General features: G+C 57.6%; 50 protein-coding genes and 1 pseudogene (1 of these 51 running past the window's edge). 32 read left to right on the top strand and 19 right to left on the bottom strand.

The genetic code is table 11. The features are described from left to right. On the bottom strand, positions 1–209 hold the start of the coding sequence (locus tag ACQUTD_RS21015; protein ID WP_473276101.1) for a sigma 54-interacting transcriptional regulator. It extends 1,495 nt beyond the left edge of the window; 209 of the gene's 1,704 nt are visible here — the first part of the coding sequence; the start codon lies at positions 207–209; its stop codon lies off the left edge, out of view. A gap of 260 nt (positions 210–469) precedes the next feature. Between ACQUTD_RS21015 and exaC the strand changes: the two genes are divergently transcribed. Further along, on the top strand, positions 470–1,990 hold the full coding sequence (gene exaC / locus ACQUTD_RS21010; protein ID WP_072568695.1) for an acetaldehyde dehydrogenase ExaC: 1,521 nt from the start codon (positions 470–472) through the stop codon (positions 1,988–1,990). 102 nt (positions 1,991–2,092) lie between these two features. Here exaC and gap read toward each other — a convergent pair whose 3' ends face one another. The 4 genes from gap to ACQUTD_RS20990 form a co-directional block, all read right to left on the bottom strand. Further along, a complete protein-coding gene (gap, locus tag ACQUTD_RS21005) occupies positions 2,093–3,103 on the bottom strand; it encodes a type I glyceraldehyde-3-phosphate dehydrogenase (protein ID WP_072568694.1) in 1,011 nt (336 codons plus the stop codon). A 78-nt stretch (positions 3,104–3,181) separates the two neighbouring features. Continuing rightward, positions 3,182–4,162 (bottom strand): GlxA family transcriptional regulator, encoded by a 981-nt coding sequence (locus ACQUTD_RS21000; RefSeq protein ID WP_318375885.1) that lies wholly within the window; start codon positions 4,160–4,162, stop codon positions 3,182–3,184. Positions 4,163–4,289: 127 nt separating this feature from the next. Then, the gene (locus ACQUTD_RS20995) at positions 4,290–4,442 is read right to left on the bottom strand and encodes a Hok/Gef family protein (RefSeq protein ID WP_072569463.1); all 153 of its coding nucleotides are present in this window, start codon (positions 4,440–4,442) and stop codon (positions 4,290–4,292) included. Between the two features lie 300 nt (positions 4,443–4,742). Continuing rightward, complete coding sequence (locus tag ACQUTD_RS20990; protein WP_473276094.1) at positions 4,743–4,895, bottom strand: Hok/Gef family protein; 153 nt, start codon at positions 4,893–4,895, stop codon at positions 4,743–4,745. A gap of 506 nt (positions 4,896–5,401) precedes the next feature. Here ACQUTD_RS20990 and ACQUTD_RS20985 point away from each other — a divergent pair. From ACQUTD_RS20985 to ACQUTD_RS20970, 4 genes are all read left to right on the top strand, one after another. After that, on the top strand, positions 5,402–5,734 hold the full coding sequence (locus ACQUTD_RS20985) for a TehB family protein (protein ID WP_318363699.1): 333 nt from the start codon (positions 5,402–5,404) through the stop codon (positions 5,732–5,734). Between the two features lie 10 nt (positions 5,735–5,744). After that, positions 5,745–6,083 (top strand): DUF1869 domain-containing protein, encoded by a 339-nt coding sequence (locus tag ACQUTD_RS20980; RefSeq protein WP_473276142.1) that lies wholly within the window; start codon positions 5,745–5,747, stop codon positions 6,081–6,083. A gap of 26 nt (positions 6,084–6,109) precedes the next feature. Beyond that, entirely contained in the window at positions 6,110–6,466 is a 357-nt protein-coding gene (locus ACQUTD_RS20975; protein ID WP_473276092.1) for a TehB-like domain-containing protein, read from the top strand. Between the two features lie 155 nt (positions 6,467–6,621). Beyond that, the gene (locus ACQUTD_RS20970; protein WP_318363698.1) at positions 6,622–8,160 is read left to right on the top strand and encodes a methyl-accepting chemotaxis protein; all 1,539 of its coding nucleotides are present in this window, start codon (positions 6,622–6,624) and stop codon (positions 8,158–8,160) included. A gap of 43 nt (positions 8,161–8,203) precedes the next feature. Here the strand turns inward: ACQUTD_RS20970 and ACQUTD_RS20965 are convergent, their stop codons facing one another. Continuing rightward, a complete protein-coding gene (locus ACQUTD_RS20965) occupies positions 8,204–8,728 on the bottom strand; it encodes a VOC family protein (protein ID WP_473276088.1) in 525 nt (174 codons plus the stop codon). A 206-nt stretch (positions 8,729–8,934) separates the two neighbouring features. Here ACQUTD_RS20965 and ACQUTD_RS20960 point away from each other — a divergent pair, with 206 nt between their 5' ends. Further along, a complete protein-coding gene (locus tag ACQUTD_RS20960; RefSeq protein WP_072568687.1) occupies positions 8,935–9,681 on the top strand; it encodes a phage antirepressor KilAC domain-containing protein in 747 nt (248 codons plus the stop codon). A gap of 45 nt (positions 9,682–9,726) precedes the next feature. Here the strand turns inward: ACQUTD_RS20960 and ACQUTD_RS20955 are convergent, their stop codons facing one another. Further along, the gene (locus ACQUTD_RS20955; protein ID WP_473276085.1) at positions 9,727–12,120 is read right to left on the bottom strand and encodes a phosphoketolase; all 2,394 of its coding nucleotides are present in this window, start codon (positions 12,118–12,120) and stop codon (positions 9,727–9,729) included. Between the two features lie 230 nt (positions 12,121–12,350). Between ACQUTD_RS20955 and ACQUTD_RS20950 the strand changes: the two genes are divergently transcribed. From ACQUTD_RS20950 to ACQUTD_RS20940, 3 genes are read left to right on the top strand one after another with little or no spacing between them, the layout of a single operon-like run. Beyond that, positions 12,351–13,172, top strand: a complete 822-nt coding sequence (locus ACQUTD_RS20950; RefSeq protein ID WP_473276082.1) for an ATP-binding cassette domain-containing protein — start codon at positions 12,351–12,353, stop codon at positions 13,170–13,172. Positions 13,173–13,192: 20 nt separating this feature from the next. Further along, positions 13,193–14,149: an ABC transporter substrate-binding protein gene (locus ACQUTD_RS20945; RefSeq protein ID WP_473276078.1), complete on the top strand. Its 957-nt coding sequence runs from the start codon at positions 13,193–13,195 to the stop codon at positions 14,147–14,149. Next, the gene (locus ACQUTD_RS20940) at positions 14,149–15,153 is read left to right on the top strand and encodes an iron chelate uptake ABC transporter family permease subunit (RefSeq protein WP_473276076.1); all 1,005 of its coding nucleotides are present in this window, start codon (positions 14,149–14,151) and stop codon (positions 15,151–15,153) included. Before ACQUTD_RS20945 ends, ACQUTD_RS20940 begins: the two co-directional genes overlap by 1 nt. Positions 15,154–15,211: 58 nt before the next feature. On the opposite strand, the gene ychF is transcribed toward ACQUTD_RS20940, so the two are convergent. After that, on the bottom strand, positions 15,212–16,303 hold the full coding sequence (gene ychF / locus ACQUTD_RS20935; RefSeq protein ID WP_072568682.1) for a redox-regulated ATPase YchF: 1,092 nt from the start codon (positions 16,301–16,303) through the stop codon (positions 15,212–15,214). Between the two features lie 126 nt (positions 16,304–16,429). Beyond that, positions 16,430–17,014 carry an aminoacyl-tRNA hydrolase gene (pth, locus tag ACQUTD_RS20930; protein WP_072568681.1) on the bottom strand — a complete coding sequence of 195 codons (585 nt, stop codon included), beginning with the start codon at positions 17,012–17,014 and terminating at the stop codon, positions 16,430–16,432. A 272-nt stretch (positions 17,015–17,286) separates the two neighbouring features. On the opposite strand from pth, the gene ychH reads away from it, so the two are divergent. Further along, complete coding sequence (ychH, locus tag ACQUTD_RS20925; protein WP_072568680.1) at positions 17,287–17,565, top strand: stress-induced protein YchH; 279 nt, start codon at positions 17,287–17,289, stop codon at positions 17,563–17,565. Between the two features lie 54 nt (positions 17,566–17,619). Here the strand turns inward: ychH and dauA are convergent, their stop codons facing one another. From dauA to lolB, 4 genes are all read right to left on the bottom strand, one after another. Next, positions 17,620–19,308 (bottom strand): C4-dicarboxylic acid transporter DauA, encoded by a 1,689-nt coding sequence (gene dauA / locus ACQUTD_RS20920; protein WP_473276073.1) that lies wholly within the window; start codon positions 19,306–19,308, stop codon positions 17,620–17,622. A 116-nt stretch (positions 19,309–19,424) separates the two neighbouring features. Further along, positions 19,425–20,372, bottom strand: a complete 948-nt coding sequence (gene prs / locus ACQUTD_RS20915; protein ID WP_088218684.1) for a ribose-phosphate diphosphokinase — start codon at positions 20,370–20,372, stop codon at positions 19,425–19,427. Positions 20,373–20,496: 124 nt separating this feature from the next. Then, complete coding sequence (gene ispE, locus ACQUTD_RS20910; RefSeq protein ID WP_072569460.1) at positions 20,497–21,363, bottom strand: 4-(cytidine 5'-diphospho)-2-C-methyl-D-erythritol kinase; 867 nt, start codon at positions 21,361–21,363, stop codon at positions 20,497–20,499. Then, positions 21,363–21,986: a lipoprotein insertase outer membrane protein LolB gene (lolB, locus tag ACQUTD_RS20905; protein ID WP_473276071.1), complete on the bottom strand. Its 624-nt coding sequence runs from the start codon at positions 21,984–21,986 to the stop codon at positions 21,363–21,365. Before lolB ends, ispE begins: the two co-directional genes overlap by 1 nt. A 200-nt stretch (positions 21,987–22,186) precedes the next feature. Between lolB and hemA the strand changes: the two genes are divergently transcribed. From hemA to ACQUTD_RS20865, 8 genes and pseudogenes are all read left to right on the top strand, one after another. Then, positions 22,187–23,443, top strand: a complete 1,257-nt coding sequence (gene hemA, locus ACQUTD_RS20900) for a glutamyl-tRNA reductase (RefSeq protein ID WP_473276069.1) — start codon at positions 22,187–22,189, stop codon at positions 23,441–23,443. Positions 23,444–23,484: 41 nt separating this feature from the next. Further along, on the top strand, positions 23,485–24,567 hold the full coding sequence (prfA, locus tag ACQUTD_RS20895) for a peptide chain release factor 1 (protein WP_318363688.1): 1,083 nt from the start codon (positions 23,485–23,487) through the stop codon (positions 24,565–24,567). Next, positions 24,567–25,406, top strand: a complete 840-nt coding sequence (gene prmC / locus ACQUTD_RS20890; RefSeq protein ID WP_473276067.1) for a peptide chain release factor N(5)-glutamine methyltransferase — start codon at positions 24,567–24,569, stop codon at positions 25,404–25,406. Before prfA ends, prmC begins: the two co-directional genes overlap by 1 nt. A gap of 62 nt (positions 25,407–25,468) precedes the next feature. Continuing rightward, positions 25,469–25,650 (top strand): annotated as a pseudogene (locus ACQUTD_RS20885) (SirB2 family protein); the annotation flags it as partial. A 3-nt stretch (positions 25,651–25,653) separates the two neighbouring features. Continuing rightward, complete coding sequence (gene sirB1, locus ACQUTD_RS20880) at positions 25,654–26,463, top strand: invasion regulator SirB1 (RefSeq protein ID WP_473276140.1); 810 nt, start codon at positions 25,654–25,656, stop codon at positions 26,461–26,463. A 33-nt stretch (positions 26,464–26,496) separates the two neighbouring features. Further along, a complete protein-coding gene (kdsA, locus tag ACQUTD_RS20875; RefSeq protein WP_072568673.1) occupies positions 26,497–27,351 on the top strand; it encodes a 3-deoxy-8-phosphooctulonate synthase in 855 nt (284 codons plus the stop codon). Between the two features lie 175 nt (positions 27,352–27,526). Then, positions 27,527–27,829 carry a type II toxin-antitoxin system MqsR family toxin gene (locus ACQUTD_RS20870; protein WP_473276065.1) on the top strand — a complete coding sequence of 101 codons (303 nt, stop codon included), beginning with the start codon at positions 27,527–27,529 and terminating at the stop codon, positions 27,827–27,829. A gap of 2 nt (positions 27,830–27,831) precedes the next feature. Then, positions 27,832–28,233, top strand: coding sequence for a type II TA system antitoxin MqsA family protein (locus ACQUTD_RS20865; protein ID WP_318363685.1), 402 nt, complete (start codon positions 27,832–27,834; stop codon positions 28,231–28,233). 45 nt (positions 28,234–28,278) lie between these two features. Here the strand turns inward: ACQUTD_RS20865 and chaA are convergent, their stop codons facing one another. Then, a complete protein-coding gene (gene chaA, locus ACQUTD_RS20860; RefSeq protein WP_473385745.1) occupies positions 28,279–29,379 on the bottom strand; it encodes a sodium-potassium/proton antiporter ChaA in 1,101 nt (366 codons plus the stop codon). Positions 29,380–29,654: 275 nt separating this feature from the next. Between chaA and chaB the strand changes: the two genes are divergently transcribed. Beyond that, a complete protein-coding gene (gene chaB, locus ACQUTD_RS20855; protein ID WP_318363684.1) occupies positions 29,655–29,885 on the top strand; it encodes a putative cation transport regulator ChaB in 231 nt (76 codons plus the stop codon). 199 nt (positions 29,886–30,084) lie between these two features. Further along, positions 30,085–30,780: a gamma-glutamylcyclotransferase gene (locus tag ACQUTD_RS20850; RefSeq protein ID WP_318363683.1), complete on the top strand. Its 696-nt coding sequence runs from the start codon at positions 30,085–30,087 to the stop codon at positions 30,778–30,780. Between the two features lie 37 nt (positions 30,781–30,817). Here the strand turns inward: ACQUTD_RS20850 and ACQUTD_RS20845 are convergent, their stop codons facing one another. Then, a complete protein-coding gene (locus ACQUTD_RS20845) occupies positions 30,818–32,602 on the bottom strand; it encodes a methyl-accepting chemotaxis protein (protein WP_473276061.1) in 1,785 nt (594 codons plus the stop codon). A gap of 107 nt (positions 32,603–32,709) precedes the next feature. Further along, the gene (locus ACQUTD_RS20840; RefSeq protein WP_072568668.1) at positions 32,710–33,063 is read right to left on the bottom strand and encodes a DsrE/DsrF/TusD sulfur relay family protein; all 354 of its coding nucleotides are present in this window, start codon (positions 33,061–33,063) and stop codon (positions 32,710–32,712) included. A gap of 66 nt (positions 33,064–33,129) precedes the next feature. On the opposite strand from ACQUTD_RS20840, the gene nasR reads away from it, so the two are divergent. The 6 genes from nasR to ACQUTD_RS20810 all read left to right on the top strand — a co-directional run bounded on the left by nasR (position 33,130) and on the right by ACQUTD_RS20810 (position 44,167). Continuing rightward, complete coding sequence (gene nasR, locus ACQUTD_RS20835) at positions 33,130–34,311, top strand: nitrate regulatory protein NasR (protein ID WP_473276059.1); 1,182 nt, start codon at positions 33,130–33,132, stop codon at positions 34,309–34,311. 321 nt (positions 34,312–34,632) lie between these two features. Further along, positions 34,633–35,892 (top strand): ABC transporter substrate-binding protein, encoded by a 1,260-nt coding sequence (locus ACQUTD_RS20830; RefSeq protein WP_473276057.1) that lies wholly within the window; start codon positions 34,633–34,635, stop codon positions 35,890–35,892. A 1-nt stretch (position 35,893) separates the two neighbouring features. Next, complete coding sequence (ntrB, locus tag ACQUTD_RS20825; protein ID WP_072568664.1) at positions 35,894–36,775, top strand: nitrate ABC transporter permease; 882 nt, start codon at positions 35,894–35,896, stop codon at positions 36,773–36,775. Between the two features lie 10 nt (positions 36,776–36,785). Then, entirely contained in the window at positions 36,786–37,574 is a 789-nt protein-coding gene (locus tag ACQUTD_RS20820; RefSeq protein WP_473276055.1) for a nitrate ABC transporter ATP-binding protein, read from the top strand. 9 nt (positions 37,575–37,583) lie between these two features. After that, positions 37,584–41,576 carry a nitrite reductase large subunit NirB gene (gene nirB / locus ACQUTD_RS20815; RefSeq protein WP_473276052.1) on the top strand — a complete coding sequence of 1,331 codons (3,993 nt, stop codon included), beginning with the start codon at positions 37,584–37,586 and terminating at the stop codon, positions 41,574–41,576. Continuing rightward, entirely contained in the window at positions 41,573–44,167 is a 2,595-nt protein-coding gene (locus ACQUTD_RS20810; RefSeq protein ID WP_473276048.1) for a molybdopterin-dependent oxidoreductase, read from the top strand. The genes nirB and ACQUTD_RS20810 overlap by 4 nt, the downstream gene beginning before the upstream one ends. On the opposite strand, the gene ACQUTD_RS20805 is transcribed toward ACQUTD_RS20810, so the two are convergent. Then, a complete protein-coding gene (locus ACQUTD_RS20805) occupies positions 44,144–44,695 on the bottom strand; it encodes a YbhB/YbcL family Raf kinase inhibitor-like protein (protein WP_072568660.1) in 552 nt (183 codons plus the stop codon). The two genes, ACQUTD_RS20810 and ACQUTD_RS20805, sit on opposite strands and share 24 nt — an antisense overlap. A 170-nt stretch (positions 44,696–44,865) precedes the next feature. On the opposite strand from ACQUTD_RS20805, the gene ACQUTD_RS20800 reads away from it, so the two are divergent. Next, a complete protein-coding gene (locus tag ACQUTD_RS20800) occupies positions 44,866–46,272 on the top strand; it encodes a YchO/YchP family invasin (protein WP_473276044.1) in 1,407 nt (468 codons plus the stop codon). On the opposite strand, the gene narL is transcribed toward ACQUTD_RS20800, so the two are convergent. Both narL and narX read right to left on the bottom strand, forming a co-directional pair. Continuing rightward, complete coding sequence (gene narL, locus ACQUTD_RS20795) at positions 46,273–46,923, bottom strand: two-component system response regulator NarL (RefSeq protein WP_072568658.1); 651 nt, start codon at positions 46,921–46,923, stop codon at positions 46,273–46,275. It abuts the gene before it with no gap. Then, on the bottom strand, positions 46,916–48,712 hold the full coding sequence (narX, locus tag ACQUTD_RS20790; RefSeq protein ID WP_072568657.1) for a nitrate/nitrite two-component system sensor histidine kinase NarX: 1,797 nt from the start codon (positions 48,710–48,712) through the stop codon (positions 46,916–46,918). The genes narL and narX overlap by 8 nt, the downstream gene beginning before the upstream one ends. Before the next feature lie 309 nt (positions 48,713–49,021). Here narX and ACQUTD_RS20785 point away from each other — a divergent pair, with 309 nt between their 5' ends. The 5 genes from ACQUTD_RS20785 to narI all read left to right on the top strand — a co-directional run bounded on the left by ACQUTD_RS20785 (position 49,022) and on the right by narI (position 57,461). Further along, positions 49,022–50,416, top strand: coding sequence for a NarK family nitrate/nitrite MFS transporter (locus ACQUTD_RS20785; RefSeq protein ID WP_072568656.1), 1,395 nt, complete (start codon positions 49,022–49,024; stop codon positions 50,414–50,416). Positions 50,417–50,801: 385 nt separating this feature from the next. Continuing rightward, entirely contained in the window at positions 50,802–54,545 is a 3,744-nt protein-coding gene (locus ACQUTD_RS20780) for a nitrate reductase subunit alpha (protein WP_473276039.1), read from the top strand. After that, the gene (gene narH, locus ACQUTD_RS20775) at positions 54,542–56,077 is read left to right on the top strand and encodes a nitrate reductase subunit beta (RefSeq protein WP_473276037.1); all 1,536 of its coding nucleotides are present in this window, start codon (positions 54,542–54,544) and stop codon (positions 56,075–56,077) included. Before ACQUTD_RS20780 ends, narH begins: the two co-directional genes overlap by 4 nt. Next, positions 56,074–56,784: a nitrate reductase molybdenum cofactor assembly chaperone gene (gene narJ, locus ACQUTD_RS20770; RefSeq protein ID WP_072568653.1), complete on the top strand. Its 711-nt coding sequence runs from the start codon at positions 56,074–56,076 to the stop codon at positions 56,782–56,784. The genes narH and narJ overlap by 4 nt, the downstream gene beginning before the upstream one ends. Further along, positions 56,784–57,461 carry a respiratory nitrate reductase subunit gamma gene (narI, locus tag ACQUTD_RS20765; protein ID WP_072568652.1) on the top strand — a complete coding sequence of 226 codons (678 nt, stop codon included), beginning with the start codon at positions 56,784–56,786 and terminating at the stop codon, positions 57,459–57,461. Before narJ ends, narI begins: the two co-directional genes overlap by 1 nt. Positions 57,462–57,671 lie beyond the last annotated feature (210 nt).

Genomic DNA, 57,671 nt, shown 5'->3' with positions numbered 1-57,671 from the left:
AGCACCATAATCGACGGATGGCTGGCGAGTTCCGGATGCAGCCGCGCCAGCAGCGGATCCGCCAGGCGGCTGATCCAGGTGTTTTCCGCCCGCGCCTCTTTCAGTTGTCCGGATGCGACCCACGGCTGGCTGTCGTCGTCACGTTGCAGACCATAATTCAGGCTGCGTTGCCAGGAGGCTTCCACCTGGCAGGGTACGGGTTGCGGCATCGCTGACTCCGGAATAAGGAATGTTAAGAATGTGTAGCATAAAGGTGTCTCACGTGTAGCGACGTGCAACACACTTCCGTAACAGGTGTCCGGATCGGCGCATACTAATATGAGGAGGGAAAATCGTAAGTAACTAATAGTTAATATAAAAATAAACATGATGCTTCATGCCGCTGAACTGGCATAAGAACTGCTTATTCCATAAGGTCCGCCACCGGCGAGACGCCTCACCTGTACTTATAAAAACAGAGGAACATCTTATGCTCTACGCTCATCCTGGCCTGAACGGCGCGAAAGTCTCGTTTAAAAAACGTTATGGCAACTATATTGGCGGCGAATTTGTCGATCCGGTCGAAGGGCGCTGGTTCGATAACACCACGCCGGTGACGGGTGAAGCGATCGCACAGTTTCCCCGTTCGGGCGCGGCGGATATTGAAAAAGCGCTGGACGCCGCTCATGCCGCCGCCGACGCCTGGGGTAAAACCAGCGCGCAGGAGCGCGCGAATGTGCTGCTGGCGATCGCCGATCGCATTGAGGAAAATCTGGAGCTGCTGGCGCTGACGGAGACCTGGGATAATGGCAAACCGATCCGCGAAACCCTGGGGGCGGATTTACCGCTGGCGGTGGATCATTTCCGCTATTTTGCCGGTTGTATCCGCGCCCAGGAGGGTACCGCGGCAGAAATCGACAGCACCACGGTCGCGTACCATATTTATGAACCGCTCGGCGTGGTCGGTCAGATCATTCCGTGGAACTTTCCGCTGCTGATGGCAGCATGGAAACTCGGCCCGGCGCTGGCGGCGGGCAACTGCGTGGTGCTGAAACCGGCGGAGCAGACGCCGCTCGGCATCAGCGTGCTGATGGAACTGATTGGCGATCTGCTGCCGAAAGGCGTGCTTAACGTGGTGCACGGTTTCGGTACTGAAGCGGGTGAGCCGCTGGCGCGCAGCAAGCGTATCGAGAAAATCGCTTTCACCGGATCCACTTCTATCGGGCGGCATATTCTCTCCTGTGCGGCGGAAAATATTATTCCCAGCACCGTGGAGCTGGGTGGGAAATCGCCGAATATTTTCTTTGAGGACATCATGAACGGCGACGCGGAGTTTATCGACAAAGCCGTTGAGGGCGCGGTGCTCGGCTTCTTCAACCAGGGAGAAGTCTGTACCTGTCCGTCGCGCGTGCTGGTGCAGGAATCGATCTATCCGCAGTTCGTGGAAAAAGTCATCGCCCGCATGGAAACCATCCGCAAGGGCGATCCCTTTGATACGGACACCATGATCGGCGCGCAGGCTTCCCGCGAGCAGTACGACAAGATCCTCTCCTACATTGAGATCGCCAGGGAAGAGGGCGGCGAGATCATCACCGGCGGGGCGCATATCGATCATGGCGACACCCTGCAAAACGGCTTCTATATCCAGCCGACGCTGATCAAAGGCCACAACAGTATGCGCTGCTTCCAGGAGGAGATTTTTGGACCGGTACTGGGCATTACGACCTTTAAGGATGAAGAAGAAGCGCTGCGCATTGCCAACGATACAGAGTACGGTCTCGGGGCGGGGCTGTGGACGCTGGATATTAACCGTGCGTGGCGTATGGGACGGGCGATCAAAGCCGGTCGCGTGTGGACCAACTGCTACCACCTGTATCCGGCGCATGCGGCCTTCGGCGGGTATAAAAATTCCGGCGTCGGACGTGAAACGCACAAAATGGCGCTGAGCCAGTATCAGCAGATCAAAAACCTGCTGGTCAGCTACAGCGGTAAGCCGCTGGGCCTGTTTTAAAATCGAAATGCCCGGCGGCGCAGGCTTGCCGGGCCTACATGTGCATCGTTAAGACATGTAGGCCGGGTAAGGCGCAGCCGCCACCCGGCATTAACGTATCAATCACAACCCGCGTTTCGCCATCAACCGCGCCAGATCCACCAGCCGGTTCGAGAAGCCCCATTCGTTATCATACCAGGCGAGGATTTTCACCAGATTGCCGCCAATCACCAGCGTGGACAGGCCGTCGATAATGGATGAGCGGGGATCGCCACGGTAATCGCTCGACACCAGCGGTTCGTCGCTGTAACCCAGAATCCCCTGTAGCGGACCGGATGCGGCAGCCTCGCGGAAGGCGGCGTTCACTTCTTCAACGGTGACGTCGCGTTTCAGGGTGACGGTCAAATCGACAATGGACACCACCGGCACCGGAACGCGCAGCGAGTACCCGGTCAGGCGACCGTCCAGTTCAGGGATCACTTTCCCAAGGGCTTTCGCCGCGCCGCTGGAGTAAGGCACAATCGACTCTGCCGCTGCTCGTGCGCCGCGCAGATCCTTTTCCGGCTGATCGTGCAGCGCCTGGCTGTTGGTGTAAGCGTGGGTGGTATTCATCAGCCCGTGCTCGATACCAAAATGCTGATGTAAAACCTGGGCGGCAGGGGCGAGGCCGTTAGTAGTGCAGCTGCCATTGCTGACCACAAAGTGTTTTTCTGGATCGTAATTTTCATGGTTAACGCCCAGCACCACGGTCAGGTCGTCGTTTTTCGCCGGGGCGGAGATGATCACGCGTTTCGCGCCGCCGTGGGTGATATGCACTTCGGCTTTTTCACGCTCGGTGAAGAAACCAGTGGCTTCAATCACTATCTCAACACCCACGCTGCTCCACGGAATGTTCGCCGGATCGCGCTCGGAGAAGACGCGGATGGAGTTTCCGTCTACTTTCAGCTCGCCTTCGCTGGCTTCCACCGGCGCGGCAAGGGTGCCAAGCAGGGTGTCGTATTTCAGCAAATGCGCGAGAGTTTTGCTGTCGGTGAGGTCGTTGATCGCCACGACCTGAATGTCGTCGCTACCCAGCGCGGCACGCAGCATATTGCGTCCGATCCTGCCGAAGCCATTAATACCGATCTTAACCATGATTGCCTCCTGTTATGCGGTTTCTGCATTCAGAGTAGGCCGGGTCAGGGGTGGCGTAAATGACAAAAATGGATCACATTACGCCAGATTGCGGCTGTGAAATCGCTGCCGGTATTCGCCGGGCGTCAGCTTGAGTTGCTTCTCGAAAATGCGGCGCAGATTGATGCTGGAGCCAAAGCCCGTGCTGATGGCGACCCGCTCCAGGGTGTCGCGGGTCTGCTCCAGCTGGTGGCGAGCTGCGGCCAGCCGCGCTTCCGCCACGAAGCGCGCGGGAGACACACCCGCGTCGCGGGTAAAGACACGGGTGAAATTGCGCGGGCTCATTGCCACCCGATCCGCCAGATTTTCAACGGATAAATCAGCAGAGAGGTTATTGAGGATCCAGCGTTGTAATTCACCTATCGGGCCGGGAAGATCGCAGTTTTGCAGCTGGAAACGGCTGAACTGCATCTGTCCGCCGGGGCGACGCAGATACATCACCAGATCCTGAGCCACTTCACGGGCGAGGGTAAATCCGTAATCATCCTCTACCAGCGCAAGCGTCAGATCAAACCCGGAACTCACGCCGCCGGAGGTCCAGATCGGGCCGTCCTGAACATAGAGCGGGCCGCTTTCCACTGCCACCAGCGGATAGCGGGATTTCATCTCCTCCAGCAGCTTCCAGTGTGTCGTGGCACGTCGTCCGTTCAGCAGGCCAGCCTGCGCCAGTAGCATCGCGCCGCCGCAAACAGACACTACCCGCCTGGCGTGCGGGGCGGCAAGACGCAGCCAGTCGACCACCGCCACGCCTTCATCTTCATTTGTGCCGCGCCCGGTGATCATAATGGTGTCGCGGGGCTCACGCGGATCGAGCTGCGGCAGACGATAATCCGCCAGCAGGTTCAACCCCGACTGCCCGTGGATCACCTGGTGCGGCTGAGTGGTGGCAATGGTGATCTGATAGCGCGGCGGCGCGTGCTGCTCTGCCTGCACGCGGTTGGCCTGCATCAGGATATCGGCGATACCGGCAGCTTCGAACAACATGCCGCCATCGGGAACAATAATCAAAAAAGTTTTCATGTCCTGAAAAGTACGCTGATAACAAAATAAGTCAATATGGGTATGGCTGGAAGAGAGAAAAGAAACGGGTGCATTGAGAATTCAACCCGGCAACCAGACACGCGGGGACTGAGCCCCCGCGTTCAGGCTACTTCTTCGGTTCGTAAGCGAGAACGGCCTTAAACTCCATACCACGCTCTTTGATGCTCAGTTCACAGAGTGAATCGCGCACCATCAGCGTGAATCCCAGCGCTGTCAAACACAGCACAATGATCGCCACCAGGGCGTACTTTGTCAGCATGTCTTGCCTCTGTGCGAAGAAGAGACTAACATCTGAATTGCTTAGGTTCATACGTTGGCCTCAGGTTGATTAACATCTCCTGGGGCTTTCGTCTTTCCGGACCTTGCAAATGCTCAAAGCCAGAAAGCCTCAAGCACCCACCCGCGATCCTATATGGCGATATTGTGAAAGCTATCACGATTGAAGGTCGTTATTTGCTTTTAGGAATATATAAAGGTGGGGCAGTAACAGAAAAGAAACGGGTGCATTGAGGATCTAACCCGGCAACCAGATACGCGGGGACCAGGCCCCGCGTTCAGGCTACTTCTTCGGTTCGTAAGCGAGAACGGCCTTAAACTCCATACCACGCTCTTTGATGCTCAGTTCACAAAGTGAATCGCGCACCATCAGCATGAATCCCAGCGCTGTGAAACACAGCACGATGATTGCCACCAGGGCGTACTTTGTCAGCATGTCTTGCCTCCGTGCGAAGAAGAGACTAACATCTGAATTGCGAAGTTCATACGTTGGCCTCAGGTTGATTAACATCTCCTGGGGCTTTTGTCTTTCTGAACCTTGCAAATGCTCAAAGCCAGAAAGCCTCAAGCACCCACCGGCAGTTTACCTTCCCCCCACCAGAAATTTGTTACCTCCTGACCCTTCACCTTACTTTTAGGAATTCATCAAGTTTTTTGCGCGTAATTATTAAGGAGTAATATTTTTCTACTCAAGTTACTGGCTTGCCTTATTGCAATAGTTAATAAGGGGTATATAGCAGCATTTTATATTAATTATCCTTTTATGCTCAGCGGCAGGACAAATGACAGCACGTGTTAATAAACGCTGTAAATATTTAACATTAAGAGCGGAAAATTATTTCTAAAAAGTAGTCCACAAATTATAAAACAGGTATATGATATGCAACATAAGGTTTTCCCCTCCCGTTAAGCCGCGCTTAACGAAATGAACGAGGTTGAAACATGCAACGTATCGTTATACCCGCTAATTATATTCACACCCGCAGTACGCCTTTCTGGACTAAAGAGACAGCACCTTCTTCTATCTGGCGTCGGCATCTGGATGCCGGAACGCGACAGGGCGTCTATCCCCGTCTGAGCGTGATGCGCGGCATTATTCGTTATTACGGTTACGCCGATGAAACCAGCCCGCAACCCATTGAGACGTTAACAATTAACGCCGGTGAGTTTGGGGTATTTCCGCCCGAGAAATGGCATAACATCGAAGCGCTAACCGATGATACCCTGTTCTGCGTGGATTTTTACGTTGATCCGCAAATTTTGATTGAAGGTTAAGGAAAGTATGATGGCACCTGATAATAAAGGCTATTCTTTAGCAGTGGAAAATCGCCGCTGTAAAGAGGTTCAGGAAAAAATCTATCTCAAACCGATGGCGTTATATGTCCCGGATATTGCCGTGCAGGCGGTAACAGAATTGGTTGCAGGATTATCTGACAGCAAAGAAAACGATAAGGATTTTGTGCTGACTGTTACCAATAATAATAATGGCGTATCCGTGGATAAAGATTTTGACAGCATTGACGAACTCAGGAATCCCCTTGTTGTTGCTGATGCCGTTAAAGACCTGATTAATATCGTTCGTGGCTACGAGTCAGATGAAGAGACTAATGTTTGTGGCTGGTAACACGACTAAAATCGGAGGTTCCCGTTATGGCTTTACAAATTCCCGTTCATTTTCGTCACACCCGTTCCACCCCGTTCTGGACTAAAGAGACGGTGCCGCAGGCGCTGTTAACGCACCATAACACCAAAAAAGGCGTTTATGGCCGGTTATCCGTGATGCAGGGCGCGGTGAAGTACTATGGCTTCGCCAGCGCACATGACGCGACGCCGGAAATCGAAGTGGTTATCGAGGCCGGGCATTTTGGCATCAGCCCACCGGAATACTGGCATCACGTCGAACTGCTGACCGACGATACGTACTTTAATATTGATTTCTTTGCCGATCCGCAGGAAACGCTGGAAGGTAAGGGTATTGGTCAGGTAGTCAATACTCATCGCAGCTAAGTCCGGGGTAAAAGACGCAGGCCGGTCAGGGCGGACTGGTCTGTAAATATCCTTATTTTTACTAAGTTAACCATACCATTTGCCGATAACTGCTGATGACGCTCTTCATTCTGAGGCGTTAGTTTTTACATAGCACTATTATGCAAGGGTATATCATGTCAGTAAGGCGTTTTTCAGTACTCGTTTTCACTTTTTTACTCTGTATTTTTCTCGCCAGCGCGGCCTCCAGTCTCTGGTCACTCACCCGTAGTAATCAGTCGCTTGATAATGTGAACAAGGAAATTCGTGTCGTCCTTTCCGTTATCGATCCTATTAACCACAGCCGCACGCTGCGGGTGCGTTTAATGGAGGCGATGATTAACGCGTCCCTGGGCGATAACCAGAAAGCGCAGGCGTCGCTGACCAGCGCGAATGAGACAATGCAAAAAGCGACAGCGGCGTTTAATAACTATCAGGCCGCGCCGCGCGTGGCTGGCGAAGAAGAATTCGCCGCGCCTTACCGTCTCGCCTGGCAGACCTATGTTGATGAGGGACTGCGCCCGCTGATGGACGCCGCAAGCCGCAACGATAGCGCCCGCTTTAATCAGCTGGTCAGCACCTCTATTCCGCAGCTCGATCGTCAGTTTGAAATTACGCTGGATAACCTGCTGGCGTTCCGCGAAAAATACGCTCAGCGTCTGAATAATGAAGCACAGAATCGCTTTATGAACAGCATGCTGACGATTGGTATTTTTGCGCTGGTATTTACGCTGATCATCGCTGCCATTTACGTCCTGCTGCGCCGCCGAGTGTTGTCGCCGCTGGACAGGGCGCGTCTGCACTGTCAGAAAATGGCGGCGGGCGAACTGCATGTCCCGGTGATTTCCCATGCACGGGATGAAATTGGAGACATGTTGTCGTCGCTGGATCAGATGCGTCTTGCGCTGGTGGAGATTATTGCCCAGGTGCGTCACTCCAGCCAGAGCGTGGCCCATGCAGCCGAAGAAATTGCCGCCGGGAATACCGATCTGTCGGCGCGTACGGAGGAGCAGGCCGCGTCGCTGGGGCAGACTGCAGCCAGCATGGAACAGCTTACCTCAACGGTGAAACATACTTCAGAAAACACCCTCCAGGCTAACGCGCTCGCCAGCAACATGCGCAGCGCCGCGCAGGAAGGCAACGCCATTGTAGAAGAAGCGGTGGTATCCATGAAGGAAATCGAATCCAGCTCCGGCAAAATCGACACCATCATAGGCATCATTGAAGACATCGCCTTCCAGACCAATATCCTGGCGCTTAACGCGGCGGTGGAAGCGGCCCGCGCAGGGGAGCAGGGGCGTGGTTTTGCGGTGGTGGCGAGTGAAGTGCGTAACCTGGCGCAGCGCTCATCCGTGGCGGCAAAAGAGATCAAAGAGCTTATTGAGCAATCCGGTAAGCAGGTACTGCTGGGCAGCGAACGCGTGACCAGCGCGGGGGCAAGCATGCAGCGTATTATTACCTCGGTGAGGCAGGTTTCCGAACTGATGTCTGAAATTGCCCTGTCAACCGGCGAGCAAAGCCGCGGCATTGAGCAGATCAATCAGGCGGTGGCGCAGATGGATACGGTGACGCAACAAAACGCCGCGCTGGTGGAAGAGGCTTCTGCGGCCGCGCATTCTCTCCAGGAGCAGTCAAAAGTTCTGGAAGAAACCGTGGCCGTATTTAAACTCAACTGATCGCTTACAAAGAAAAATCCACGCAACCGCGTGGATTTTTTATTTATGGTGCCGGGATCCAGCGCTGCTGCGTTGTGCCGTCGTCACAATTCACCCCGGCAGGCAGGGAAATCAGTTCGATTAACACGCCAAACGGCGTCATGCCAAACCAGGTCTGATTCCCCTGGCCTTCTTCCTGACCAAAGCAGTCTGAAGGCCCGTCGAACATCTTAGCGCCGTGCGTGCGCATCTGTACGCCCGCTTTCTGAATATCGTCGACGTATACGGAAAAATGATTAATACCCGGCAGGCCAGGATGTGCAGGGCGATCGTTGACCGCAGGCGCAGTCTGGAACAACTCTACATTGCTTCCATTTGCCAGGCGCAGCATCGACAGGCCAATCACGTTCATTTCAGGCGGAAAACCATTCAGGGGATTCATATTTTCACCTTCCACCCGTTTACTGTCATCCCCGGGCGGGATCATTCTGTACAGTACAGAAGCCCCCAGCGCGCCGATAAAAAATTGTTCTGCCTGGGCTAAATCAGAAACCGTGATGCCAATGTGTTCGATACCGCGAATAGACATTCTTTCTCCTGTGATGTGTTACCTGATTGATTAATCCACATATTTTAATCCTGGCAGAAAGGTGACCATTGTCACAGGCGACAGGAAATTTTCCTGAGGCCATTAATCTCAGGTGAACAAAAATAATACTGGATAAATACACAGCAATTGTTTATTATTTCCTCAGTTTGGTGGTTATTGTGTCAATGAAGTGAGTGGTGAACCCTATGATGATTTCTGTAGATACTCTCCAGGCGCAGAATCGGGCCGTGACAATGAGCAGCCGTGAGCTGGCGAAGTTGATGGGCGTTGCCCACACTGAAGTGAAGCGTATGGTCAAAAGCCTGGAAACCGCGCAACGTCTCTCATCGCCTGTCACGGGCAACCAGTACGAATCCGACGGTGAGATGCGCGAAGAGTTCTTGTTGAATAAACGGGACTCGCTGCTGACGGTGGCACGCATTTCTCCAGCCTACACCGCAGAGATGCTGGATCGCTGGCAGGAGCGTGAAAAAGACATCAGCCTGCCGGATTTCACCAATCCGGCTGCGGCGGCGCGTGCCTGGGCCGAACAGTATGAGCGGTGCCAGCGTGCGGAAAAGCAGCTTGAGCTGTTTGCCCCAAAGGCGGCCTTTTTCGATGAGTTTGTGCAGGTAAATGAGTCGCTGGGTTTTCGTCAGCTGTGCAAAATGCTGAAGGCGAAAGAAGTGGATTTTCGTAATTTCCTGCTGGAGCGCAACATTATGATGCGCACCAACGGCACGCTGACGCCGCCGCTGCATCATATCCAGGCAGGCTATTTTACTCTGCATGGCGGTACCGGTGAGAACCGGCATACCTGGTCACAGGCGCGCTTTACGCAAAAAGGGGTGAAGTGGGTCGCGGATCTGTGGGCGAAGCATCTCGCCGCCCGTCCGATTGACACCCGGCCGCCTGAGCGTAAAGAGCTGGCACAGGGGCCGGGCTGGTTTTAAGGCGCAGGACAAACGGCTGCATCAGTAACTGATGCAGCCGTTTTTTTATTCAGGAATATTTGCGCCATCCTGCTGTGATGGCCATTTCCATCCCTGTACCTCCGGCAGATCCTCGCCGTATTCCCGCACATAACGGTGATGGTCGGCGATTTTTTCCGCCAGCGCATCAAGAATGGCATCCGCTTTTCCTGCCAGCGAAGGGATATGCTGAATGGCATCCTGCGCCAGATGGAAGCGGTCCAGTTCATTGAGCACCGTCATGTCAAACGGCGTGGTTGTGGTGCCTTCTTCAATAAATCCATGCACGTGGAAATGCTGCTGGTTCTTGCGCTTATAGGCCAGGCGGTGGATCAATCCCGGATAACCGTGGAACGCAAAAATCACCGGCGTATCCGACGGGAACAGCGCCTCAAAAGCCTCGTCATCCAGACCGTGCGGATGCTGATCCTTTGTCTGTAATGCCATCAGATCCACCACGTTCACCACCTGAATGCGCAACTCCGGCAGATAGCCGCGCAGCAGATCAACCGCCGCCAGCGCCTCCATTGTCGGCACATCCCCCGCACAACCAATCACCACATCCGGCTTTTCACCTTCCTGAACGGTACCGGCCCAGTGCCAGATCCCCATGCCCGCCGCGCAGTGTTTTTCCGCTTCCTCCAGCGTCAACCACTGAGGCGAAGGCTGTTTCCCGGCGACAATCACGTTAATGCGATCCCAGGTTTTCAGGCAGTGATCGGCGACGCAGAGCAGGGTATTGGCATCAGGCGGCAGATAGATGCGCACAATATCGGCTTTTTTATTCGCCACATGATCAATAAATCCCGGATCCTGATGGCTGTAGCCATTATGATCCTGCCGCCATACGTGTGATGAAAGCAGATAGTTAAGCGAGGAAACCGGTTTACGCCAGGGAAGCTTACGCGTGACTTTCAGCCATTTCGCGTGCTGGTTAAACATCGAATCGACAATATGTATAAAGGCTTCATAGCAGTTAAACAGACCGTGGCGGCCGGTAAGCAGATACCCCTCCAGCCAGCCCTGACACTGATGCTCGCTCAGGATCTCCATTACCCGGCCATCCGCCGCCAGTTGCTCATCATAGCTTTTTTTCGGCAGCAGCCAGGTACGACTGGTGACATCGAAAACTTTGCCCAGCCGGTTCGATTCGGTTTCATCCGGCCCGAACAGGCGGAAGTTATCCGGGTTTTGCTGAAAAATTCCCGCCAGATAAGCCCCCAGCGCGGCGGTGGTGCCGGTTTGCGTCTCGCCGGGTGAGGCGACATCAACCGCAAATTCCCGCAGCGGCGGTGTGTTCAGCTCACGGCGCAGCAGCCCCCCGTTTGCCCAGGGCGACGCCCCCATGCGCTTCTCACCGGACGGTGCGAGGGCGCGCAGCTCTTGTTTCAGCAGGCCTTTCTCGTCAAAGAGATCGTCCGGCTGATAGCTGCGCATCCACTGTTCAAGGATGTGACGGTGATCGTCGTTTTCCCGGCAGGCGGAGACAGGCACCTGATGCGCGCGCCAGAAATCTTCCACCTTTTTATCATCCACGCTCTGTGGACCCGTCCAGCCTTTTGGACTGCGCAGGATTATCATCGGCCAGCGGGGCAGCGTGGAAGACGCCGTACCCGCTCGCGCCTGCTGCTGATAATCGCGGATAGCATTGAGGGCATTATCGAGGGTTTCCGCCATCTGGCGATGCATTTTTTCCGGCTCGTGACCGCTTACCAGCAGCGGCTCATAACCATAACCCCGGAAAAGATCCTCTAAATCCTCATCGCTGGCGCGACCGAGGATCGTCGGATTGGCAATTTTATAGCCATTCAGGTGCAGGATCGGCAACACCGCGCCATCGCGCGCCGCATTGATAAATTTATTGCCGAACCAGCTGGACGCCAGCGGGCCGGTTTCCGCTTCGCCATCGCCAATGACGCAGGCAGCGATCAATGAAGGGTTGTCAAACACCGCGCCAAAAGCATGCGACAGAGAGTAGCCCAGCTCGCCCCCTTCGTTAATCGACCCCGGCGTTTCCGGCGCGGCGTGGCTTGGAATACCGCCCGGGAAGGAAAACTGTTTAAACAGCTTCTGCATTCCTGCGGCGTCCTGGCTGACGTCCGGATAAATTTCGCTGTAGCTGCCTTCAAGCCAGGTGTTCGCCACCATGCCCGGCCCGCCATGCCCGGGGCCGCAGATATAGATCATATTCAGGTCGCGCTCGCGGATGGCGCGGTTGAGATGGGCGTAAATGAAATTCAGGCCTGGGGTGGTGCCCCAGTGCCCCAGCAGGCGCGGTTTGATATGTTCCGGTTTAAGCGGCTCGCGCAGTAAGGGGTTATCCATCAGATAAATTTGCCCGACGGAGAGATAATTCGCGGCTCGCCAGTAGCGATCGATGAGTGCAATGTCATGGTCAGAAAGAGAAGATGTCTGTGTCATGCGTTCCCCGGATGGTTAGCGGTGCCAGTAAAACAGAAGGTAGTACAAGCCTGGCATAAATCAGGAAGAGGGTAAGGCGGGTATGGCAGGGGATAGTCTGAAAAGAAAACCCTCGTTTGATCTTTATGTCATGGGGGGGGGCATAAATCGCAGCATCAGAGAAGATGGATTTTCTGTTTAATGTTATGTTATAACATAGTGCATGTGTTTCTTGATCAGTAAACAGCATCGTGAAAAACAACAGCGCTATCCCGCAAACAGGCCATGCGGATGCACAGGATTGCATTCTGAGTGTCGATATCCGGTCTTCCGGGCGACCGGGGGGCGGAAGGTTACTTTCAGACATCCGTTTTACGGTTAAAACCGGGGAATGCCTGGCCATTATCGGGCCTAACGGTAGCGGGAAATCGTCATTATTACGGGCCATCAGTCAGGAACTGACGCCTCTTCACGGCGACATTCGTCTGCGGGGCCGTTCTTTATCCGCTTTATCTCCTCAACAACGGGCCAGACAGGTAGCTGTACTGGCGCAAAATGATACGCCTGATTTACGGCTTTCCCTGGAAGACTATGTGGCGCTGGGGCGTATTCCTCATGCCGGACGTGTGCCGCGCCATGAAGATGACGCGATTATCGCCAGCGCCATTAAAGAAAGCGGATTGCAGCACCTGCGCAGGCGATCGCTGTTTGCCCTTTCTGGCGGCGAAAGGCAGCGGGCGGCGCTGGCACGTGTACTGGCGCAGACGCCTGATCTGGTCCTGCTGGATGAACCGACCAATCATCTCGATCCCCCCGGGCGCGAGGAATTACTGTCGCTGGTGAAAAGTAAGGGGATGGCGGTGGTGGCGGTTTTGCACGATCTGACCCTTACGGGATCCTTTGCCGATCGGGTACTTCTCCTGTCACAGGGGCGTTCCACAATCTGCGACACCCCGGATAAGGTTCTGATTTCAGAACACCTGTATCCCGTCTTTGGATTAACCAGCTTTACCGTACCGCACCCTGAGACAGGAAGGGCGTTGCGTATTTTTGAAGTGCCGCATTGTGCGTAAATGAATTCTGAGAGTCAGTCATGAAAAAAATGCTTATCACCCTACTGGCCGTGCTGTCTGTTTCTGCAGCCAGCGCGGCCGATTTTCCGGTGACTATCGAGAGTTGCGGAACGCCGGTGACTTTCACCGGCCCGCCGAAAAGAGCGATTATCAACGATCTGAATATGGCGGAAATGGCCTTTGCGCTGCATCTGCAGGATCGCATTGTCGGGCTGACGGGGATCAGCGGCTGGTACAAGATGACGCCGCAATTTAAACAGGCGATGGGGACGATCCCAGAACTGGCGCCAAAGTATCCCGGGCTTGAGGTCTTACTGGCCGCGGAACCTGATTTCTTTTTTGCCGGCTGGAACTATGGCATGAAGCCCGGCGGTGAAGTGACGCCGGATACCTTAGCCAGATACGGCATCAGGACCTTTGTTCTCAGTGAAAGCTGCGTATTCACCACCGCACACAAAAATAAAGCCACTATGGATCTGTTGTATAACGACGTCCTCACGCTGGGTAAGATTTTTGGTAAGCGCGAAGAGGCGCAGGCGCTGGTCAGCGGCTGGAAAAAAAGACTAAATGCCTTACCAGAGCGGGCCGCGGGAACCCGACCTTTAAAGGTCTTTGTTTATGATTCAGGCGAGGATAAGCCCTTTACCAGCGGCAAATACGCTATGCCTGAAGCCATCATTGAGGCGGCTGGCGGCAAAAATGCGCTGGACGCGCTGGAGACCAGCTGGGGCACGACCTCCTGGGAAAGCGTCGCGGCGACGGCGCCGGACTTTATCATTTTGCTGGATTACCAGACGGGCAGCGGCGCGGACGCGCTGCGTCATTTTCTGGAAAATCATCCGCTAATGAACCAAACCCCCGCGGTTCAGCATCAGCGCTACCTTAAACTTCAGTATGCCGAACTGACGCCGGGACCGGCTAACGTTGAGGCGGTGGAAAAACTGGCGCGGGCGATGTACCCGACGGCGGCAAATTAATGCGTATGGCCTACCGCTATCACTGGGCGATGTGGGGCGCGCTGGCGGTGTTGATCGGCTTAATGCTGTTCAGTATTACCCGCGGCGCGGTTCCACTCACGCTGTGGCAGGTGCTGGGAGCGCTGAAGGTGGTGGAGGTACCGGTAACAGCTATGGTCACCACTATCGTCACGGATTTGCGCTTACCCAGGACACTCCTTGCGGCACTGACCGGGGCGGGGCTGGCGATGGTCGGGGCGCTATTGCAGACCACCACGCGTAATGACCTGGCGGATCCCTTCCTGTTTGGCCTCTCATCCGGCGCATCAGCCGGGGCTGTTCTGGTGATCACCCGTTTTGGCGATCGGCTGGGTGCCCTGACGCTGCCCGTCGCGGCCTTTGCCGGGGGGCTTTGTTCGGCAATCGCGGTACTGCTCCTGTTCCATTTTAAAAAACAACGCGGCGCTGAGCATCTGGTGCTTTGCGGGCTGGCCATCTCGTTTTTATTTGGCGCGCTCACCAGCTATTTGATTTTTTCCGGCGATCAGCGGGCAGCCAGTTCCGTGCTGTTCTGGTCACTGGGCGGGCTGGGGTTAGCCACCTGGAGTAATCTTCCCTTCGCGCTGCTCAGCCTGCTGGTGATCGTTATTTTTGTCCTGTTCCGCTGGCGCGCCCTGGATGGCGTACTGGCCGGAGAACAGACCGCGCTCTCGCTGGGTATTAACGTCAGCCGCCTGCGCATCGAGATATTTCTCTGCTGTGCACTGGCGACCTCACTGCTGGTGGCATTAACCGGCGTAATTGGCTTCGTGGGATTAATGGTGCCGCACCTGTGCCGGCATTTCGCGGGGGTAAAGCATCTGCGCTTGCTGCCGTTATGCGGCATCTGGGGGGCGATCCTGTTGTGCGGCGGAGATATTGTCAGCCGGACAATGCTGGCACCGCAGGAGTTGCCGATTGGCATTATCACGGCGGGTATCGGTGGCGTGTTTATTATCACCTTACTGGCACGGAACGCACCCTGAAGCGCGGGCAAAAAAAATCCACGCCGGAGCGTGGATTTGAGCAGGTATAACGCGATCGTCAGACGTTGAACAGGAAGTTCATCACGTCGCCATCTTTCACGATGTAGTCTTTGCCTTCCGCACGCATCTTACCGGCTTCTTTCGCGCCCTGTTCGCCTTTGTAGGCGATGAAGTCTTCAAACGCGATAGTCTGGGCGCGGATAAAGCCTTTTTCGAAATCGGTATGGATCTTACCGGCAGCCTGCGGGGCAGTGGCGCCAACCGGGATGGTCCAGGCACGTACTTCTTTCACGCCAGCGGTGAAGTAAGTTTGCAGGTTCAGCAGTTCGTAACCGGCACGGATCACACGGTTCAGGCCCGGCTCTTCCAGACCCATTTCCGCCATAAATTCAGCGCGATCGGCATCGTCCAGCTCAGCGATATCAGCTTCAACCGCCGCACAAACGGCAACCACCACTGAACCTTCTTTGGCGGCGATTTCGCGCACTTTATCGAGGTACGGGTTATTTTCAAAACCGTCTTCGTTAACGTTGGCGATGTACATGGTCGGTTTCAGCGTCAGGAAGCTCAGGTAGCGGATCGCGGCTTTGTCTTCGTCGGTCAGGTTCAGGGAACGCAGCATGCCCGCTTCAGCAAGGTGAGGCAGACATTTTTCCAGCGCCGCCTGTTCAGCCTTCGCGTCTTTATCGCCGCCTTTGGCTTTTTTCTGCACGCGGTGCAGGGCGCGCTCGCAGGTGTCGAGATCGGACAGCGCCAGCTCGGTGTTGATGACGTCGATATCCTCAGCCGGATCGACTTTATTATTCACGTGGATAATGTTGTCGTTTTCGAAGCAACGCACCACGTGACCAATAGCTTCGGTTTCACGGATGTTGGTCAGGAACTGGTTGCCCAGGCCTTCACCTTTGGAAGCGCCTTTAACCAGGCCTGCGATGTCCACGAATTCCATGGTGGTCGGCAGAATGCGCTGCGGCTTGACGATTTCAGCCAGCTGATCCAGACGCGGGTCAGGCATCGGCACAACGCCGGTATTCGGCTCAATGGTACAGAACGGGAAGTTCGCCGCTTCGATGCCCGCTTTGGTGAGCGCATTGAACAGGGTAGATTTACCGACGTTCGGCAAGCCGACGATACCGCATTTGAATCCCATGGTTTAAATCACCTTAATGTCTTGATATTCAACCCGTTAGAGATAACAGATTGTAGAAAAGTTAATAACTCTGCCTATTATACACGTAACCATCATCGTGCGGGGCAAAAAAGCCATGCACCGCGCTTACTGGGCCTTAAAAGTATGCAGCCGGTTGGTCGCTTTGGTTAACCCATCCGTAAGCCAGATTTCGGTACAGCGCGCCGCTTCGTCTACCGCATCGTCGATCAGCTTCTGTTCGGAGACGGGCGGTTTGCCCAGCACGAAGCCAACAACTTTGTTTTTATCGCCCGGATGACCAATTCCCACCCGTAAGCGATGAAAATTGGGGTTATTGCCCAGCTTGCTGATAATGTCTTTCAGGCCGTTATGCCCGCCATGCCCGCCGCCCAGTTTGAATTTTGCCACGCCCGGCGGCAGGTCCAGCTCATCATGCGCCACCAGGATCTCATCCGGATTGATGCGATAGAAGGTGGCCATCGCCGCCACGGCTTTACCGCTCAGGTTCATAAAGGTGGTGGGCACCAGCAGGCGCACATCGGCGCCGGCAACATTAATGCGCGAGGTGAAACCGAAGAATTTTGGCTCTTCACGCAGCGGCGCGCGAAAGCGTTCGGCCAGTAAATCAACATACCAAGCACCCGCATTGTGGCGGGTGGCAGCATACTCAGCGCCTGGATTGGCCAGGCCGACAATGAGTTTAATCGTCACGTCTTCGTTCCTGAAGGGATCACATTCTGGGGCGTAGTTTACGTGGTGCGGGGCCGGTTGACAAAGTTCTGCTGCGGTTATCAGGAAATCCCAATAATTCAGAGTGTGAACTATTAGAAAATCAAGCAGTTCAGCGGTTTATATGTAAAGTTGTGTTTATCTGATGTTAATAACTGTGATCGTCGCCGCAACCGTTCTGTGGGGTGTTGCCTATACTTTACACACAAGGAACAGGGACTTTTCCCTGCAACCCGGCATCCCGGAGGTGACAGATGAAACGCAAAAACGCGTCGTTGCTCGGTAACGTATTAATGGGTTTAGGACTGGTGGTGATGGTGGTTGGCGTGGGCTACTCCATACTGAATCAGCTTCCGCAGTTTGACCTGCCGCAATACTTCGCCCATGGCGCTATTTTAAGCATCTTCGTCGGTGCGATCCTGTGGCTGGCGGGGGCGCGCGTCGGCGGGCATGAGCAGGTATGCGATAAGTACTGGTGGGTGCGTCACTACGATAAACGCTGCCGCCGCGACCAGAATCATCGCCACAGCTGATAACATTGGTTCTGGCCTTCAGGCCCGGCAAGCTTGCGCCGCCGGGCCATAGCGTCACAGATCGGCCAGCGCCGCAGTTTTATCCGGATAGAATGACAGACGCCCTTCAATCGGCTTAATACCTGCGCGCGCCATTGTGCGTAGCGGCTGGAACTCCAGATTACTCACCCGCAGTTCGCAACCTTCCGGCAGACGTTCCACAAAGCGCTTAAATGCATCCAGCCCGCCTGCGTCCAGCACCGGTACCGCATCACATTTCAGCACCACTATGCGTTTGCCCACGCAGCGCGTCGCCAGATCGGTAAACAGGCTGTCTGCAGCCGCGAAAAATAACGGCCCGATCACCCGCAGCACCAGTACATCTTCCGGCACTTCCACATTTACCGGTGCCAGCCGCGTCATGCGCGCAATACGGCGCATAAACAGCAGCGAGGCGAGAACGATGCCGACGCTGATGGCGATCACCATATCGAACAGCACGGTCAGGGACATGCACAGCAGCATCACAATAATGTCGTCTTGCGGGCCAGTGCGCAGCAGGTTCACCACTTTATGCGCTTCACTCATATTCCATGCCACCATCAGCAGCAGAGCGGCCATCGCCGACAGCGGCAGCCAGGAGAGCAGCGGGGCTAAGATCAGCAGCGCGAGGATCACCAGCAAAGCGTGAATAACAGAGGAAACAGGAGAGGTTGCTCCGGCGCGCACGTTGGCCGCCGAGCGGGCGATAGCGGCGGTGGCGGTAATGCCGCCAAAGAAAGGCGCCACCAGGTTTCCCAGCCCCTGGCCAATGAGTTCGCCGTTGGCTTTATGCCGTGTGCCGGTCATGCCGTCGAGCACGACCGCGCAGAGCAATGATTCGATCGCGCCGAGCATCGCCATAGAAAAAGCAGCCGGAAGCAGGGCGCGCAGGGAGGCCCAGCTCAGGGTAAAGTCCGATCCCGGCATATCCCACGGCAGCACCAGCTGCGGCAGCAGTTGCGGAATACCGTTGCCCCGGGTGCCGTCCGCCAGCACATAATGGAACTGCGAGCCGATGGTCGCCACATGGCCGCCCGCGAGGTTAACCACCACCATCACGGCGCAACCTGCCAGCAGCGCGGGCAGATGGCCGGGCAGGCGGATCCCAAGCCGGGGCCAGAAAATCAGCGTGCCAAGGGTCACCACGCCGATGGCGGCATCCCCCGGATTGAGTGTCGGCAGCGCGCCTGCCAGCGCGCCCACTTTCTGCAGATAGTGCTCGGGGACCTGCGTCAGGTGCAAACCGAGAAAATCTTTGATCTGCATGGTGGCGATGGTAATGCCGATCCCCGAGGTAAACCCGAGGGTAACCGACAGTGGAATATACTCAATCAGGCGACCAAAACGGGCGAGGCCAAACAGGATCAGGAATACGCCGGACATCAGGGTGGCGACCAGCAGCCCCGCCAGTCCGAACTGTTGAGATACCGGATAAAGGATCACCACAAAAGCGGCAGTAGGACCGGAGACGCTGAAGCGCGAGCCGCCGGTCAGCGCAATGACAATCCCGGCAACCGCCGACGTGTACAGACCATACTGCGGGGCCACGCCGCTGCCTATCGCCAGCGCCATCGCCAGCGGGATGGCAATAATGCCAACGGTGATCCCGGCAATCAGATCGCGGGTAAAGCGCGACAGAGAGTATTTTTCTTTCCAGCAGGCGTCGATAAGGGCGCGAAAAGGAAGAGCATCAAAAGACGTCAATTTTTTCACTGTTTTCATTTCATTCAGGCGCAATCCATTTATTTCATGAATAATTAAAATGGAAAGCATTAATCATACAAATAAAAATCACAGACAAAAAAACCCGCCGCGGCGGGTTTTTACGCTGTGTCCGATTAGTGCTCGAACATCGCAGAGATGGATTCTTCGTTGCTGATACGACGAATCGCTTCCGCCAGCATACCTGACAGGGTCAGGGTACGGACGTTCGGCAGAGATTTGATTTCGTCAGTCAGCGGAATGGTGTCGCAAACCACCACTTCGTCGATGACGGAATGACGCAGATTGTTAGCCGCATTGCCGGAGAAGATCGGGTGAGTCGCGTAGGCGAATACACGCTTGGCGCCACGTTCTTTCAGGGCTTCAGCCGCTTTACACAGGGTACCGCCGGTATCGATCATATCGTCAACCAGCACGCAGTCACGACCGGCCACGTCACCAATAATATGCATCACCTGGGAGACGTTCGCGCGCGGGCGACGTTTGTCGATGATAGCCATATCGGTATCGTTAAGCAGTTTGGCGATAGCACGGGCACGCACCACGCCGCCGATGTCCGGAGAAACCACAATCGGGTTATCCAGATTCAGTTGCAGCATGTCTTCCAGCAGGATCGGGCTGCCGAACACGTTATCAACCGGCACATCAAAGAAGCCCTGGATCTGTTCAGCATGCAGGTCAACGGTCAGTACGCGGTCAACGCCCACGCTGGAGAGGAAATCGGCGACAACTTTTGCGGTGATAGGCACACGCGCGGAACGCACGCGGCGATCCTGACGGGCATAGCCAAAATAAGGAATAACAGCGGTGATACGACCTGCAGAAGCACGACGCAGCGCATCAACCATAACAACCAACTCCATGAGGTTGTCATTGGTGGGAGCACAAGTGGACTGGATGATGAAAATATCACCACCGCGTACATTTTCATTAATTTGTACGCTGACTTCGCCGTCGCTAAAGCGACCTACAGCGGCGTCGCCGAGGGAAGTGTACAGGCGGTTGGCAATACGTTGTGCTAGTTCCGGGGTGGCGTTACCAGCAAAAAGCTTCATATCAGGCACGAGAAGAACCTCAGGCATGCGTCCAGTGGTGGATAGCGTCGCCAAAAACTGTGCGGGCCAGGCAAAACACTATCCAGCGGTGTATTAAAGAGCGCGATGCAACGTCTGGAACAGGGTGACGTTGTCACCGGAGCTCAGGTTGCCCAAACATAGCCTGGTGCAGTGGAGAAAGGTTTACACCTTTCGCGACAAAACCATGTAGCCAGTCCGGGGCTTGCTCCAGCACCTGACGCGCAGAGGACTCGGTGTCAAATTCAGCAAAGACACAAGCTCCTGTGCCAGTCAGGCGCGACGGCGCGTATTCTAACAGCCAGGAAAGCGCGGCATCAACCTCGCGAAAACGTTTTCTTGCGATAACCTCGCAATCGTTGCCGAATTCACAATTTAGCAACGTATTAATTGACCTTTTCGGCGTGTCTCTTGGCAAATCAGGATCTTTGAAAATAACCGGGGTAGGAATACTGACGCCGGGATGCATCACCAGATACCATTTTTCCGGCGGATCGACCGGGATCAACTGCTCACCGACGCCCTCTGCGAAGGCCGCATGACCGCGCACAAATACCGGCACATCCGCGCCAAGTTGCAGGCCCAGATCCGCCAGTTCATCCACCGACAAGCCGCAGCCCCAGAGATGATTCAGCGCCACCAGCACGGTGGCGGCATTAGATGAGCCGCCGCCCAGACCGCCGCCCATGGGCAGACGTTTTTCAATGCGGATGTCAGCGCCGCTCCCGGCTGGCAGACAATCGCGCTGACGGGCGGCGTCCATTAATAACCGCGCCGCGCGCACGATGAGGTTTTCCTCATCCGGCACGCCAGCCACCGGCGTCAGCAGGCGGATAGCGCCATCGTGACGGGGCGCGATACTGAGGGTGTCACCATAATCCAGAAACTGAAACAGCGTCTGAAGCTCGTGATAACCATCGCTGCGCTGACCGGTAATGTATAAAAAGAGATTAAGTTTTGCCGGAGAGGGCCACTGGGTCATCATTTCACAATCCAGTTATCCATTTTAAGTTTGATGCGCTGCCCGTCCTGCGTCAGCTCCATGCTGGCGGGCAGGCTCGGTTTGGTTTTCTCGTCATAATCGCCGTAAACCACTTTCCAGGTTTTGCCGCCTTCAGAGTAGTTCAGTTCGCTCAGACGGTACTGGCTGTCGAGTTTGTAGTCTGTCGCCTCGCCCGGCAGACCCAGGATCCACTGGCGCAGGCTATTGAGCGGGATCGGCATGCCGGTCAGCTTGCTGATGGTCTCTTCCGCATCGGTCGCGGTATAGCGCTGGCCTTTATTATCGACGATCTGCACGTTACCTGGACGAGCGCTCAGCTCCAGCTCCGTACTGCCCAGCGGATTGGTCAACAGCAGACGGTAGTTATCCTGGCCGGTTTGCTGCCAGAAATAGCGGGCATACACTTTCTGCTCAGGGGAAATATAGGCAAAGGCGCCGCGGGTCTGATACTGGTTCAGATTACGCACCTCCTGCTGATGCTGCCGCCACTGCGGGGAGTCAGGGCTTTTACCCGGTCCTTTTGGCGCGGTGAGTGTACAGGCGGTCAGCACAAGGCTGGCGAGCGGCATAAGGCGGAGCAGGCGGGTATTGGCTGACATCATAATGAGGAAAAATCCTTGTAATACGTTGCAGTTATATCGTTAATGCTAGCGCCGCGGCGGCACAGCGTCTACGTTCAACTTGTCTTAAATCATTATATTATCGATTACTCCAAAAGGGGGCGCTCTCTTTTATTGACCTCACGCATCCTGTATGATGCGCACAGACTAACCTTATCAACGCTGGTACTACTCCCGCTGACATGACCCTTTTAGCGCTCGGCATCAACCACAAAACTGCACCTGTTGCGTTGCGAGAACGTGTTTCGTTTTCGCCGGATACGCTCGACCAGGCGCTGGAAAGCCTGCTGGCTCAGCCAATGGTGCAGGGCGGCGTGGTGCTCTCGACGTGCAACCGCACCGAGCTTTACCTCAGCGTGGAAGAGCGTGACGATTTACAGGAAGCGTTGATCCGCTGGCTGTGCGATTACCATCATCTTAATGAAGAAGAACTGCGTAAAAGCCTCTACTGGCATCAGGACAACGACGCCGTCAGCCATCTGATGCGCGTCGCCAGCGGGCTGGATTCACTGGTGCTGGGCGAGCCGCAGATCCTGGGCCAGGTTAAGAAAGCCTTCGCCGATTCCAGCCGCGGGCATCACAACGCCACCGAACTGGAGCGCATGTTCCAGAAATCCTTCTCGGTGGCCAAACGCGTACGCACGGAGACCGACATCGGCGCCAGCGCTGTCTCTGTCGCCTTCGCCGCCTGTACGCTGGCGCGTCAAATCTTCGAATCCTTATCCACCGTCACGGTAATGCTGGTCGGCGCGGGTGAAACCATCGAACTGGTGGCGCGTCATCTGCGCGAGCATAAAGTGAAAAACATGATCATCGCCAACCGCACCCGCGAACGCGCACAGGTGCTGGCGGATGAAGTGGGTGCCGAGGTGATTTCGCTCAGCGATATCGATGAGCGCCTGAAAGACGCCGACATTATTATCAGCTCCACGGCCAGCCCGCTGCCCATCATCGGCAAAGGCATGGTGGAACGCGCCCTGAAAGCCCGCCGCAACCAGCCGATGCTGCTGGTGGATATCGCCGTGCCGCGCGACGTCGAGCCGGACGTCAGCAAGCTGGCGAACGCCTATCTGTACAGCGTCGATGATTTACAGAGTATCATTTCCCACAACCTGGCGCAGCGCAAAGCCGCCGCCGTGGAAGCGGAAACCATCGTTGAACAGGAAACCAGCGAATTTATGGCCTGGCTGCGTGCGCAAAGCGCCAGCGAGACCATTCGCGAATACCGCAGCCAGGCCGAACAGGTGCGGGATGAACTGACAGCAAAAGCCCTCGCAGCCCTGGAAAAGGGCGGCGATGCGCAAGCCATCATGCAGGATCTGGCGTGGAAACTGACCAACAAGCTGATCCACGCCCCAACCAAATCTCTTCAGCAGGCTGCCCGTAACGGGGATGACGAACGCCTGCATATTCTGCGCAACAGCCTCGGGCTGGAGTAGCACAACAACCTCTAATAACAGAACAGGGTGCATTTACGCCTATGAAGCCTTCTATCGTTGCCAAACTGGAAGCCCTGCACGAGCGTCATGAAGAAGTACAGGCGCTGCTGGGCGACGCAGGGATCATTGCCGACCAGGATCGTTTTCGTGCCTTATCGCGCGAATACGCTCAGTTGAGCGATGTCTCACGCTGCTTTACTGACTGGCGACAGGTTCAGGAAGACATGGAAACCGCGCAGCTGATGCTCGAGGATCCGGAAATGCGCGACATGGCGCAGGAAGAACTGCGCGAGCTGAAAGAGAAAACCGAACAACTGGAACAGCATCTGCAGGTGCTGTTGCTGCCGACCGATCCGGATGATGAACGTAACGCCTACCTTGAAGTGCGTGCCGGAACCGGCGGCGATGAAGCCGCGCTCTTTGCCGGCGATCTGTTCCGCATGTACAGCCGTTACGCGGAATCCCGCCGCTGGCGCGTGGAGATCATGAGCGCCAACGAAGGCGAGCATGGCGGTTATAAAGAAATTATCGCTAAAATCAGCGGCGAAGGCGTCTATGGCCGACTGAAATTTGAATCCGGCGGTCATCGCGTACAGCGCGTACCGGCCACCGAATCCCAGGGGCGCATTCACACTTCCGCCTGTACCGTGGCGCTGATGCCGGAATTGCCGGAAGCGGAACTGCCGGACATCAACCCGGCGGATCTGCGTATTGATACCTTCCGCTCCTCCGGCGCGGGCGGTCAGCACGTTAACACCACCGATTCGGCGATCCGTATCACCCACATTCCGACCGGGATCGTCGTGGAGTGTCAGGACGAACGTTCCCAGCACAAAAACAAAGCCAAAGCGCTTTCCGTGCTGGGTTCGCGTATTCGCGCCGCCGAAATCGCCAAACGCCAGCAGGCGGAAGCGTCCACGCGCCGTAACCTGCTGGGCAGCGGCGACCGTAGCGACCGCAACCGCACCTATAACTTCCCGCAGGGTCGCGTCACCGACCACCGCATCAACCTGACGCTCTACCGTCTGGATGAAGTGATGGAAGGAAAACTGGATATGCTGATCGAGCCTATCGTCCAGGAATACCAGGCCGATCAGCTCGCCGCGCTTTCCGAGCAGGACTGATGGATTACCACGCCTGGCTTCGCCTTGCCATTGAACAGCTTGCGGGCAGCGACAGCCCGCGGCGCGATGCCGAGATCCTGCTGGGATTTGTCACCGGACGCGCCCGCACTTTTATTCTTGCCTTCGGCGAGACGCTGCTGACGGACGCAGAACAGGCGCAGCTCAGCGAACTGCTGGCGCGCCGCGCGCAGGGCGAGCCGGTGGCGCATCTGGTGGGCGTGCGGGAGTTCTGGTCGCTGCCGCTTTTCGTCTCACCCGCCACGCTGATACCCCGTCCGGACACCGAATGTCTGGTGGAACAGGCGCTGGCGCGTCTGCCTGACTCACCCTGTCGTATTCTGGATCTGGGCACCGGCACCGGCGCAATCGCGCTGGCGCTGGCAAGCGAACGCCCGGACTGCGATGTGATTGCCGTCGATATGATGCCAGACGCCGTGGTCCTTGCCCGGCGTAACGCGGAGCATCTGCGTATCCGCAACGTCAGTGTGCTGCAAAGCCACTGGTTCAGCGCGCTGGACGGCGAGCGGTTTGCGATGATCGTCAGTAACCCGCCCTACATTGATGAGCAGGATCCGCACCTGTCGCAGGGGGATGTGCGCTTTGAACCGCGCACCGCGCTGGTGGCGGGCGATCAGGGCATGGCGGATCTGGCGTGGATTATCCATCACGCACAATCATTCTTACTACCCGGCGGAACGCTGCTACTGGAGCATGGCTGGCAGCAGGGCGCCGCCGTTCGCGCCTGTTTTGCCGCAGAGGGTTATGCGCAGATCGAAACCTGTCGCGATTATGGCGGTAACGAGCGCATCACGCTTGGCCGGTTGCCGCTACAGGAATAAGCGCGGTGAATGCTTTAACCCGTCTCGTCATGACTTTTCTCGTCGCTGTTGTCACGATGATGAAAGCGGCATGGCTGACGCAGGCGTCATTTGGCGTTATCATCACAGCGTTTTGGGTTTTCTTGCGCAGGGGTAATGTTGCCCTCGCAGCCAGCAGGCCGGGTTTATCGCGCTTCTGCTGGGGCTGGTGGTGCTGTACATCATCATTAAACTCGCCACCACAAAAATACCGTTACTGGGGTAAATGATGAAGTCGTTGGCAGATTTCGAATTTAATAAAGCGCCGTTATGTGACGGGATGATCCTCGTATCGGAGTTGATCCGCGATGATTTCCCCTCACAGTATGTCTACGACGAGCTGGAAGGGCTGGTCAGTCTGGCCCGGGAAGAGATTAGCGAGGCGAAGCCTCAGGACTGGCAACTGGAGAAACTCATCGAGCTGTTTTACGGTGAGTGGGGCTTTCGGGACACGCGCGGCGTCTACCGCCTGTCAGATGCTCTGTGGCTGGATCACGTGCTGAAAAATCGTCAGGGCAGCGCCGTTTCACTGGGCGCCATTTTGCTGTGGGTCGCGGACAGGCTGGATATTCCGCTGATGCCGGTGATCTTCCCGACGCAGTTAATTTTACGCGCCGAATGGATGGACAGCGAAATGTGGCTGATCAATCCGTTCAACGGCGACACGCTGGACGAGCACACCCTCGAAGTGTGGCTCAAGGGTAATATCAGCCCGATTGCGGAACTCTTTACTGAAGATCTGGACGAGGCCGACAACGCCGAAGTGATCCGCAAACTGCTGGATACGCTGAAATCGGCGCTGATGGAAGAGCAGCAAATGGAGCTGGCCCTGCGCGCCAGCGAAGCGCTGTTACAGTTCAATCCTGAAGATCCGTATGAAATTCGCGACCGCGGCCTGATTTATGCCCAGCTCGACTGCGACCATGTCGCGCTCAATGATTTAAGTTATTTTGTAGAACAATGTCCGGAAGATCCGATCAGCGAAATGATCCGCGCGCAGATTAACAACATCGCGCACAAGCAGATCACGCTGCACTGATACCTCCCGATCCAAACCTGATAAGGCGATCCTATGAAACAAAAAGTGGTTAGCATTGGCGATATTAACGTGGCAAACGACCTGCCGTTCGTGCTGTTTGGCGGTATGAACGTGCTGGAGTCACGCGATCTTGCTATGCGTATTTGTGAACACTACGTGACCGTTACGCAGAAAATGGGTATTCCGTACGTGTTCAAGGCCTCTTTTGACAAAGCCAACCGCTCGTCTATTCACTCCTACCGTGGCCCGGGCCTCGAAGAAGGGATGAAAATCTTCCAGGAGCTGAAGCAGACCTTTGGCGTGAAAGTGATCACCGACGTGCATGAAGCCAGCCAGGCGCAGCCGGTTTCCGAAGTGGTTGACGTGATCCAGCTGCCGGCCTTCCTCGCCCGTCAGACCGACCTGGTGGAAGCCATGGCGAAAACCGGTGCGGTGATCAACGTGAAGAAACCGCAGTTCGTAAGCCCTGGCCAGATGGGCAATATCGTGGATAAATTCCGCGAAGGCGGTAACGAGAAGGTGATCCTGTGCGACCGTGGCGCTAACTTCGGCTACGACAACCTGGTGGTGGACATGCTGGGCTTTAGCGTGATGAAGAAAGTCTCCGGCAACTCCCCGGTGATTTTCGACGTGACCCACGCCCTGCAGTGCCGCGATCCCTTTGGCGCGGCGTCCAGCGGTCGTCGCGGTCAGGTGACCGAGCTGGCACGCGCCGGCATGGCAACGGGGCTTGCTGGTCTGTTTATCGAAGCGCACCCGGACCCGGATAACGCGAAGTGCGACGGCCCGTCCGCACTGCCGCTGGCGAAGCTGGAACAGTTCCTTACCCAGATCAAAGCCATTGACGATCTGGTAAAAAGCTTCCCTGAGCTGGATACCGAGCACTAATCTTCCTCTTTAAACGCCATGCCGTTCAGTAAAAACAAACGGCATGGCTTTTTCATTTGTTTCACTCCATTTTGCGTAACCTCTCGCACCCCCCGTAAATACAGGCCTCGGCGCTTGTTTCTGCTTTTTCGGTTCATTAACCTATTTGCATAATTTGGCATTCAGGTTAATAATCATGACCGAAAAAGGAACCCCGCATACCCGTCTGGACGTTGTGAAAGCGCTGGTGCGCGCGGGAAAAATCCGCACGACGCTCAGTGCGCTTAATGACGCAGCGGCGTTGGGATTCAGTAGCCTGGAGGAGATGCTTGTTGTCATTCTGGCGCTGGAAACAAAGGATTTTTATAAGAGCATGACGGCTTATCACGATCATACGTGCTGGCATGACGTTTACCGTCCTGTTTTTAACGGGCTGCGTATCTACATGAAATTCATCGTCAGAGATGACGTGCTGATCGTATCGTTTAAGGAGCGATAACCATGAAATGCCCGATTTGCGGCGGCGCGGAACTGCAACATTTAACCCGCGATGTCGACTATGAATATAAGGGCCGTAAGACGCTGGTGCGCAATATCACCGGTGATTTTTGCGGAACCTGCGGTGAAATGATCCTGAATGAAGAGACGAGCGCGGCTTATATGGCTGCCATCAGCGCTTTTAATCGCGCCGTCAATGCCGAAGCGGTGGATCCGCATTTTATCGCCAGAGTACGCAAGCGTTTTAAACTCGACCAGCGTCAGGCGGCGGAAATTTTTGGCGGCGGGGCAAATGCTTTCAGTCGCTATGAAACAGGGCGGGTGGCACCGCCAAAACCGCTTATTCTGCTGTTTAAAGCGCTGGATAAGCATCCGGAACTCTTTGATGAGCTAATGCAGGCATAGCGCTAAGGGAAGCCGTATATACCGGCCTCCCTGCAGGCTATTGCGTCAGGCGAATATCGTCATCAGATAGGCGATAAACAGCGCCAGATGCGCCGCGCCGTTCAGCACATTGGTGCGACCGGTCGAGAATGACAGCTGACACAGCAACAGCGCGGACAGCATAACAATCATCTCCGGCCCGCCCAGGCTGAACACCAGATCGTTACCCGTCGCCCAGGCGATCAGCGTCACTACCGGTACGGTCAGAGAAATGGTCGCCAGCACTGAACCGAAGAACAGGTTCATCGCACGCTGCACCTGATTATTCAGCACCGCGCGCAGCGCGCCCAGGCCTTCCGGCGAGAGGATCAGCAGCGCCACCAGGAAACCGGTAAAGGCGACAGGGGCGTTAAGCTCCGTCAGCAGCGTTTCCAGCGGATTCGCGTTCATTTTGGTGACGGCGATAACCGCAACCAGATGAATAATCAGCCACAGCGCGTGCCACAGATTACTGTGCGCGGAGGGCTTGCCGTGGTGCGGATCGTCATCATCGCCATCATCTTCATGCTCGTAAACAAACAGGCTCTGGTGCGTTTTGGTCTGGATCAGCAGGAAAACGCCGTACATGGCGGCGGAAATCAGCGCGACCAGCAGGGCTTGCGAAGTGCTGAAATTACCGCCCGGCAGCGCCATGGGGAAGACCAGCACAATCACCGCCAGCGGGAAGAGGGCGATCAGATACTGTTTAATGCCAAACAGATTCATATACTGGGTGGCGAATTTCTGACCGCCCAGCAGCAGTGAAAAGCCCACCAGACCACCGGTCACAATCATAATGATGGAATAGAGCGTATCGCGCATCAGCGTCGGCGCGGCATCGCCGGTCGCCATCAGGGCGGAAATAAGGCTCACTTCGAGAATAACGACGGAAAGACTTAAAATTAATGAACCGTATGGCTCGCCGAGGCGGTGTGCCAGAACATCGGCATGGCGTACCACACTAAATGCGCTGCTTAATATCCCGACCAGCGCCAGCAGGTTGATACCAATGACCACTGGCAGTGACTGGCTGCTTCCCCACAGCAGCAGCACTGCCAGGGCCACTACCGGGAAAATGAGGGAGGTCTCCTTGTGGCGGTTTTTAACCGCCTCGATCGTTGTCGGCATTATCCATCTCCATGTTTGCAGGTGCGTAATAAGTTTAGTTTGAAAATTCAGCAGACCGGTAAAATAACAGATCCTGTTAATAAGCGGTGTTATTTTTACCTAATTTTACGGGAAAATCAGATTATCAATATGAAGTGGCTATATTTATAAGGTATTTTATTTATACCCATTAATAACAGTGATTTATATCGTTTGATTTTCAAAAATACCTCTGCGCTGGCAGCAATGCCGGTTGTCGTCCACACTTAGGTTTTATCCCTGAATGAGGACTTATCATGCCGTTTAAATCCCGAACCGACTTACCGGACAGCGTACAACATGTGCTACCTGCCCATGCGCAGGATATCTATAAAGAAGCCTTCAACAGCGCCTGGGATCAGTACAAAGATAAAGAGGATCGCAAGGGCGATGCCAGCCGTGAAGAGACCGCCCACAAAGTGGCGTGGGCAGCGGTGAAACATGACTATGAAAAGGGTGATGACGACAAATGGCACAAAAAGAAATAATCAGCTGAAATAAATACGCTTTAGATTTTCCTCCACCGCCCGATAACCATAAGTGAGCCGCTTACGCCTGCGTCTGGCTTGCAAGCGGCCCGTGAATTGCATATCGTCGTAGCGGGTTGCTTTCTTAAAAAGCACCAAAAAAGCCTGGAAGGCGTCAAAAAAGTAGTCGCATGGATGCACGCAGTGGTGGAGGTAAACGATGTTAACGCGTGATTTTCTGATGAACGCCGATTGTAAAACGGCGTTTGGCGAGATAGAAGAAGCTCTGCTCTGGTCGGCGGAACAGCGGGCGGCCTCACTGGCGGCGACCCTGGCCTGCCGCCCGGACGACGGCCCGGTATGGATCTTCGGCTACGGCTCCCTGATGTGGAACCCGGCGCTGGAATACACCGAGTCCTGTACCGGCACCCTGGTGGGCTGGCATCGCGCCTTCTGCCTGCGGCTGACCGCCGGACGGGGCAGCGCCTGCCAGCCGGGGCGTATGCTTGCCCTGAAAGAGGGCGGACGCACCACGGGCGTGGCCTACCGGCTCGCCGATGACACCCTGCACGACGAACTTTCGCTGCTGTGGAAGCGCGAGATGATCACCGGCTGCTATCTGCCGAGCTGGTGCAAACTCACCCTCGACGATGGCCGTACCATTAACGCGCTGGTCTTTATTATGGATCCGCGACATGCGCTTTATGAATCCGATACCCGCGCCCAGGTGATCGCCCCGCTGATTGCCGCCGCCAGCGGCCCGCTCGGCACCAACGCGCAGTATCTTTTCTCGCTGGAGCAGGAGCTGATTAAGCTCGGCATGCACGACGACTGCTTAAACGATCTGGTGGGCAAAGTGCGCCGCTTATTATGCGACGAAAAACCCGGCCCGGAGATGCAGCCAGGTTTTGCCTGATGTGACCGGCAGCGCAGGCGTCTGCGCTGCCTGACCATTAAATGCGGAAATGTCCCGCCGTTTCCGCCAGCTCCGCCGCCTGCAATTGCAGCGCATCCGCCGCTGCCGCAGATTCCACTACCAGCTCAGCGTTCTGCTGCACCATACGGTCAAGGTCGATCACCGCGTGGTTAATTTCCTGAATGCCTTTCATCTGCTCGCTGGTGGCGACGGTGATTTCACGCATGATCACCGACACGCTGTCGATGCCCGATACAATATCCCCCATGCTTTCCCCCGCCAGCCGCACATAACGTGAGCCGGTGGACACGCTCTGGGTGGTGGATTCGATCAGTGATTTGATCTCCTTCGCCGCCTGCGCGCTGCGGCTGGCAAGGGTACGCACTTCCCCGGCCACCACGGCGAAACCGCGGCCCTGTTCCCCGGCACGCGCCGCTTCCACCGCGGCGTTCAGCGCCAGAATATTGGTCTGGAAGGCAATGCCGTCGATGACGCTGGTAATATCGCCGATTTTTGACGACGCCTCTTCGATAGACTGCATGGTGGTGATCGCCTGTTTCACCACTTCGCCGCCGCGTGATGCGGCTTCAGAGGCGGCCTGCGCCTGGCCATTGGCCTGGGCGGCGGAATCGGTAGACTGGCCCACCGAGGCGGTGATCTGCTCGATGGCGCTGGCGGTGCCGCGCAGACTTGAAGCGGCCTGTTCGGTACGTCCGGAGAGATCCTGGTTACCGGCGGCAATCTCCTGAGCGGCAAATTTTACCGAGGTACTGGAATCCCGCAGTTTGACCATCACTACCGCCAGCTTATCGCTGAAGGCGTTAAAGGCACGGGCGATCTCCGCCACCTCATCGTTGCCGTTTTCCGGCAGACGCTGGGACAGATCGTCGGTGCCGTTGCTGATGGCGTGCATCGCATCGCGGATGGTGACCAGGCGTTTAAGCAGGGTCGCCACCAGCCAGTGCATCACCGCGCCGCCAGTAAGCACCAGCACGACAAGCGACAGCGCCGAAGCTTTAAGCTGGGCGCTCAGTCCGCTGGTGGCATCATTGTCATCCAGCGCCACCACCAGCAGCCACTGTGTGCCTTTCACCGGCGAGGCGAGCAGGGTTTTGTCGGCACCGGCCAGCGTGCCGTCTTCAGCGTGACCCGCTTTAAGGGCGCTGAATTCCACGCCCTGGATGGCGTCGCTGAAGGGTTTTAAGGTCAGCGCGGGGTCGCTGGCGGCGATCACCGTGCCGTCGCTGTCCAGCAGCAGGCCGCTGCTTTGCGGCGTGGGCTGAATACCCTGTACGTTCGCCACCACGCTGTCCATGGTCACATCACCGGCCACCACCGCCGTCAGCGTACCGTTCACTTTCACCGGCACCGCAAAGGTCACCACCAACTTACCGGTGCCCGCGTCCACATAGGGCGCGGTGACCACTGGCGCATCGGCTTTCAGCACCTGCTGATACCAGGGGCGGATAGTGGGATCGTAATCTGCGGGCACGCCGGTGGGATCGGAGAATTTGGCGGTTTTCGCCGCATTGCCGACATAAACGTTAGTAAAACCGCCCGCCTGAGCGATCTGTTTGAAGACCGGCACCGGATCGTCCTGCACCGCCACGCTCTGTAACGAGGCGATCATCGTCATCTTGCTGTTCACCCAGTCGGCGATTGCCAGACTGTGGCTGTTACTCGTGCTGGTTAAAATATCCTGCCGGGTCTGCTGGTTGTCCTGACGGGCCACCTGATAATTAATAATAGTGTTAAGAAGCAAAGCGATAGCCAGACAGCCTGCTGTCGCCACAATAATGCGCGCGCGAATGGACCTGATCATGATGTTGTACCTGCTGTGTTGTTATAAAAAAGCTATCGGCAACGCAGCAGGCAAACTTGATGCCCGTATGACATCTATAAGAAATATATATTAAAGCAGCGTGATTATTAAAAAGTCAGCACTTTGTCTGCCGCCAGCGTCCACTGCGCCAGCTCCACCAGGGTGCCGATTTCCACACCCTCTACCAGCGGCAACGCGCTGATGCCGCGTCCATCGGTGCAGGTTTTGCACAGCTTCACCGGCACGTTTTGCGCGGTGAGGATCTCCAGCATCTGCTGAATGTTATAGCCTTCGGCAGGACGCTGGCCGCGCAGCCCGGCGGTGACGGCATCGGACATTAAAAACAGCCGCAGTTCGGGGGCAGGATCCTGCTCACGCAGGGCGATAGCCAGACGCAGACTGTTAAACAGGGATTCACTGCCGTACGCCGCGCCGCTGGCGACGATCACTATCTTTTGCATTTTCACTCCTTCGACAAGGCATGATTATTGCTTTATTCAGCGGACACATTGACCGGGAGAATAAGCATGACCATAAATGCTGACCGCGCGAACAGCGCCATCGACTGGTTTCGTTACGCGCGCCAGATCCAGAAACAACAACTCCGCCAGCTGGCGCAGTCGGGTGAGCTGGCAAGCAGGATCTGCCATCTGGTGCATATGCTACAGTGCGAACGCGGCGCTTCCAACATCTGGCTCTGTTCGCAGGGGCGATTATATGAAGCCGAGTGCCGCGCCAGCCGCGCGCTGGTGGATGAACAACGGCAGGCGCTGCTGCCGCTGCTGCGTTTTGAGCAGCAGCTGAACAGCAGCGCCCTGTGCCAGCGTATCGCCGCCGCGCTCTGGGGGCTGGAACAGCTGCCTGAATTACGTCAGCGCGTGCACGAACAACGAACAGAAGCAGCGGAAGCCATGGAGCAGTTCAGCGCCACCATCCGTCATCTGTTAAGTATTGTGCCGCAGCTGAACGACACCCTCGACGATCCGCGCATTGTGCAGCCGCTGGTGGCGCTCTACAGCCTGATGCAGGGTAAAGAGCTGGCGGGGCAGGAGCGGGCGCTAGGGGCGCTTGGTTTTACCCTCGGTCATTTCAGCGACGCCCTGCGCCAGCGGCTGGTGGATCGCATCGACGGTCAGCAGCCCTGTTTTGATACTTTCCTTTCGCTCACCACCGGCGAACTGAGCGACATTTTTCACGCCCGCTGCGGGGCGACGCTGGAGATCGAACAGCTGCGTCGTCTGGCCTGTACCCGTCAGCCGCCGCAGGATCAGGGGGAAAACGCGCTGCGCTGGTTTGTGCTGCACACGCAGCGGCTGGAACAGCTACGCGCGCTGGAAGAATCACTGATCGACGCCCTGATGCATACCGTGGCGACCTTACTGGCGGAAGAGGATCAGGCCCCGCCGCTAAGCGCCGCCTTTCTTGAACCCGCCGGGGAGGGGCTGTCGCTGTGCTCTGATCATCAGCTGTTGCCGCTGGTGCGCCAGCAGGCGCGCGAACTGGATCAGCTCACTACGCAGCTGGCGTCGCTGAAAGCCTCCCTCGACGAGCGCAAGGTGATCGACAGCGCCAAGCACGTGCTGATGACACACCAGAATATGACCGAAGAGCAGGCATGGCAGTGCCTGCGCAAAATGGCGATGGACAAAAACCAGCGCATGGTGGAGATCGCCCGGGCGCTGTTAACGGTGAAAAATCTCTGGCAGTAATCCAAAAGGAGTAGTTGCACGGTTTACGGGCAAAAGATGCACATGCCCGGTGCGCGGGATTCAGTGTAGGCCGGGTAAGCGCAGCGCCACCCGGCAACAGACATCGTGCCGTCCGTCCCGCCCGGCGGCGCAGGCTTGCCGGGCCTACGATCTGCGGAGACGGCCGGGGTGAGGGGTTGAAACCTGGCATCCCCTTTGCATTACTACTATCACAACATACTGAACCGGCCCGCCAATGGCGGCAGGCAGGTTTTGAGGATAAAGGCGTCCTGCGGTGCGAAAGCACTGCCGGGCGCTTTTTTTTTTGCTTCAGGAGTGGTGATGGCTGATTCAACCTTTTCTCTTTCCCGCCGACGCCTGTTACAGGCCACCGCCGTTATGGGCGGCAGCCTGTTGTTACCGGGCGTGCTGCAGGCGGCTTATGCGGCAGGCTCTGACAAGCCGGAGCAGCAGACCGTGCGCGTCGGTTTTATCCCGCTTACCGACTGCGCGCCGCTGGTGATCGCCGCCCTTAAAGGCTTCGATAAAAAATATGGCATCACCCTTGTACCAACCAAAGAAGCCAGTTGGGCGGCGGTGCGCGACAAACTTACTTCCGGCGAGCTGGATGCGGCGCACGTGCTGTACGGGCTGCTTTACGGGCTGGAGATGGGCATCGGCCCCAAACCCCAGGCGATGGCGAACCTGATGACGCTGAACCAGAACGGCCAGGCGATTACCCTGTCGGCGGAGTTGCAGGAGAAAGGCATTCGTGATGCCGCCGGACTGAAATCCCTGATCGGCCAGAGCGCGCCGGGCAGCTATACCTTCGCGCACACCTTTCCGACCGGCACCCATGCCATGTGGCTCTACTACTGGCTGGCTAACGCCGGGATCAACCCCTTTGACGATATCCGCACCGTGGTGGTGCCGCCGCCGCAGATGGTGATGAACATGCGCATCGGCAACATGGTCGGGTTTTGCGTCGGCGAGCCGTGGAATACCCGCGCCATTAACGATCGTATCGGTTTTACCGCCGCCACCTCGCAGGAGATCTGGCCCGATCACCCGGAAAAAATCCTCGGCACCCGCCGCGCCTGGGTGGAGCAGAATCCGCACACCGCGCGGGCGCTGGTGGCGGCGGTGCTGGAAGCCGCCCGCTGGATCGACGCCTCGGCGGAAAACAAACGCGAAACCGCGCGCATTCTTGCCCGTCGCGCCTGGCTTAATACCAAAGAACAGTTTCTTACCGGCCGTCTGCTGGGGGAGTACGACAACGGCGCAGGCCGCCGCTGGCAGGACGCCCACGCCATCCGTTTCTTCAATGAGGGACAGGTTAACTATCCGTGGCACTCCGACGGCATGTGGTTCCTGACCCAGTTCAGACGCTGGGGACTGCTTAAAACCGCACCGGACTATGCCGCCATCGCGGCTCGCATCAACCGCACCGACATCTTCAGCGATGCCGCCGCCCAGGTCGGGGGGATTTCGCTGCCTTCTTCACCACTGCGCGCCAGCACGCTTATTGACGGCACCGTCTGGAACGGCACCGATCCGGAAGGGTATGCCAGCCGTTTTGCCATTCAACGTAAAGGGGCATGACATGACACTTGCACAGAAAAAAATCACCGTTAAGCCGGAAACCACCCAGGGCGAAGTGATCGTCCTGCCGCCGGTCCAGGTGCGTCGCCGTACGCCGCGCCTGAATCGCCATCTGCGCGATGTTGCGCAGCGTATTATCCCCGCGCTGCTCGGTCTGGGACTGCTGGTGGTCGCCTGGCAGCTGGCCGCCATTAACAGCAAAGGCTTCCCGACGCCGCTCTCCACCCTGGATTCCGCCCTGACATTGTTTGCCGATCCCTTCTACAACGACGGGCCTAACGACATGGGCATCGGCTGGAACGTGCTGGCCTCCCTGCAGCGGGTGGCGATAGGTTTCGGGCTGGCGGCGCTGGTGGGGATCCCGCTCGGCTTTTTGATTGGCCGCTTTGTCTTTTTCTCGCGCATGTTCACACCGCTGATCGCGCTGCTGCGTCCGGTCAGCCCGCTGGCCTGGCTGCCGATTGGCCTGCTGCTGTTTCAGAAAGCCGAACCCGCCTCCAGCTGGACCATTTTTATCTGCTCCATCTGGCCGATGGTGATCAACACCGCCGAAGGGGTGAAGCGCATTCCTGCGGACTACCTCAACGTCGCCCGCGTGTTACAGCTTTCTGAATGGACGGTGCTGCGCCGCATTCTGTTCCCGGCGGTGCTGCCTGCGGTGCTCACCGGCGTGCGGCTGTCCATTGGCATCGCCTGGCTGGTGATTGTCGCCGCTGAAATGCTCACCGGCGGCGCAGGTATCGGCTTCTGGATCTGGAACGAGTGGAACAACCTCAACGTGGAAAACATTCTCATCGCCATCGTCATCATCGGCGTCGTCGGCCTGCTGCTGGAGCAGGGCCTGATGCTCATCGCCCGCCGTTTCAGCTGGCAGGATAAATAAGGAGTCGCGTATGAAACCCATTATTCAGGTGCAGGCCGTCAGCCAGCGTTTCGCCACCGCCAGCGGTGAATTCCTCGCGCTGCAAAACGTCTCTTTTGATATTCACGAAGGGGAGACCGTCAGTCTGATTGGTCACTCCGGCTGCGGCAAATCGACGCTGCTCAATTTGATCGCCGGTATTACGCTGCCCACAGAGGGCGGGCTGATCTGCGATAACCGCGAAATCGCCGGGCCTGGCCCGGAGCGCGCGGTAGTGTTCCAGAACCACTCGCTGCTGCCGTGGCTGACCTGCTTTGACAACGTGGCGCTGGCGGTGGATCAGGTATTTCGCCGCACCATGAGCAAAGCCGAGCGCCGCGAGTGGATCGAGCACAATCTTGAGCGCGTACAGATGGGCCATGCGCTGCACAAGCGCCCGGATGAGGTGTCCGGCGGCATGAAGCAGCGCGTCGGCATTGCCCGTGCGCTGGCGATAAAGCCAAAAGTGCTGCTGATGGATGAACCCTTCGGCGCGCTGGATGCGCTGACCCGCGCCCATTTGCAGGACACGGTGATGCAGATCCAGCAGTCGCTGAACACCACCATCGTGCTGATCACTCACGATGTGGATGAAGCGGTGCTGCTCTCGGATCGCGTAATGATGATGACCAACGGCCCGGCGGCGACGGTGGGGGAAGTGCTGGCGGTAAACCTGCCGCGTCCGCGACACCGCGTGGCGCTGGCGGAAGACAGCCGCTACCACCATCTGCGTCAGCAAATCCTGCATTTCCTCTACGAAAAACAGCCGAAAGCGGCGTAAGGGGCAGCGATGATGCGGCAACTGATCATTATCGGCAACGGCATGGCGGCGACCCGGCTGGCGCAGGCGCTTATCAGCCGCGATGCGGCGCGCTTTGCCATCACCCTTATCGGCGACGAGCCCTGCGCGGCCTATAACCGCATCCAGCTTTCACCGGTGCTCAGCGGGGAAAAGCCCTTTGCCGATACCCGGCTGCTGCCCGCGGACTGGTACGCCGCTAATCGCATCAGCGTGCTGTCCGGCGAGCGGGTGCTGGCGGTGGATCACGCGGCGCACACCCTGCACACCGACCGGCGTCAGCTTCACTGGGACGAACTGGTGTTCGCCACCGGTTCGCAGCCCTTTATCCCGCCTATTCCCGGACACCATCAGCCGCACGTTTTCGCCTTCCGCACGCTGGCGGACGTCAACGCCATGCTGGCAATGAGCGGGCCAGTGGTGGTGCTCGGTGGCGGCGTGCTGGGGGTGGAAGCGGCGGCGGCCTTTGCCCGTCGTGGTGACAGTGTCACGCTGGTGCACCGCGCCGATCGCCTGATGGAGCAGCAGCTGGATCTCCGGGCGGGGGATCTGCTGGCGGCACACCTGCGGGCGCGCGGTATTACCTGCGAACTGAACAGCGGTATCACGGACATCGGGCAGGATGCCGTCACGCTGACCGACGGGCGCACCGTTCCGGCGTCGCGCGTGGTCATCGCCACCGGCGTGAAACCCAACGCGTCGCTGGCGCAGGCCAGCGGCATCCCGTGCCGGCGCGGTATTGTGGTGGATCGTCAGCTGCGCACCACTATGAGCGGTATCAGCGCCCTCGGCGAATGTTGCGAAATCGACGGCCAGACCTGGGGACTGGTGGCCCCCTGTCTGCAACAGGCCGACGTGCTGGCGGCCCGTCTGTGCGGCCAGCCCGGCGAGGATTTTCACTGGCACGACAGCGGCACGCGTTTAAAAGTCACCGGCATCGATCTGTTCAGCGCCGGTCTGGTAAATGCCGACGCCGGAGATCAAACCTGGCACAGCTTCGATCCGCTGTCCGGGCATTACCGCCGTCTGCTGATCCGCGACGGCAGGCTCGCAGGCGTGCTGCTGATGGGCGACTGCCGGAGCGCGGCCACCCTTACCGAACTGCTCGCCATCCCGCAACCCGCCAGCGCTGACTGGCTCTTTGACCGTTTCACAACCCGGCCGCAGGCTGAAGGACATAAGACAATGACAAAACCAACGCTGGTAGTGGCAGGACACGGCATGGTCGGCCACCATTTTTTAGAACAGTGCGTCAGCCGCGATCTGCATCTGGCGTATCAGATCGTGGTGCTGTGTGAGGAACGTTACGCCGCTTACGATCGTGTGCATCTGTCAGAATACTTTTCCGGGCGCAGCGCGGGATCCCTGTCGCTGGTGGAGGACGATTTCTTCACCCGCTACGGCATTGAGTTACGTTTGTCCTGCCGGGTGGCGGAAATCGACCGCGATCTGCGTGTGGTGCGCGATACCGCCGGGCATGAAACCCATTTCGACAAGCTGGTGCTGGCCACCGGCTCGTATCCTTTTGTACCGCCAGTGCCGGGGCGCGATCTGCCGGGCTGCTTTGTCTATCGCACCCTTGACGATCTGGACCGCATCCGTGAAAGCGCCGCCACCGCCACACGCGGCGTGGTGATCGGCGGTGGTCTGCTGGGGCTGGAAGCGGCGAATGCCTTAAAACAGCTTGGCCTGGAAACCCATGTCGTGGAGTTCGCCCCCAGCCTGATGGCGGTGCAGCTGGACGCTCCGGGCGCGGAGATGCTGCGCAGGAAAATCACTGCGCTGGGCGTCGGCGTGCACACCAGTAAATCCACCACCGCCATTGTCGAAACCGACAGCGGCATGGCGTTACAGTTCGCCGACGGCGGGACGCTGGACACCGATATGGTGGTGTTCTCCGCAGGCATCCGTCCGCAGGATGCGCTGGCGCGGGGCTGCGACCTCGCCATCGGCGAGCGCGGCGGCATTTGCATCGACGACGCCTGCCGCACCAGCGATGACGACATTTTCGCCATCGGCGAATGCGCCCTGTGGGAGGGCAAAATTTACGGTCTGGTTGCTCCGGGCTATCAGATGGCGCGGGTGGCCGCCGCTCAGCTGGCAGGCGAAAACGCCGTCTTCAGCGGCGCGGACATGAGCACCAAACTCAAGCTGCTGGGGGTGGACGTGGCCTCCTTTGGCGATGCGCAGGGGCGCACGCCGGAGTGCCTCAGCTACCAGTGGACCGACGGCCCGCACCAGACCTACAAAAAGATCGTCATCAGCCAGGACAGCAAAAAATTGCTCGGCGGCGTGCTGGTGGGCGATGCCAGCGACTACGCCACGCTGTTACAGATGATGCTTAACGATCTGCCGCTGCCCGCGCAGCCGGAAAGCCTGATTTTACCGCAGCTGGCAGGCAGCCCGGCGAAAGGCCTCGGCGTGGCAGCGCTGCCGGAGAGCGCGCAGATCTGCTCCTGCCATAACGTCAGCAAGGCAGACATCTGCCAGGCGGTCAGCGCCGGGGCGTCTGATATGGGGGCAATCAAAAGCTGCACCAGAGCGGCGACCGGCTGCGGCGGCTGTAGCGCGCTGGTGAAACAGGTAATGGAATTTCAGCTCGCCGCCCAGGGCGTGGAGGTTAAAAAAGACATCTGCGAACACTTTGCTTACTCCCGGCAGGAGATCTACCACCTGGTGCGCGTCAATCATATCCACACCTTTGATCAGCTGATTTCCCGCTACGGTCAGGGGCAGGGCTGCGAGATCTGCAAACCGCTGGTCGGCTCGGTGCTGGCGTCCTGTTGGAACGATTATCTGCGCAAACCTGTCCATCTGCCGTTGCAGGACACTAACGACCGCTTCTTTGCCAATATCCAGAAAGACGGCACCTATTCCGTGGTGCCGCGCATGCCCGCCGGGGAGGTCACTGCCGACGGGCTGATTGCCGTCGGGCAGATCGCCAAAAAATACCAGCTGTACAGCAAAGTCACCGGCGGGCAGCGTATCGATCTGTTTGGCGCGCAGCTCGATCAACTGCCTGACATCTGGCGGGAACTGGCGGACGCCGGTTTTGAAACCGGGCACGCCTACGGCAAATCCCTGCGTACGGTGAAATCCTGCGTCGGCTCCACCTGGTGCCGTTACGGCGTACAGGATTCCACCGGGCTGGCGGTGACCGTGGAGCATCGCTACAAAGGCCTGCGCGCGCCGCACAAAATCAAAATGGCGGTGTCGGGCTGTACCCGGGAATGCGCCGAAGCGCAGAGTAAAGACATCGGCGTTATCGCCACCGAAAACGGCTGGAACCTGTACGTGTGCGGTAACGGCGGCATGAAGCCGCGCCACGCGGATCTCTTTGCCAGCGATATGGATGAAGCGGCGCTGATCCGCACCGTCGATCGTCTGCTGATGTTCTATATCCGCACCGCCGACCGTTTACAGCGCACCAGCGTGTGGATGGATAACCTGGAAGGCGGCATCGACTATCTGCGCGAGGTGATCCTGGAGGATTCGCTGGGGCTGGGGGCAGAGCTGGAGCAGGAGATGGCGCGTATCGTCGAAACCTACCAGTGCGAGTGGCAGACCACGCTTAACGATCCGCAGCAGCTGGCGCAGTTTAAAACCTCCATTAATGGCGATGCGCCCTCCAGCGGCAAACCCTGGCAGGCGATTTGCGGCGTCGAGGAGATCCCGGAGCAGGCAGGGATCGGCGCGCGTATCGGCGAGCGGCAGATCGCGCTGTTCCGCTGCGGGCACTCGGTGTATGCGCTGGACGATCTGGAGCCGGGCAGCGAGGCGAACGTCCTGTCACGCGGTCTGATCGGTGACGCGGCGGGCGAGCCGATTGTCATTTCGCCGCTCTACAAACAGCGCATTCGTCTGCGGGACGGGCGTGCGCCGGACAACGGCGAGCCGCTGGTTCGCGCCTGGCCGGTAAAAATTGAAAACGGCAAAGTGTGGGTGGGCAATCAGGCCCTGCTGCTGCGCGCGGAGGCATCATGACGGAAACCCGGACAACCTGCCCGTACTGCGGCGTCGGCTGCGGCGTCATTGCCCGCGTGGATCAGGGCGAGGTCAGCGTGCGCGGCGATGAAAACCATCCGGCAAACGTCGGGCGGCTGTGTGTTAAAGGCGCGGCGCTGGGGGAAACCACCGGCCTTGCCGGACGGCTGCTGCACCCGCAGGTTGACGGCGAGCGCTGCGACTGGGAGCAGGCGCTGGCCACAACAGGCGAGCGCCTGCGCAGCATTATTGATGAATTCGGCCCGCAGGCGGTGGCGTTTTACGCCTCCGGCCAGCTGCTGACCGAGGATTATTACGCCGCCAACAAACTGATGAAGGGCTTTATCGGCGCGGCAAATATCGACACTAACTCACGCCTGTGCATGTCCTCGGCGGTGACCGGCTATAAGCGGGCGTTCGGCGCGGATGTGGTGCCGTGCAGCTATCAGGATGTGGAGCAGAGCGATCTGGTGGTGCTGGTGGGATCCAACGCCGCCTGGGCGCACCCGGTGCTTTATCAGCGGCTGGCGCAGGCGAAACGTGAACGCCCGCAGATGAAAATTGTGGTCATCGATCCGCGCCGCACTGCCACCTGCGACATCGCCGATCTGCACCTGGCGCTGGCGCCCGGCAGCGATGGCGGGCTGTTTGTCGGCCTGCTGCACGCCATTATGCAGCGCGGCGGCGAGGCAGGGGCGTTTGATGAGGGGGAACAGGCAGCTGCCGCGGCCGCTGACTGGCCGCCGGAACGGGTGGCGCAGTTTTGCGAGCTGCCACTTATGGAGGTCAATACCTTTTTTGACTGGTTTATCTCCGCGCCGCGCGCCATCACGCTTTACACCATGGGGATTAACCAGTCCGCCAGCGGCAGCGACAAATGCAACGCCATCATTAACGTGCATCTGGCGAGCGGTAAAATACACCGCCCCGGCTGCGGGCCGTTTTCGCTGACCGGTCAGCCAAATGCCATGGGCGGGCGCGAGGTGGGCGGGCTGGCGACGCAACTGGCGGCGCACATGAATTTTGAACCTGAGGATCTGGCCCGCGTGGCGCGCTTCTGGGGTACGGAGCGGCTGGCGCAGACGCCGGGGCTGATGGCGGTAGAGCTGTTTGAGGCCATCGGACGTGGCGAGGTGAAAGCGGTATGGATCATGGGTACTAATCCGGCGGTATCGCTGCCGGACAGTCTCGCGGTCTGCCAGGCGCTGGCGACATGCCCGCTGGTCATCGTCTCGGAGGTGGCGGCGGATACCGACACCAGCCGCTTTGCGCATATCCGGTTTCCGGCGCAGGCGTGGGGTGAAAAAAACGGCACCGTGACCAACTCCGAGCGGCGCATTTCGCGTCAGCGGGCGTTTTTGCCGTCGCCCGGCGAGGCGCGCCCCGACTGGTGGATCGTCGCGCAAATTGCCCGGCAACTGGGCTACGGCGAGGCTTTTGCCTGGCAGCACGTCCATGAGGTGTTCAGCGAGCATGCCGCGCTCTCCGGCTATGAAAACAACGGCAGGCGGGCGTTTGATATCAGTCGGCTGGCTAACCTCACCCGTGAACAATGGGATGAGATGACGCCGGTGCAGTGGCCGGTGGGAAAACCCCTCGATCTGACCCGGGGCTGGCGCGACAGCGGGCGGTTGCGTATGTTGCCGGTATTGCCGGAACGCACCCGCGCCCGGCCCGACGCGTGCTATCCTTTCATCCTCAACAGCGGTCGCATTCGCGATCAGTGGCACACCATGACCCGCACCGGCACGGTGGCGCGGCTGATGCAGCACATCGCCGAACCGCGGGTGGAGATCGCGCCTTCAGACGCGGCACTGCATGGCGTTCAAAGCGGCGATCTGCTGCGTATCAGCTCCCCGCGCGGCCTGATGGTGGCGCGGGCTTTCGTCAGCGAGGCGCAGCGGCCCGGATCCTTATTTGTCCCCATGCACTGGAACGCGGTGTTCGCCCGCCAGGGCAAGGTCAATACGCTGGTCGCGCCGGTATGCTGTCCGCAGTCGGGGCAACCGGAAAGCAAACAGACCGCTGTGCGTATCAGTGTCTGGCAACCCGCCTGGCAGGGGGAGCTGTTCAGTCGTGACAATGTCACTCTTCCGCCGTCGGTGCACTGGCTGCGTAAGGCCGCGTCGGTGACGCACTATACGCTGGCAGGCGATAAACCGGCGCAGCCGTGGCTGATGGCATTTTGCGAGGCGCAGGGCTGGCAATTACAACAGGCGCGGGGCGGAACCACGTGGCATCTGCTTGCCTGGCACAACGGGGAGTTAATGCTTGCCTTCTGGAGCGATCGTCATCTGCCGGAAACAGACAGCGCGCGGGTGGAAGCAGCCTTTGCCCGTGCCCCCGCGACCGCATATGAACGACATGCGCTGTTAAGCGGTCAGGCGGCGGACGCGCAGACAGCGCCGGGCCGCACCGTGTGCAGTTGTTACGGCGTGGGGGAAAATACCATTCAGGAGGTGATCCGCAACGGCTGCCATTCCGTCGCCGCGCTCGGCAGGACGTTGCGCTGCGGCACCAATTGCGGATCCTGTATTCCTGAACTTAACGCTCTGCTGGCGAGCGCGTTACTGCCCGAAGCGGCCGATTAACCCGGCGGCGCCCAGCGCTTTACCTTTCAGTTTTTCCAGCAGCTCCTCACGGGTTAACCCGGCAGGCAGATCGGGTGCCTGTTCGGTGGCGATCAGCGTAAAGGTATAGTGGTGCGCGCCTGTGCCCGGCGGCGGGCAGGGCCCATGCCATTTATCGGTGCCGGGGGTATTTTTTCCGCCGGTAAAGTTTTTGCCGTCCCGCAGATCGTTGGCCGCAAGGCCGGTAGCGGACGGCGAAATGTTATAGGCCACCAGATGCGTGACGCCTAAACCCTTCGCGCCTTCCGGATCGTGGACGATCAGCGCAAAGCTTTTGGTATTGGCCGGCGGGTTACTCCAGATCAGCGCCGGTGATTCGTTATCGCCGGTGCAGTTAGGATTATTGTCAGCCTTACCGGCGAAGCGTTTTTCCAGTAAGGCGTTATCCCCAAAGGCGGGGGATTGCAGCATAAAGAGTTCGCTGGCGCTGGCGGCGGCACCATAAAACATCAACGAACTCCATAAAGCCCATTTCAGCGTTTTATTCATGACCAGATCTCGTGCATAAGCGGTTCTATAACTGTAGTCCTGACGAAGCGGGAGCGATTAAGGATTTTCCTGGAATTTGTCAGAAAGCTGAAACCACGGGTAAAAAACGTTAGCATTGACTTTTATAACCGCTCAACTACCCGGCAGGTGAGACGTCGCTGAAGATATTGATGCGTAAAGCGTTAAGACCATTTCATCCTTTCCTGTTATTTCTGCTGCTGACAGGCGGCAGCCACGCGGCTACGCCCGGCTGGAACCAGCAGGCGCAAAATCCCTTTGATAATGATGCAGACGGCCTGCCCGATCTGGGCATGGCGCCGCCCACCAACAACGGCGAAAAGCATCTGGCAGAGATGGCGAAGGCCTTCGGTGAAGCCAGCCAGAGCGACAGTACGTTGAGCGCCGGACAGCAAGCGCGGCAGTTTGCGCTGGATAAGGTGCGCGATGCGGTGAGTGGCGAAGTGAACGAGCAGGTGGAGTCGTTACTGTCACCCTGGGGCAACGCCAGCGTCAACGTGCAGGTCAATGATGAAGGGCGCTTTACCGGCAGTTCCGGCAGCTGGTTTATTCCCTGGCAGGACAATAACCGCTATTTAAGCTGGAGCCAGCTGGGGTTGACCCAGCAGGAAGATGGGCTGGTCAGCAACGCGGGCATCGGCCAGCGCTGGATGGCAGGCAACTGGCTGCTGGGCTACAACACCTTTTACGACAACCAGATTGACACCCATCTGCAACGCGCGGGCGTCGGTGCGGAAGCCTGGGGGGAATACCTGCGGCTGTCGGCCAACTACTATGAGCCGCTGTCCGGCTGGCATGATGACGGCGCGACCCTGCAACAGCGCATGGCGCGCGGCTACGATATTACCGCTCAGGCGCGGATGCCCTTTTATCAGCATCTCAATACCAGCCTTAGCCTTGAGCAGTATTTTGGCGACAGCGTCGATCTCTTTGACTCCGGCACCGGTTATCACAACCCGATGGCGGTGAAAGTGGGGCTGAACTATACCCCGGTGCCGCTGGTCACGCTCACTGCGCAGCATAAGCAGGGGGAGAGCGGCGACAGCCAGAACGATCTGGGGCTTAAGCTGAATTATCGTTTCGGCGTTCCGCTGAAAAAGCAGCTTTCCGCCAGCGAAGTGGCGCAAACCAGCTCGCTACGCGGCAGTCGCTATGACAGCCCGACGCGCAACAATCTGCCGTTGGTGGAACAGCGCCAGCGTAAAACCCTGTCAGTGTTTCTTGCCACGCCGCCCTGGGATCTCTCCCCCGGCGAAACGGTGGAGCTGAAAGTGCAGGTGCGCAGCGTTCATGGCATTCGTAACGTTGTCTGGGAGGGCGATACTCAGGCGCTGAGCCTGACGCCGCCGGTCAATGCTCATCAGCCTGAAGGCTGGAGCATTATTATGCCTGCCTGGGATGCCCGTGAAGGCGCGAGCAATCGCTGGACTCTGTCGCTGACGGTGGAAGATGAGAAGGGGCAGCGCGTTTCATCCAACGAAATCACGCTGGTGCTGACGCAACCGCTGACCAGTGAACCTGTCAGCGATCCGCGCTGGGAGCTGCTGCCCGCGCCCTGATCAGAAAATCCGGTCCTGATGTACCCACACGGCGGCTTCGACACGGGATTTCAGCTTCATTTTCTTCAGCATATGCTTCACGTGCACTTTGACGGTGCTTTCGGTGATGTCCAGACGGCGGGCGATCATTTTGTTCGGCAACCCCTGGGCGATGAGTTTGAGAATATCGCGCTCGCGCGGCGTTAACTGACTGACGTCACGGTCAGAAGTGGCGCGGTTGGCGCGCAGGCTGGCGGCCAGCACCGGCGTCAGCGCTTCGCTGAGCACCATTTCTCCTGCGGCAGCCTGTTGCAGCGCCTTCAGCAGATCCTCCGGCTCCATATCTTTTAACAGATAACCGTCCGCGCCGCGTTTCAGCGCCGTCACTACGTCTTCTTCATGATTCGACACGCTGAATACCACGATGCGCCCGGAGAGGGTTTTCTCCCGCAGCTTATCGAGGGTTTCCAGGCCGTTCATGCCCGGCATATTCAGATCCAGCAAAATCAAGTCCGGATCTAACGCCTCGGCCAGTTCAATGCCCTGTTCGCCGTTACTGGCTTCGCCAGCCACCGTGATGTCGTTTGCCATGCTGATGAGCTGCTTAACGCCGGTGCGCAGCATCGGATGATCGTCAATCAGCAGGATAGTGGCGGGTTCCGGATTAGTCATCGTTATCTCCTGGTCGTGATGAGAGAAGCTTTTCAGGTATGAAGGTGATTATCACTTCGGTTCCACCGGCCTCCCGGCGGCGGATCACACAGTCGCCGCGCAAACTCTGGGCGCGGTCACGCATGATAATCAGGCCATAATGGTTGGTGCGCTCGGCATGTTCCGGGATGCCGCACCCGTTGTCTGTCACGCACAGCGTTACCCGCTGCGCCTGTTGGGTCACCGACACGGTTACTTCAGTGGCCCCGGCGTGTTTAAGGGCGTTGCTCAGGGCTTCACGGGCAATTTGCAGCAGATGGATCGCCTGATGCGAGGGCACAAAGCGGGGCGGCAGCTGGTAATCGAGCGTGACCGGGAAGCCAAAATGGGCGCTGTATTCCTGACAGCTGGCCTGCAGTGCCGGGCGCAGACCGGGCTCAGTGAGCTGTAAGCGGAAGGTGGTAAGCAACTCCCGCAGTTGCGCCCAGGAGGTATTGAGCTCATTGCGGATCTGACCCAGCAGCTGGCGGCTGTTTTCCGGCAGCGTATCCCCCTGCATTTGCAGACAGCTGACCTGTATTTTCATACAGGAGAGCGACTGGGCGATGGAGTCATGCAGTTCCCGCGCAATGGTGGCGCGCTCCTCCATCACCATCATCTGCTGCTGGCGCTCCTGATGACGCTCCAGCGCCAGGGTGGCGGTGAGCTGTTCCACCAGCGTATCCACCAGTTGTTGCTGATCGTGGCTGAGATGACGGCCCGGCGGCAGCTGAGCCAGCAGCAGGCCATATTGCATATGGGCATCCGCCAGCCGCCACTTGAGGGTTATACCCCCTGCGGGGGACGCTTCCTGGCTGCGTGGGCAGAGATTGCAGCCGATATTGTCGCAGCTGGCGTCCGACTGGCAGGTAAATTCCTGATGATTAGCCTCATCTTCAATATCGTAAATACGCAGTTCGATATCATGCAGCAGCGTCAGACTTTGCAGGCCGTTCAGCACCGGCGAAATACGCTCGCACATAGGCACCTGGGAGTGCAGGCGGCGGTTGGCCTGCCACAGGAAGGAGAGGATCTGATTTTTTTGCTCAAGCCCGGCGGTTTTTTCCTGCACCCGCTGCTCCAGCACGGCGTAGCTTTCCGCCAGCTCCGCGGACATATTATTGAGCGCCATGCCCAGCGTCGCCATTTCATTGCGTCCGCTGATATTCGCCCGGCGGGTGAAATCCCGGTGGCTGACCGCCCGCGCCATGCGCACCAGCTGTTGCCACGGACGCAGCAGGCGGGCGCGCAGCCAGACAATAGTGAATACCAGCAGGCAACCCATCACCGCCGCCATAGCCCACTGCATCACCACCACGCGCTCAATACGCTGTTCGGTACTGTGATCAAAAGCGGTCACCAGCATATCAATGCGATTAACAAAGGTGGCGATTTCCGCGGAAACCTCCTGCGGTTCGCGGGCGCGTTTTAAGCCCGGCTCGACATCGCTGCGCCAGAAATTTTGCAGGGCGATCAGCTGTGATTGTTGGTCGTCACGCACAGCGGCCTGCGCCAGCTCCGGGCTGAAGGCGGTCTTCGACATTTCATCCAGCAGCGGCTGATCGTCGGCGGTCAACGGGATGGCCGCCAGCAGGCGGTAGCTCTGCATTCGCAGTGAACCGGCTTTATTGATGGCATGGGCGCTGCCCTGGACACCCTGCGCCAGCGAGCCGGAAATCGCCATGCCCGTCACGCCGATAAGGGTGGACAGCAGCATGATCAGCGCCAGTTGATTAACCAGCGTGAGGGGAGAAAACAGGCGTTTTAACATCGTCAGGGCAGCTCCAGACCTGGGACAGGTGCGAGTGAGGCGGTATTGTCGGACATACCCCGGAGTATACCCATACCTAAAAAGAGTTACCTCTTTATTGCCCATGCCGGATGACAAAGATCCATGCATGCGGCGAATACCTACAGCGCCGTGAAAAACCACACTATTTTTGACGCTATTAAGTGCCCATTAGGGAGTAGGGTTGATTTTTGTGCCGCTGACCGTCAACTTTTCCTTTGATTTATATCAACTTAAGCGCCGCTGTAAACCCTAAGGTGGCAGGCGTTGAATTGATTATCAGAGGTGTCTATGAGTCACTCTTCCGTTCCTGAAAGGGCTACCGGATCCGTCATTACTGAATGGCGTCCGGAAGATCCTGCTTTCTGGCAACAAAAAGGCCATCGTGTGGCGAGCCGCAATTTGTGGATCTCCGTGCCTTGCCTGTTGCTGGCGTTTTGCGTGTGGATGTTGTTTAGTGCGGTCGCGGTAAACCTGAATAAAGTGGGTTTTAACTTTACGACCGATCAGCTGTTTATGTTAACCGCGCTGCCGTCCGTATCCGGGGCGTTGCTGCGTGTGCCGTACGCCTTTATGGTGCCGATCTTTGGTGGCCGCCGCTGGACGGCGTTCAGCACCGGGATCATGATCATTCCCTGCGTATGGTTAGGTTTTGTGGTGCAGGATCCGACCACGCCGTTCAGTACTTTCATCATCATTGCGCTGCTGTGCGGTTTTGCCGGGGCGAACTTTGCTTCCAGCATGGCGAACATCAGCTTCTTCTATCCGAAAGAGAAGCAGGGTGGTGCGCTGGGCATTAATGGCGGCATGGGCAACCTGGGCGTGAGCGTGATGCAGCTGGTGGCACCGCTGGCGATCTCCATGTCCATATTCGCGGCTTTTGGCGGCACGGGCGTTGAACAGGCCGACGGTTCCCGTCTGTATCTGGAAAACGCCGCATGGATTTGGGTGCCGTTCCTGGTGGTCTTTACCCTCGCGGCCTGGTTCGGCATGAACGAGCTGGCGACCTCGAAGGCCTCGCTCCGTGCGCAGCTGCCGGTATTAAAACGCGCCCATCTGTGGATCCTCGGCTTCCTGTATCTGGCAACTTTCGGCTCCTTTATTGGTTTCTCTGCCGGATTTGCGATGCTGGCGAAAACCCAGTTCCCGGATGTTAATGTGCTGCATTATGCCTTCTTTGGCCCGCTGATTGGCGCCATTGCCCGCTCCTGTGGCGGGGCGCTGTCGGATCGTCTGGGCGGGACCCGCGTCACGCTGGTGAACTTCATCGTTATGGCCATTTTCAGCGCGCTGCTGTTCCTGACGCTGCCGACGGCGACCAGCGCCGGTCATTTCGAAGCCTTCTTCGGCGTGTTTATGGTGCTGTTCCTGACGGCCGGGCTGGGCAGTGGTTCCAGCTTCCAGATGATTTCGGTGATTTTCCGCAAGATGACCGTTGAGCGCGTGAAAGCGCAGGGCGGCGATGATGCCCAGGCGCTGCGCGAAGCGGCAACCGACACCGCAGCCGCGCTGGGCTTTATCTCGGCGATTGGCGCGATCGGCGGCTTCTTTATCCCGAAAGCCTTTGGCACCTCGCTGGCGCTGACCGGTTCCCCGGCCGATGCCATGAAAGTGTTCCTCGTGTTCTATGTTGCCTGTGTAATTATCACCTGGGCGGTGTATGGCCGTAATTCTAATAAAAAGTAAGTACTGTTGATTATCCTTGCGCGGCCTCGCCGCGCTTTTTTTACCCTTAATATAGTTACAACATACTTTAGTTTTTCACCCGTTGCACCGTGGCAAAACGTTGCGCGGCGTCACAGGGTGAAATCATCTACCCCCTAATACCCCGCATGGCTGAATATCGGCAGTAAAATTACGGGTTAATTTAAAAATAACTTATATTTCATAAAGTTATTGAAATAAAGATTATCCCCCTTTGGTGGTATGGCGTTTAACGACCGCCATGACTAAGCCGATGTGCCTTGATCGTCATCAATTCCCGCCATCATTCAGCGCGTTACCTTCGCCGCAACTTGCAGCAATGTCGATTTACCAGAGAGCCGCACAGGCTCCTTACAGGAGAAACCCGATGAGTAAATTCCTGGACCGGTTTCGCTACTTCAAACAGAAGGGCGAAACCTTTGCCGATGGGCATGGCCAGATTCATGAATCAAACCGGGACTGGGAGGACGGATACCGTAACCGCTGGTCGCACGACAAAGTGGTGCGCTCCACGCACGGTGTAAACTGTACCGGTTCTTGCAGCTGGAAGATTTTTGTTAAAAACGGCCTGGTCACCTGGGAAACCCAGCAGACTGACTATCCGCGTACCCGTCCGGATATGCCGAACCACGAACCGCGCGGCTGCCCGCGTGGCGCGAGCTACTCCTGGTATCTCTACAGCGCAAACCGTCTGAAATACCCGCTGATGCGTAAGCGTCTGATGAAACTGTGGCGTGAAGCGAAAACCCGTCACAGCGATCCGGTGAATGCCTGGGCGTCGATTATCGAAGACGCGGAGAAAGCCAAAAGCTTTAAACAGGCGCGTGGACGCGGCGGCTTTGTGCGCTCCTCCTGGCAGGAAGTGAACGAGCTGATCGCCGCCTCTAACGTCTATACCGTGAAAACCTACGGCCCGGACCGTGTCGCGGGCTTCTCGCCGATCCCGGCGATGTCGATGGTGTCTTATGCCTCTGGCGCGCGTTACCTGTCGCTGATTGGCGGCACCTGTCTGAGCTTCTACGACTGGTACTGCGACCTGCCGCCTGCATCCCCGCAGACCTGGGGCGAGCAGACGGACGTGCCGGAATCCGCCGACTGGTATAACTCCAGCTATATCATTGCCTGGGGCTCTAACGTTCCGCAGACCCGTACCCCGGACGCGCACTTCTTTACGGAAGTTCGCTACAAAGGCACCAAAACCGTCGCCATTACCCCGGACTACGCGGAAATCGCCAAACTGTGCGACCTGTGGCTGGCCCCGAAACAGGGCACCGATGCCGCGATGGCGCTGGCGATGGGCCACGTGATGCTGCGTGAGTTCCACCTCGATAACCCAAGCCAGTACTTCACCGATTACGTGCGCCGTTACACCGACATGCCGATGCTGGTGATGCTGGAAGAGCGTGAAGGTTACTACGCCGCAGGCCGTATGCTGCGCGCCGCCGATCTGGTGGATGCCCTCGGCCAGGAAAATAACCCGGAATGGAAAACCGTTGCCGTTAACGACAACGACGAACTGATCGCGCCGAACGGCTCCATCGGTTACCGCTGGGGCGAGAAAGGCAAGTGGAACCTCGAACAGCGCGACGGCACAACCGGTGACGAGGCGCATCTGCGTCTGAGCCTGCTCGGCAATCACGATGACATCGCTGACGTTGGCTTCCCGTACTTTGGCGGCGACGGCACCGAGCACTTCAACAGCGTGGCGCTGGACAACGTGCTGACCCATAAACTGCCGGTCAAGCGTCTGCAACTGGCCGACGGCAGCACCGCGCTGGTGACCACGGTTTACGATCTGACGCTGGCGAACTATGGCCTCGATCGCGGCCTGGACGATGCCAACTGCGCCACCAGTTACGATGAGGTCAAAGCTTATACCCCGGCATGGGCCGAGCAAATCACCGGCGTGCCGCGCGCGCAGATCATCCGTACCGCCCGCGAGTTTGCCGATAACGCCGATAAAACCCATGGCCGTTCCATGATCATCGTCGGCGCGGGTCTGAACCACTGGTATCACCTCGATATGAACTATCGCGGCCTGATCAACATGCTGATCTTCTGCGGCTGTATCGGTCAGAGCGGCGGCGGCTGGGCACACTATGTCGGCCAGGAAAAACTACGTCCGCAGACCGGCTGGCAGCCGCTGGCATTTGCCCTTGACTGGCAGCGTCCGGCGCGTCATATGAACAGCACCTCCTACTTCTATAACCACTCCAGCCAGTGGCGCTATGAGTCGCTGACCGCGCAGGAGCTGCTTTCACCGCTGGCGGACAAATCCCGCTACAGCGGCAACCTGATCGACTTTAACGTTCGCGCCGAGCGTATGGGCTGGCTGCCGTCCGCGCCGCAGTTAGGCACCAACCCGCTGCGCATCGCTGCCGAAGCGGAAAAAGCCGGGATGAACCCGGTGGATTACACCGTGAAGGCGCTGAAAGAGGGCACCATCCGTTTCGCGGCAGAACAGCCGGAAAACGGCAAAAACCATCCGCGCAACCTGTTTGTCTGGCGCTCCAACCTGCTGGGTTCTTCCGGTAAAGGCCATGAGTACATGCTGAAGTACCTGCTGGGTACCGAGCACGGTATTCAGGGGCTGGATCTCGGTCAGCAGGGCAGCGTGAAGCCGGAAGAAGTGGAATGGGTGGATAACGGTCTCGACGGCAAACTGGATCTGGTGGTGACGCTCGACTTCCGTCTGTCCAGCACCTGCCTCTATTCCGACATCGTGCTGCCGACCGCCACCTGGTACGAAAAAGACGACATGAATACTTCGGATATGCATCCCTTTATTCATCCGCTGTCTGCGGCCGTCGATCCGGCGTGGGAGTCAAAAAGCGACTGGGAAATCTATAAAGGCATCGCGAAGTCCTTCTCTGAAGTGTGCGTCGGCCATCTCGGTAAAGAGACAGATATTGTGACGCTGCCAATCCAGCACGACTCTGCCGCCGAACTGGCGCAGCCGCTGGATGTGAAGGACTGGAAAAAAGGCGAATGTGATCTCATCCCGGGTAAAACCGCGCCGCACATTATTCCGGTTGAACGCGACTACCCGGCCACCTGGGAGCGCTTCACCTCTATCGGCCCGTTGATGGAGAAAATCGGCAACGGCGGCAAAGGCATCGCCTGGAATACCCAGAGCGAAATGGATTTGCTGCGTAAGCTCAATTACACCAAAGCGGACGGCCCGGCCAAAGGCCAGCCGATGCTGAATACGGCCATTGACGCCGCAGAAATGATCCTCACACTTGCGCCGGAAACCAACGGTCATGTGGCGGTAAAAGCCTGGGCGGCGCTCAGTGAGTTTACCGGTCGTGATCATACGCATCTGGCGACCAATAAAGAGGAAGAGAAGATCCGCTTCCGCGATATTCAGGCTCAGCCGCGCAAAATCATCTCCAGCCCGACCTGGTCTGGCCTGGAAGACGAGCACGTCTCCTATAACGCGGGTTACACCAACGTTCATGAGCTGATCCCGTGGCGTACGCTGTCCGGCCGTCAGCAGCTGTATCAGGATCATCAGTGGATGCGTGACTTCGGCGAAAGCCTGCTGGTGTACCGTCCGCCGATCGACACCCGCTCGGTAAAAGCGGTGATGGGCAAGAAATCCAACGGCAATCCGGAGAAAGCGCTGAACTTCCTGACGCCGCACCAGAAATGGGGCATTCACTCCACTTACAGCGACAACCTGCTGATGCTGACCCTGTCACGCGGCGGCCCGATTGTCTGGATGAGTGAGAGTGACGCCAAAGATCTGGGCATTGAGGATAACGACTGGATCGAAGTCTTCAACAGCAATGGCGCGCTGACGGCGCGTGCGGTGGTGAGCCAGCGTGTCCCGTCCGGCATGACCATGATGTATCACGCGCAGGAACGTATTGTGAACCTGCCGGGATCGGAAATCACCGGTCAGCGCGGCGGCATTCATAACTCCGTCACCCGTATCAGCCCGAAACCGACCCATATGATCGGCGGCTATGCACAGCTGGCCTACGGCTTTAACTATTACGGCACGGTCGGCTCTAACCGCGATGAATTCGTAGTGGTACGTAAGATGAAAAATATTAACTGGCTGGATGGCGAAGGCAACGACCAGGTACAGGAGAGCGTAAAATGAAAATTCGTTCACAAGTCGGCATGGTGCTGAATCTTGATAAATGCATCGGCTGCCATACCTGTTCAGTCACCTGTAAAAACGTCTGGACCAGCCGTGAAGGCATGGAGTACGCGTGGTTTAACAACGTGGAATCCAAACCCGGCATCGGCTATCCCAATGACTGGGAAAACCAGGAAAAATGGAAGGGTGGCTGGATCCGTAAAATCAACGGCAAAATCCAGCCGCGCATGGGTAACCGTGCGACGCTGCTGGGTAAAATCTTCGCTAACCCGCATCTGCCGGGCATCGACGATTACTACGAGCCCTTTGACTACGATTATCAGCACCTGCATAACGCGCCGGAAAGCAAACATCAGCCGATCGCCCGTCCGCGCTCGCTGATTTCCGGCCAGCGCATGAACAAAATCGAGCACGGTCCGAACTGGGAAGAGATCCTCGGCGGCGAGTTTGAAAAACGCGCCAAAGATCAGAACTTCGAGAACATGCAGAAGGCAATGTACGGCCAGTTCGAAAACACCTTCATGATGTACCTGCCGCGTCTGTGTGAGCACTGCCTGAACCCGGCGTGCGTGGCAACCTGTCCGAGCGGAGCGATCTATAAGCGTGAAGAAGATGGCATTGTGCTGATCGACCAGGATAAATGCCGCGGCTGGCGCATGTGCATCACCGGCTGCCCGTACAAAAAGATCTACTTCAACTGGAAGAGCGGTAAATCCGAGAAGTGCATTTTCTGCTACCCGCGTATTGAAGCCGGTATGCCGACGGTGTGTTCCGAAACCTGCGTTGGCCGCATTCGCTATCTGGGCGTGCTGCTGTATGACGCGGACGCTATTGAAAATGCGGCGAGCACTGAGAACGAAAAAGATCTCTATCAGCGTCAGCTGGACGTATTCCTCGATCCGAACGATCCGGCAGTGATCGCCCAGGCGCTGAAAGACGGCGTGCCGCAGAGCGTGATCGACGCGGCGCAAAACTCGCCGGTGTACAAAATGGCGATGGACTGGAAGCTGGCGCTGCCGCTGCATCCGGAATACCGCACGCTGCCGATGGTCTGGTACGTGCCGCCTCTGTCACCGATCCAGTCCGCTGCCGATGCGGGCGAGCTGAGCAGCAACGGTATTCTGCCGGACGTCGACAGTCTGCGTATTCCGGTGCAGTACCTGGCGAACCTGCTGACCGCAGGCGACACCCAGCCGGTACTGCTGGCGCTGAAACGTATGCTGGCGATGCGTCACTTCAAACGTGCTGAAACCGTGGACGGCGTGCTCGATACCCGTGCGCTGGAAGAGGTGGGGCTGACCGAAGCCCAGGCGCAGGAGATGTACCGTTATCTGGCCATCGCCAACTACGAAGATCGTTTCGTGGTGCCGTCCAGCCACCGTGAACTGGCGCGCGATGCCTTCCCGGAAAAAAGCGGCTGTGGATTCACCTTTGGCGATGGCTGCCACGGATCTGACAGCTCCTTTAACCTGTTCAACAGCCGTCGCATCGACGCGGTCGATGTGACCAGCAAAACGGAGCCGCACCCATGATCGAACTGGTGATGATTTCCCGCCTGCTGGAATACCCGGATGCTGCCCTGTGGCAGCATCAGCAGGAATTATTTGATGGTTTCGCCTCCTCTGAAAATCTGGAGAAAAGCGACGCTCAGGCGCTGACGGTGTTTCTGCGTGATTTGACGCAGCAGGACATGCTGGATGTCCAGTCCCGCTACAGCGAACTTTTCGATCGTGGCCGCGCGACCTCGCTGTTGCTGTTCGAGCATGTGCACGGTGAATCACGCGACCGGGGCCAGGCGATGGTGGATCTGATGGCGCAGTATGAGCGCCACGGTCTGCAGCTCGACAGCCGCGAACTGCCGGATCATCTGCCGCTGTATCTGGAATATCTGGCGCAGCTGCCAAAAGACGAGGCGCTGGGTGGCTTGCAGGACATCGCCCCGATCCTCGCGCTGTTAAGCGCGCGTCTGCAACAGCGTGAAAGCCCATACGCGACGCTGTTCGGCGTGCTGCTGAATCTGGCGAACACCACCATTGACAGCGACAAAGTGGCCGAGAAAATCGCCGGTGAAGCCCGTGATGACACCCCGCAGGCGCTCGACGCCGTCTGGGAAGAAGAGCAGGTGAAATTCTTTGCTGAACAGAGCTGTGGCGAGTCGGAGATCAGCGCCCATCAGCGTCGTTTTGCGGGGGCTGTCGCTCCGCAGTATCTGAATATTTCTAACGGGGGGCAGCAATAATGCATTTCCTGAATATGTTCTTCTTTGACATCTACCCGTACATTGCGGGGACCGTCTTCCTGGTCGGTAGCTGGCTGCGTTATGACTATGGTCAGTACACCTGGCGGGCAGGCTCCAGCCAGATGCTAGATCGCAAGGGCATGAATCTTGCGTCTAACCTGTTCCATATCGGTATTCTCGGCATTTTTGCCGGGCATTTACTGGGGATGCTGACGCCGCACTGGATGTACGAATCTTTCCTGCCGATTGACGTTAAGCAGAAGATGGCAATGATCGCCGGCGGCGCCTGTGGCGTGCTGACGCTGGTGGGCGGCCTGCTACTGCTGAAACGCCGTCTGTTCAGCCCGCGCGTACGGGCGACCACCACCGGGGCGGATATTCTGATCCTTTCCCTGCTGATGGTGCAGTGCGCGCTGGGCCTGCTGACCATTCCGTTCTCGGCGCAGCATATGGACGGCAGTGAAATGATGAAACTGGTGGGCTGGGCGCAATCCGTGGTGACCTTCCACGGCGGCGCGTCAGCGCATCTGGACGGCGTGGCCTTTATTTTCCGTGTGCATCTGGTGCTGGGCATGACGCTGTTCGTCCTGTTCCCGTTCTCGCGCCTGGTACACATCTGGAGCGCGCCGGTAGAGTATTTAACGCGTAAGTATCAGGTAGTGCGCGCGCGTCGCTAAGAACGCACTCAGCGCCTTTAAAACCCCGCTCATGCGGGGTTTTTTATTGGGTTTCGCCGGATGGCGGCTACGCCTTATCCGGCCTACAGGGAAATCTTTGGAGGATATTCGTAGGCCCGGTAAGCGCAGCGCCACCGGGCAAAAAGCATATTGTCGGTGTTTGATTTAATTATGAGGGGATGAAACAGAGATGGTGGTGGGGGAAGGATT

The sequence above is a fragment of the Enterobacter sp. K510 genome (assembly GCF_055804875.1).
Note: the sequence above shows the minus strand (reverse complement) of the source record. Positions and strands in the feature narration are given on the sequence as shown.

Bases quoted from the DNA above. Each gene is read 5' to 3' on its own strand.
- exaC (WP_072568695.1), top strand. From the start codon at position 470: ATGCTCTACGCTCATCCTGGCCTGAACGGCGCGAAAGTCTCGTTTAAA.
- gap (WP_072568694.1), bottom strand. From the start codon at position 3,103: ATGGTTAAGATCGGTATTAATGGCTTCGGCAGGATCGGACGCAATATG.
- ACQUTD_RS21000 (WP_318375885.1), bottom strand. From the start codon at position 4,162: ATGAAAACTTTTTTGATTATTGTTCCCGATGGCGGCATGTTGTTCGAA.
- ACQUTD_RS20995 (WP_072569463.1), bottom strand. From the start codon at position 4,442: ATGCTGACAAAGTACGCCCTGGTGGCGATCATTGTGCTGTGTTTGACA.
- ACQUTD_RS20990 (WP_473276094.1), bottom strand. From the start codon at position 4,895: ATGCTGACAAAGTACGCCCTGGTGGCAATCATCGTGCTGTGTTTCACA.
- ACQUTD_RS20985 (WP_318363699.1), top strand. From the start codon at position 5,402: ATGCAACGTATCGTTATACCCGCTAATTATATTCACACCCGCAGTACG.
- ACQUTD_RS20980 (WP_473276142.1), top strand. From the start codon at position 5,745: ATGGCACCTGATAATAAAGGCTATTCTTTAGCAGTGGAAAATCGCCGC.
- ACQUTD_RS20975 (WP_473276092.1), top strand. From the start codon at position 6,110: ATGGCTTTACAAATTCCCGTTCATTTTCGTCACACCCGTTCCACCCCG.
- ACQUTD_RS20970 (WP_318363698.1), top strand. From the start codon at position 6,622: ATGTCAGTAAGGCGTTTTTCAGTACTCGTTTTCACTTTTTTACTCTGT.
- ACQUTD_RS20965 (WP_473276088.1), bottom strand. From the start codon at position 8,728: ATGTCTATTCGCGGTATCGAACACATTGGCATCACGGTTTCTGATTTA.
- ACQUTD_RS20960 (WP_072568687.1), top strand. From the start codon at position 8,935: ATGATGATTTCTGTAGATACTCTCCAGGCGCAGAATCGGGCCGTGACA.
- ACQUTD_RS20955 (WP_473276085.1), bottom strand. From the start codon at position 12,120: ATGACACAGACATCTTCTCTTTCTGACCATGACATTGCACTCATCGAT.
- ACQUTD_RS20945 (WP_473276078.1), top strand. From the start codon at position 13,193: ATGAAAAAAATGCTTATCACCCTACTGGCCGTGCTGTCTGTTTCTGCA.
- ACQUTD_RS20940 (WP_473276076.1), top strand. From the start codon at position 14,149: ATGCGTATGGCCTACCGCTATCACTGGGCGATGTGGGGCGCGCTGGCG.
- ychF (WP_072568682.1), bottom strand. From the start codon at position 16,303: ATGGGATTCAAATGCGGTATCGTCGGCTTGCCGAACGTCGGTAAATCT.
- ychH (WP_072568680.1), top strand. From the start codon at position 17,287: ATGAAACGCAAAAACGCGTCGTTGCTCGGTAACGTATTAATGGGTTTA.
- dauA (WP_473276073.1), bottom strand. From the start codon at position 19,308: ATGAAAACAGTGAAAAAATTGACGTCTTTTGATGCTCTTCCTTTTCGC.
- ispE (WP_072569460.1), bottom strand. From the start codon at position 21,363: ATGACCCAGTGGCCCTCTCCGGCAAAACTTAATCTCTTTTTATACATT.
- lolB (WP_473276071.1), bottom strand. From the start codon at position 21,986: ATGATGTCAGCCAATACCCGCCTGCTCCGCCTTATGCCGCTCGCCAGC.
- hemA (WP_473276069.1), top strand. From the start codon at position 22,187: ATGACCCTTTTAGCGCTCGGCATCAACCACAAAACTGCACCTGTTGCG.
- prfA (WP_318363688.1), top strand. From the start codon at position 23,485: ATGAAGCCTTCTATCGTTGCCAAACTGGAAGCCCTGCACGAGCGTCAT.
- prmC (WP_473276067.1), top strand. From the start codon at position 24,567: ATGGATTACCACGCCTGGCTTCGCCTTGCCATTGAACAGCTTGCGGGC.
- sirB1 (WP_473276140.1), top strand. From the start codon at position 25,654: ATGAAGTCGTTGGCAGATTTCGAATTTAATAAAGCGCCGTTATGTGAC.
- kdsA (WP_072568673.1), top strand. From the start codon at position 26,497: ATGAAACAAAAAGTGGTTAGCATTGGCGATATTAACGTGGCAAACGAC.
- ACQUTD_RS20870 (WP_473276065.1), top strand. From the start codon at position 27,527: ATGACCGAAAAAGGAACCCCGCATACCCGTCTGGACGTTGTGAAAGCG.
- ACQUTD_RS20865 (WP_318363685.1), top strand. From the start codon at position 27,832: ATGAAATGCCCGATTTGCGGCGGCGCGGAACTGCAACATTTAACCCGC.
- chaA (WP_473385745.1), bottom strand. From the start codon at position 29,379: ATGCCGACAACGATCGAGGCGGTTAAAAACCGCCACAAGGAGACCTCC.
- chaB (WP_318363684.1), top strand. From the start codon at position 29,655: ATGCCGTTTAAATCCCGAACCGACTTACCGGACAGCGTACAACATGTG.
- ACQUTD_RS20850 (WP_318363683.1), top strand. From the start codon at position 30,085: ATGTTAACGCGTGATTTTCTGATGAACGCCGATTGTAAAACGGCGTTT.
- ACQUTD_RS20845 (WP_473276061.1), bottom strand. From the start codon at position 32,602: ATGATCAGGTCCATTCGCGCGCGCATTATTGTGGCGACAGCAGGCTGT.
- ACQUTD_RS20840 (WP_072568668.1), bottom strand. From the start codon at position 33,063: ATGCAAAAGATAGTGATCGTCGCCAGCGGCGCGGCGTACGGCAGTGAA.
- nasR (WP_473276059.1), top strand. From the start codon at position 33,130: ATGACCATAAATGCTGACCGCGCGAACAGCGCCATCGACTGGTTTCGT.
- ACQUTD_RS20830 (WP_473276057.1), top strand. From the start codon at position 34,633: ATGGCTGATTCAACCTTTTCTCTTTCCCGCCGACGCCTGTTACAGGCC.
- ntrB (WP_072568664.1), top strand. From the start codon at position 35,894: ATGACACTTGCACAGAAAAAAATCACCGTTAAGCCGGAAACCACCCAG.
- ACQUTD_RS20820 (WP_473276055.1), top strand. From the start codon at position 36,786: ATGAAACCCATTATTCAGGTGCAGGCCGTCAGCCAGCGTTTCGCCACC.
- nirB (WP_473276052.1), top strand. From the start codon at position 37,584: ATGATGCGGCAACTGATCATTATCGGCAACGGCATGGCGGCGACCCGG.
- ACQUTD_RS20810 (WP_473276048.1), top strand. From the start codon at position 41,573: ATGACGGAAACCCGGACAACCTGCCCGTACTGCGGCGTCGGCTGCGGC.
- ACQUTD_RS20805 (WP_072568660.1), bottom strand. From the start codon at position 44,695: ATGAATAAAACGCTGAAATGGGCTTTATGGAGTTCGTTGATGTTTTAT.
- ACQUTD_RS20800 (WP_473276044.1), top strand. From the start codon at position 44,866: ATGCGTAAAGCGTTAAGACCATTTCATCCTTTCCTGTTATTTCTGCTG.
- narL (WP_072568658.1), bottom strand. From the start codon at position 46,923: ATGACTAATCCGGAACCCGCCACTATCCTGCTGATTGACGATCATCCG.
- narX (WP_072568657.1), bottom strand. From the start codon at position 48,712: ATGTTAAAACGCCTGTTTTCTCCCCTCACGCTGGTTAATCAACTGGCG.
- ACQUTD_RS20785 (WP_072568656.1), top strand. From the start codon at position 49,022: ATGAGTCACTCTTCCGTTCCTGAAAGGGCTACCGGATCCGTCATTACT.
- ACQUTD_RS20780 (WP_473276039.1), top strand. From the start codon at position 50,802: ATGAGTAAATTCCTGGACCGGTTTCGCTACTTCAAACAGAAGGGCGAA.
- narH (WP_473276037.1), top strand. From the start codon at position 54,542: ATGAAAATTCGTTCACAAGTCGGCATGGTGCTGAATCTTGATAAATGC.
- narJ (WP_072568653.1), top strand. From the start codon at position 56,074: ATGATCGAACTGGTGATGATTTCCCGCCTGCTGGAATACCCGGATGCT.
- narI (WP_072568652.1), top strand. From the start codon at position 56,784: ATGCATTTCCTGAATATGTTCTTCTTTGACATCTACCCGTACATTGCG.